General features: G+C 67.1%; 43 protein-coding genes. 20 read left to right on the plus strand and 23 right to left on the minus strand.

Features of this window, described 5'->3' with window-relative positions; translation table 11 throughout:
* Positions 1 to 1054 precede the first annotated feature (1054 nt).
* Positions 1055 to 1735 carry a hypothetical protein gene (locus QQK25_RS10335; protein ID WP_284187849.1) on the minus strand — a complete coding sequence of 227 codons (681 nt, stop codon included), beginning with the start codon at positions 1733 to 1735 and terminating at the stop codon, positions 1055 to 1057.
* Between the two features lie 41 nt (positions 1736 to 1776).
* Complete coding sequence (locus tag QQK25_RS10340; RefSeq protein WP_284187850.1) at positions 1777 to 2214, minus strand: hypothetical protein; 438 nt, start codon at positions 2212 to 2214, stop codon at positions 1777 to 1779.
* A 196-nt stretch (positions 2215 to 2410) separates the two neighbouring features.
* On the opposite strand from QQK25_RS10340, the gene QQK25_RS10345 reads away from it, so the two are divergent.
* Positions 2411 to 3838 (plus strand): MBL fold metallo-hydrolase, encoded by a 1428-nt coding sequence (locus QQK25_RS10345; RefSeq protein ID WP_284187851.1) that lies wholly within the window; start codon positions 2411 to 2413, stop codon positions 3836 to 3838.
* Positions 3839 to 4296: 458 nt separating this feature from the next.
* Entirely contained in the window at positions 4297 to 4743 is a 447-nt protein-coding gene (locus QQK25_RS10350; protein ID WP_284187852.1) for an REP-associated tyrosine transposase, read from the plus strand.
* Between the two features lie 359 nt (positions 4744 to 5102).
* Here the strand turns inward: QQK25_RS10350 and QQK25_RS10355 are convergent, their stop codons facing one another.
* The 3 genes from QQK25_RS10355 to QQK25_RS10365 all read right to left on the minus strand — a co-directional run bounded on the left by QQK25_RS10355 (position 5103) and on the right by QQK25_RS10365 (position 8748).
* A complete protein-coding gene (locus QQK25_RS10355; RefSeq protein ID WP_284187853.1) occupies positions 5103 to 6305 on the minus strand; it encodes a hypothetical protein in 1203 nt (400 codons plus the stop codon).
* Positions 6305 to 7849, minus strand: a complete 1545-nt coding sequence (locus QQK25_RS10360; protein WP_284187854.1) for an MBOAT family O-acyltransferase — start codon at positions 7847 to 7849, stop codon at positions 6305 to 6307. The genes QQK25_RS10355 and QQK25_RS10360 overlap by 1 nt, the downstream gene beginning before the upstream one ends.
* A 131-nt stretch (positions 7850 to 7980) precedes the next feature.
* Positions 7981 to 8748 carry a ParA family protein gene (locus tag QQK25_RS10365; RefSeq protein WP_153161466.1) on the minus strand — a complete coding sequence of 256 codons (768 nt, stop codon included), beginning with the start codon at positions 8746 to 8748 and terminating at the stop codon, positions 7981 to 7983.
* 340 nt (positions 8749 to 9088) lie between these two features.
* Between QQK25_RS10365 and QQK25_RS10370 the strand changes: the two genes are divergently transcribed.
* From QQK25_RS10370 to QQK25_RS10380, 3 genes are all read left to right on the plus strand, one after another.
* Positions 9089 to 11377, plus strand: a complete 2289-nt coding sequence (locus QQK25_RS10370; RefSeq protein ID WP_284187855.1) for an NADP-dependent malic enzyme — start codon at positions 9089 to 9091, stop codon at positions 11375 to 11377.
* A gap of 112 nt (positions 11378 to 11489) precedes the next feature.
* Positions 11490 to 12464, plus strand: a complete 975-nt coding sequence (locus QQK25_RS10375) for a quinone oxidoreductase family protein (protein ID WP_284187856.1) — start codon at positions 11490 to 11492, stop codon at positions 12462 to 12464.
* Between the two features lie 2 nt (positions 12465 to 12466).
* Positions 12467 to 12856 (plus strand): hypothetical protein, encoded by a 390-nt coding sequence (locus QQK25_RS10380; protein WP_153161469.1) that lies wholly within the window; start codon positions 12467 to 12469, stop codon positions 12854 to 12856.
* A 25-nt stretch (positions 12857 to 12881) separates the two neighbouring features.
* Here the strand turns inward: QQK25_RS10380 and QQK25_RS10385 are convergent, their stop codons facing one another.
* A complete protein-coding gene (locus QQK25_RS10385; RefSeq protein WP_284187857.1) occupies positions 12882 to 13925 on the minus strand; it encodes a GGDEF domain-containing protein in 1044 nt (347 codons plus the stop codon).
* Between the two features lie 189 nt (positions 13926 to 14114).
* Here QQK25_RS10385 and QQK25_RS10390 point away from each other — a divergent pair, with 189 nt between their 5' ends.
* Genes QQK25_RS10390 through QQK25_RS10400 form a run of 3 tightly spaced genes read left to right on the plus strand, consistent with a single transcriptional unit; the run spans position 14115 to position 19264 of the window.
* A complete protein-coding gene (locus QQK25_RS10390) occupies positions 14115 to 15236 on the plus strand; it encodes a rhomboid family intramembrane serine protease (RefSeq protein WP_284187858.1) in 1122 nt (373 codons plus the stop codon).
* A gap of 57 nt (positions 15237 to 15293) precedes the next feature.
* Positions 15294 to 18788 carry a DNA polymerase III subunit alpha gene (gene dnaE / locus QQK25_RS10395; protein ID WP_284187859.1) on the plus strand — a complete coding sequence of 1165 codons (3495 nt, stop codon included), beginning with the start codon at positions 15294 to 15296 and terminating at the stop codon, positions 18786 to 18788.
* Entirely contained in the window at positions 18785 to 19264 is a 480-nt protein-coding gene (locus tag QQK25_RS10400) for a WbuC family cupin fold metalloprotein (RefSeq protein WP_284187860.1), read from the plus strand. The genes dnaE and QQK25_RS10400 overlap by 4 nt, the downstream gene beginning before the upstream one ends.
* Here QQK25_RS10400 and QQK25_RS10405 read toward each other — a convergent pair.
* The 5 genes from QQK25_RS10405 to metG all read right to left on the minus strand — a co-directional run bounded on the left by QQK25_RS10405 (position 19251) and on the right by metG (position 26493).
* Positions 19251 to 21698 carry a sensor domain-containing protein gene (locus QQK25_RS10405; RefSeq protein ID WP_284187861.1) on the minus strand — a complete coding sequence of 816 codons (2448 nt, stop codon included), beginning with the start codon at positions 21696 to 21698 and terminating at the stop codon, positions 19251 to 19253. The two genes, QQK25_RS10400 and QQK25_RS10405, sit on opposite strands and share 14 nt — an antisense overlap.
* A gap of 140 nt (positions 21699 to 21838) precedes the next feature.
* Positions 21839 to 22132 (minus strand): acylphosphatase, encoded by a 294-nt coding sequence (locus QQK25_RS10410; protein ID WP_284187862.1) that lies wholly within the window; start codon positions 22130 to 22132, stop codon positions 21839 to 21841.
* Positions 22116 to 23801: a SulP family inorganic anion transporter gene (locus tag QQK25_RS10415; protein WP_284187863.1), complete on the minus strand. Its 1686-nt coding sequence runs from the start codon at positions 23799 to 23801 to the stop codon at positions 22116 to 22118. The genes QQK25_RS10410 and QQK25_RS10415 overlap by 17 nt, the downstream gene beginning before the upstream one ends.
* Positions 23802 to 23998: 197 nt before the next feature.
* A complete protein-coding gene (locus tag QQK25_RS10420) occupies positions 23999 to 24280 on the minus strand; it encodes a hypothetical protein (RefSeq protein ID WP_284187864.1) in 282 nt (93 codons plus the stop codon).
* A 50-nt stretch (positions 24281 to 24330) separates the two neighbouring features.
* Entirely contained in the window at positions 24331 to 26493 is a 2163-nt protein-coding gene (gene metG / locus QQK25_RS10425; RefSeq protein WP_284187865.1) for a methionine--tRNA ligase, read from the minus strand.
* A gap of 234 nt (positions 26494 to 26727) precedes the next feature.
* Here metG and apbC point away from each other — a divergent pair, with 234 nt between their 5' ends.
* The 4 genes from apbC to QQK25_RS10445 all read left to right on the plus strand — a co-directional run bounded on the left by apbC (position 26728) and on the right by QQK25_RS10445 (position 31060).
* On the plus strand, positions 26728 to 27819 hold the full coding sequence (gene apbC, locus QQK25_RS10430) for an iron-sulfur cluster carrier protein ApbC (protein ID WP_284187866.1): 1092 nt from the start codon (positions 26728 to 26730) through the stop codon (positions 27817 to 27819).
* On the plus strand, positions 27816 to 28004 hold the full coding sequence (locus QQK25_RS10435; protein WP_284187867.1) for an NF038104 family lipoprotein: 189 nt from the start codon (positions 27816 to 27818) through the stop codon (positions 28002 to 28004). Before apbC ends, QQK25_RS10435 begins: the two co-directional genes overlap by 4 nt.
* 129 nt (positions 28005 to 28133) lie before the next feature.
* Complete coding sequence (dcd, locus tag QQK25_RS10440) at positions 28134 to 28703, plus strand: dCTP deaminase (protein ID WP_153161481.1); 570 nt, start codon at positions 28134 to 28136, stop codon at positions 28701 to 28703.
* Between the two features lie 113 nt (positions 28704 to 28816).
* Positions 28817 to 31060, plus strand: a complete 2244-nt coding sequence (locus QQK25_RS10445) for an arginine/lysine/ornithine decarboxylase (RefSeq protein ID WP_284187868.1) — start codon at positions 28817 to 28819, stop codon at positions 31058 to 31060.
* 76 nt (positions 31061 to 31136) lie between these two features.
* Here QQK25_RS10445 and QQK25_RS10450 read toward each other — a convergent pair whose 3' ends face one another.
* Together QQK25_RS10450 and QQK25_RS10455 are read right to left on the minus strand one after the other, a co-directional pair.
* Entirely contained in the window at positions 31137 to 31718 is a 582-nt protein-coding gene (locus tag QQK25_RS10450; RefSeq protein WP_284187869.1) for a dihydrofolate reductase, read from the minus strand.
* Positions 31715 to 32509 (minus strand): thymidylate synthase, encoded by a 795-nt coding sequence (locus QQK25_RS10455; protein WP_284187870.1) that lies wholly within the window; start codon positions 32507 to 32509, stop codon positions 31715 to 31717. Before QQK25_RS10455 ends, QQK25_RS10450 begins: the two co-directional genes overlap by 4 nt.
* Before the next feature lie 178 nt (positions 32510 to 32687).
* Here QQK25_RS10455 and QQK25_RS10460 point away from each other — a divergent pair, with 178 nt between their 5' ends.
* Together QQK25_RS10460 and leuA are read left to right on the plus strand one after the other, a co-directional pair.
* A complete protein-coding gene (locus QQK25_RS10460) occupies positions 32688 to 34151 on the plus strand; it encodes a cyclic-di-GMP receptor FimW-related protein (RefSeq protein ID WP_284187871.1) in 1464 nt (487 codons plus the stop codon).
* A 386-nt stretch (positions 34152 to 34537) separates the two neighbouring features.
* The gene (gene leuA / locus QQK25_RS10465; RefSeq protein WP_284187872.1) at positions 34538 to 36226 is read left to right on the plus strand and encodes a 2-isopropylmalate synthase; all 1689 of its coding nucleotides are present in this window, start codon (positions 34538 to 34540) and stop codon (positions 36224 to 36226) included.
* Positions 36227 to 36299: 73 nt separating this feature from the next.
* On the opposite strand, the gene QQK25_RS10470 is transcribed toward leuA, so the two are convergent.
* Complete coding sequence (locus QQK25_RS10470; protein ID WP_284187873.1) at positions 36300 to 37583, minus strand: O-acetylhomoserine aminocarboxypropyltransferase/cysteine synthase family protein; 1284 nt, start codon at positions 37581 to 37583, stop codon at positions 36300 to 36302.
* 201 nt (positions 37584 to 37784) lie between these two features.
* Here QQK25_RS10470 and QQK25_RS10475 point away from each other — a divergent pair, with 201 nt between their 5' ends.
* On the plus strand, positions 37785 to 38204 hold the full coding sequence (locus tag QQK25_RS10475; RefSeq protein WP_153161487.1) for a hypothetical protein: 420 nt from the start codon (positions 37785 to 37787) through the stop codon (positions 38202 to 38204).
* Here QQK25_RS10475 and QQK25_RS10480 read toward each other — a convergent pair.
* A complete protein-coding gene (locus QQK25_RS10480) occupies positions 38156 to 38653 on the minus strand; it encodes an O-acetyl-ADP-ribose deacetylase (RefSeq protein ID WP_306664082.1) in 498 nt (165 codons plus the stop codon). The two genes, QQK25_RS10475 and QQK25_RS10480, sit on opposite strands and share 49 nt — an antisense overlap.
* 161 nt (positions 38654 to 38814) lie before the next feature.
* Here QQK25_RS10480 and parA point away from each other — a divergent pair, with 161 nt between their 5' ends.
* Both parA and QQK25_RS10490 read left to right on the plus strand, forming a co-directional pair.
* On the plus strand, positions 38815 to 39480 hold the full coding sequence (parA, locus tag QQK25_RS10485; RefSeq protein WP_284187875.1) for a ParA family partition ATPase: 666 nt from the start codon (positions 38815 to 38817) through the stop codon (positions 39478 to 39480).
* A complete protein-coding gene (locus QQK25_RS10490) occupies positions 39477 to 40181 on the plus strand; it encodes a hypothetical protein (RefSeq protein WP_284187876.1) in 705 nt (234 codons plus the stop codon). The genes parA and QQK25_RS10490 overlap by 4 nt, the downstream gene beginning before the upstream one ends.
* Before the next feature lie 63 nt (positions 40182 to 40244).
* Here the strand turns inward: QQK25_RS10490 and pabB are convergent, their stop codons facing one another.
* The 8 genes from pabB to QQK25_RS10530 form a co-directional block, all read right to left on the minus strand.
* The gene (gene pabB, locus QQK25_RS10495) at positions 40245 to 42020 is read right to left on the minus strand and encodes an aminodeoxychorismate synthase component I (RefSeq protein WP_284187877.1); all 1776 of its coding nucleotides are present in this window, start codon (positions 42018 to 42020) and stop codon (positions 40245 to 40247) included.
* A 233-nt stretch (positions 42021 to 42253) separates the two neighbouring features.
* Entirely contained in the window at positions 42254 to 43402 is a 1149-nt protein-coding gene (gene ppk2, locus QQK25_RS10500) for a polyphosphate kinase 2 (RefSeq protein ID WP_284187878.1), read from the minus strand.
* Positions 43395 to 44333 carry a hypothetical protein gene (locus QQK25_RS10505; RefSeq protein WP_284187879.1) on the minus strand — a complete coding sequence of 313 codons (939 nt, stop codon included), beginning with the start codon at positions 44331 to 44333 and terminating at the stop codon, positions 43395 to 43397. Before QQK25_RS10505 ends, ppk2 begins: the two co-directional genes overlap by 8 nt.
* Positions 44334 to 44465: 132 nt before the next feature.
* A complete protein-coding gene (moeA, locus tag QQK25_RS10510; protein ID WP_284187880.1) occupies positions 44466 to 45740 on the minus strand; it encodes a molybdopterin molybdotransferase MoeA in 1275 nt (424 codons plus the stop codon).
* Positions 45737 to 46342, minus strand: coding sequence for a molybdenum cofactor guanylyltransferase MobA (gene mobA / locus QQK25_RS10515; protein WP_153161494.1), 606 nt, complete (start codon positions 46340 to 46342; stop codon positions 45737 to 45739). Before mobA ends, moeA begins: the two co-directional genes overlap by 4 nt.
* Position 46343: 1 nt before the next feature.
* Positions 46344 to 47432, minus strand: coding sequence for a GTP 3',8-cyclase MoaA (gene moaA, locus QQK25_RS10520; protein WP_153161495.1), 1089 nt, complete (start codon positions 47430 to 47432; stop codon positions 46344 to 46346).
* A 181-nt stretch (positions 47433 to 47613) separates the two neighbouring features.
* Positions 47614 to 48288 carry a response regulator gene (locus QQK25_RS10525; RefSeq protein ID WP_284187881.1) on the minus strand — a complete coding sequence of 225 codons (675 nt, stop codon included), beginning with the start codon at positions 48286 to 48288 and terminating at the stop codon, positions 47614 to 47616.
* Positions 48289 to 48291: 3 nt separating this feature from the next.
* Entirely contained in the window at positions 48292 to 49692 is a 1401-nt protein-coding gene (locus tag QQK25_RS10530; protein ID WP_284187882.1) for an ATP-binding protein, read from the minus strand.
* 210 nt (positions 49693 to 49902) lie between these two features.
* Between QQK25_RS10530 and QQK25_RS10535 the strand changes: the two genes are divergently transcribed.
* From QQK25_RS10535 to QQK25_RS10545, 3 genes are read left to right on the plus strand one after another with little or no spacing between them, the layout of a single operon-like run.
* Positions 49903 to 51090: an efflux RND transporter periplasmic adaptor subunit gene (locus QQK25_RS10535; protein WP_284187883.1), complete on the plus strand. Its 1188-nt coding sequence runs from the start codon at positions 49903 to 49905 to the stop codon at positions 51088 to 51090.
* A 2-nt stretch (positions 51091 to 51092) separates the two neighbouring features.
* The gene (locus tag QQK25_RS10540) at positions 51093 to 54215 is read left to right on the plus strand and encodes an efflux RND transporter permease subunit (protein ID WP_284187884.1); all 3123 of its coding nucleotides are present in this window, start codon (positions 51093 to 51095) and stop codon (positions 54213 to 54215) included.
* Positions 54215 to 55648, plus strand: a complete 1434-nt coding sequence (locus tag QQK25_RS10545; protein ID WP_284187885.1) for an efflux transporter outer membrane subunit — start codon at positions 54215 to 54217, stop codon at positions 55646 to 55648. Before QQK25_RS10540 ends, QQK25_RS10545 begins: the two co-directional genes overlap by 1 nt.
* Positions 55649 to 56137: the final 489 nt, after the last annotated feature.

A 56137-nucleotide genomic window follows, 5' to 3' on the forward strand; every position in this document is an offset into this window, starting at 1 on the left:
GTGGCCGATGGCGCGCACGGCTTCGGCGGTCAGCGTCTTGTCGACGATGCCGCGGATGTCATAGGCCTTGAAGATCTCGGGGGCGGGGACGAACATGAGCTGGCTTTCGGTGTTAAAAAATGAAAACGGGATTGTAGCGTCATGGGCGTTGCTTGCTGTTTAAAGCGGAGGGTGGGCCTTCGCAAACGCCCTTTCGCCGTGACGAACTGCACGCCGGATGAGGGTGTTTGGGTTGGGGGCGGACTTCTTGCAAATGGGGGCGCTGGGGCCGTGTTGTCGGACTGAAGTCCGACCTACAGGATGTCGCGGGCGTGTGGGTTGGTGCCCTTCCGATCTGTAGGTCGGACTTCAGTCCGACACGCGGAGCGTGATCTGGGCGGTGCCGTTGGAATGGAGTTCGACGAGCAGGGATGGGCGGTTGGCTTGGCGGGCGGCTTTGGCTGCCCGTTTTTCTTTTGGGGCACCGGGCCGGTCTGCGTGTGTGTTCCGTGGCGATGGTGTCGGACTGAAGTCCGACCTACAGGGTGTCGTGGGTGTGTGGGTTGGTGCCCTTCCGATCTGTGGGTCGGACTTCAGTCCGACACGCGGAGCGTGATCTGGGTGGTGCCGTTGGAATGGAGTTCGACGAGCAGGGATGGGCGGTTGGCAGGGCGGGCGGCTTTGGCTGCCCGTTTTTCTTTTGGGGCGCCGGGCCGGTCTGCATGTGTGTTCCGTGGCGCTGGTGTCGGACTGAAGTCCGACCTACAGGGTGTTGCGGGGGTGTGGGTTGGTGCCCTTCCGATCTGTAGGTCGGACTTCAGTCCGACACGCGGAGCGCGATCTGGGCGGTGCCGTTGAAATGGAGTTCGACGAGCAGGGATGGGCGGTTGGCAGGGCGGGCGGCTTTGGCTGCCCGTTTTTCTTTTGGGGCGCCGGGCCGGTCTGAGGGGACGTTCCGTTGCGATGGTGTCGGACTGAAGTCCGACCTACAGGGTGTCGCGGGGGTGTGGGTTGAAGCCTCAACGATCTGTAGGTCGGACTTTAGTCCGACATTCGTTCTACCTTGGCCGTCGGATCAGCCGCCTGCGGTGATGCTCACCACGTCGCTCCATTCGCCAACCCGGTTGTCTTTCACTCGGTAGATGGCCTTGTATTGCCACGTGACCGGTGTGGCGGGAAGGGGGGCGTTGTCGGGTACGCGGGTGGAGTTGGCGATGGTGAGGAAACCGAAGCCCTTTTCATCGCTGCGATCCACCCAGATCTCGATGGCGTCGGCGTCGCCCTTGGGCCACTGGATGCTGGGCTGGCCGGCTTTCTTGGAGATGTCGAGGATGGGTTTGGCGCTGTCGGTATCGACGATCTGTGCGGCGCCGATGATGTTGAGCTCCCTGCCGATGTCGTCGGAGTAGTTCTTGGCGGCCTTGATGCGGGCCACCAGGCTGGTGAGGCGCGGGATGATGCCGTGGGGGACGGCCGGGGCCGCTGGGGGCAGGTTTGCCACGTGCGGATACGCGGCGGTGCCCTCGCCGCCGTCGCGCTGCAGGTTCTTGTAGGCGGTCCAGCGCTTGGCGGTGGCCTGTACAGATTCAAGCGACGACAAGGTATAGCTGAATGAGGCGGCGTCGGCCTCAAGTTGCTTGATGTGGGATTCGCCGAGTTCGAGAGTGTTAGCCAGGGCCGGCAAGTGGGCGGCGAGGTGTTCGAGCAGCGCTGCGCGGCCGGCGTCATCGTTGGGCAGGTAGTAGTTCTTGGGCATGGTGCTTCTCCTCCGATTGCTTGTGGGTGGGTAGGTGATTGCTACGCGGCCGGAAGGCCGAAAACCGCTGGAAACCCGCGCCAGTAAAGGCTTTGCGGTGTTTTACGGGTTTTGGGGGAGGCGTCCGGCAATGATCGCAGGACGCCCTGGAATGATTGCAGGACGTCCTGCTGCTTTGGCCGGATGTCCTTGGGCTGCAGCCGGACGTCCATGAGTGATGGCTGGATGTCCGGCTGCGGCTGCCGGATGTGCTGCAAGGATGGCCGGATGTCCGTGAGCGCTTGCCGGACGTCCGGCAGCGCTGGCGGGATGTCCGTGGAGAATTGCCGGATGTCCGTGGATTGCTGCAGGACGTCCTGCAAAGGCTGCAGGATGTCCTGCAATGATTGCCGGGCGCGCGGCCAGCACGGCGGCACGTGCGGCGGTTTGGGCGGGAGCGGATGGGAACGCTGCGGCTTGTGGTGGAAGGTCTGAACCATCGTCTGCGTGCTTCGGCTGGCGTTGGCCGCGACCATTGGTCGCTGTGCCGCAGCGTGCTCGAGCTGATCGACTCGCTATAAATTGGCGGCGATGATAAGTGGAAGTTGAAATGATGTATACGTAAACAGCATAGCTGAGATGATTTTTTCGTCTGCTCTTCCCGTTGATCCGTACAGCGGTATAGAATCCCCGGCCATGCATGCGAACATCATTCATCACGGCGCCCTGCATGGGGTCACCGGCTCTTGCCATCAGCTCTTCATCGACGACACCCACAGCCTGCTGATCGACTGCGGGCTGTTCCAGGGGGCCGAGACTTCGCCCGATGGCGGTTCGGCCAGCGACAGGCTGGAGATTCCGTTTCCGGTGGATGCCGTGCGGGCGCTGGTGGTCACCCATGTGCACATCGATCACGTGGGGCGGATTCCGTGGTTGCTGGCGGCGGGGTTCAAGGGGCCGATCTATTGCAGCGAGCCTTCGGCGCGGCTGCTGCCGGTGGTGCTGGCCGATGCCTTTGCGGTGGGGGTGACGCGGGACGCGCGGCTGGTGGAGCGTTACCTGCGGATGGTGGAGGCGCGCATCCGCCCGGTGCCCTGGAATACATGGCAGACGGCTTTCGAGGGGCCGGATGGCAGTTGTGGCATCCGCCTGCAGCGGGCGGGGCACATTCTCGGGTCGGCCTATGTGGAGTGCGATCTCGTGCGCCCTGGGGCGCGGCGGACCCGGGTGGTGTTCTCGGGGGATCTGGGGGCGCCCCACGCGCCGATGCTGCCGGCGCCCCGCTCGCCATTGACGGCGGATGTGGTGGTGCTGGAGAGCACCTATGGCGATCGCCTCCATGAAGACCGCAAGGCCCGCCGGGAGCGCCTCCAGCGAGTGGTCGAGAAGGCGCTGGATAACGGCGGCACGGTGATCGTGCCGGCCTTCAGCATCGGCCGCACGCAAGAGTTGTTGTATGAATTCGAGGACATCCTCTACCGCGAGCAGCGCCAGCCCGGGCCCCATGCCGGGCGCTGGGCAAAGCTGCCGATCTACCTGGATTCACCCCTCGCCGGGCGTTTCACCCGGCTCTACCGGGAACTGCAGCCCTACTGGAACGACGAGGCCCTGGCCCGGGTGCGGGCCGGACGCAAGCCCCTGGCCTTCGACCAGCTGGTGGCCATCGACGAGCACGCCGACCACGAGGCCAACGTGCGCAGGCTTGCCCGCAGCGGCGAGCCCGCCATCGTGATCGCCGCCAGCGGCATGTGCGCCGGCGGGCGGGTGATGGGTTATCTCAAGGCCATGCTCCACGACCCGCGCCACGACGTGCTGTTCGTGGGCTACCAGGCCCGCGGCACGCCAGGCCACGCGATCCAGACCTGGGGGCCGAAGGGCGGTTATGTGGAGATCGACGGCGAGCGCATCGACATCCGCGCCGGCATCCATTCCGTCTCCGGCTATTCCGCCCACGCGGATCAGGCCGGGCTGGTGCGCTTCGTCACCGGCATGCGCCACTGGCCGAAGGAGGTCCGCCTGATCCACGGCGACGACGAAGCCCGTGCTGCCCTGCGCCACGCCATCGAATCCGCCACCGCGGGGCAGGTGAAGGTGTCGAACGGCGGAGAAGCGCCGTCGGACTGAAGTCCGACCTACAGGGGTTTCGCGGGTATGCGGGTTGCAGCCTCACCGATCTGTAGGTCGGACTTTAGTCCGACACCGGGTGCTTGATCTGGGCCGCGCTGTCGGACTGAAGTCCGACCTACAGGGGGTTGCGCGGGTTTGTGGGTTGCAGCCCCACCGATCTGTAGGTCGGACTTTAGTCCGACACCGGGTGCTTGATTGGGCCGTGCTGTCGGACTGAAGTCCGACCTACAGGGGTTTCGCGGGTATGTGGGTTGAAGCCTCACCGATCTGTAGGTCGGACTTTAGTCCGACACCGGGTGCTTGATTGGGCCGTGCTGTCGGACTGAAGTCCGACCCACAGGGGGTTCGCGGGTGTGCGGGTTGAAGCCTCGCCGATCTGTAGGTCGGACTTTAGTCCGACAGAACACACCAGCAGGCCGTATTGAACCGCAGGACAGGCAATCTCATCCGGGCGTATGTCTTATTCCGATCTTCGCAAGGGCCGGGTTTCGGTGGTGGGGCAGGTCTATCTGCTGACGACCGTCACCCATGACCGCCGGCCGTGGTTTGGGGATTTCCGGGCTGGGTGTGCGGTGGCGAGGGTGATTCACGATCTGGCTTTGGGGTATCCGGGCCTGTCGCTGGCGTGGGTGGTGATGCCGGATCACGTGCATTGGCTGGTGCAGCTCCCGGAAGGGCTGACCCTGGGCTCATTGATGCGGCGCTTCAAGGGGCGCAGCGCGCTGGCGCTCAATGACGGCACGAGCGGGGGCAGGGTGTGGGCGCCGGCCTACCACGACCGCGCCCTGCGGCGGGAGGACGATGTACGCGCCGCCGCCCGTTACCTCGTCGCCAACCCCGTCCGCGCGGGGATTGTCGGTCGGGTGGGGGATTATCCGTTGTGGGATGCGGTTTGGCTGTGAGGGGGCGTTTGGGTCTGGTATGGGGTGCTTGATCTGGGCTGTGCTGTCGGACTGAAGTCCGACCTACAGGGGTTTTGCGGGTATGCGGGTTGCAGCCTCGCCGATCTGTAGGTCGGACTTTAGTCCGACTCCGGGTGCTTGATCTGGGCTGTGCTGTCGGACTGAAGTCCGACCTACAGGGGCTTCGCGGGTGTGCGGGTTGCAGCCTCACCGATCTGTAGGTCGGACTTTAGTCCGACACCGGGTGCTTGATCTGGGCCGTGCTGTCGGACTGAAGTCCGACCTACAGGGGTTTCGCGGGTGTGAGGGTTGCAGCCCCACCGATCTGTAGGTCGGACTTTAGTCCGACATGAGCGGGTTTACCGCCGTTTGCCGACCACGTCGTCCACCTCGGTGAGGAGCGGCGACGGGGTGGTGAGGAGGGCGTCGAGCTGCTTGCGGTCGGCGGCGATCACGTTTTCGATGTTGTCCGGGGTGAGCTGGATGCCGAACCTGCCATCGGCGTCGGATGCGCCCATCACCCGGGCGATCACCTTGTCGCCCAGGGCGCGCTTGAAGTGGCCGGCTTCCCAGAAGTACTGGAGGTGGGTCTTGCGGTCGCCGGGGGCGGGGATGGCTTCGAGGGTCTCGGGGCCGATGCCGCTGAAATCCCACACCTCGACGCCCGGATGCCGCGCGGCGATGGCGACGACCATGCGCTTCCAGTCGTTGAAGAGATCGGCGAGACCGAGCCGTGCCTGCATCAGGCGGATCTCGGCGTGGTAGGGGTAGATCACCAGCCGGGCCTTGCCGCCGCTCGTCTGGATGCCGGCGAGGAGGGCGTCGAGGGCCTGCTGGTCGATGGATTGCCCCTCGGCGGGCTGGATGGCCTTGGCCTTGCGGCCCCAGTTGCGGGCGTTCTCGTCGGCGCGCTGGCGGAACAGGATGTAGTGGCCGCTGTTGTCCACCTCGGCGATGTAGTTGTCCAGCGGATTGAAGCCGCGCTCGGTAAGGGTGGCGGCGTAGCGGGCGCGCTGCAGGGCGGCCGTCTTGGCGGAATCCCGCAGGCCGGTGATGGCGAACACGGTTTCGGCCAGCACCTTGCCGTCGATTGCCGGTGGGGTGTCGATTGGCGGCAGCGGGGCGGCCTTGGTGGAACCCAGGAAGTCGTAGAACTCGACGCCGATCAGCGCGACCTTGGGCGTGCAGCCGGCGGCCTGCAGCCAGCCAAACTGGCGCAGGGCCATGCTCACCGCGGAGCCGGGGATCGAATGGTTGAAGGCCGACAGGCCCTGGGCGGCAAAGGCCGGGTGCTCGGGATCGAAGCCGATCTCGGCGCGGGAGTTGCCGAAGATGCCGGCGCTGGGGCACAGGCGGCGGGCGGCCTGCCAGCGGGTGAGCTCCCGGTGGTGGTCGAGATAGGGCTTGGTGGCGCTGAGGCCGGCGATCCGCGGCGAGCCGAAGATGCCCAGCGGGTCGATGAACACGTTGACGGCGCCCACCAGCGCGACGCAGGCGACGAGGGTTGCCAGCATCCAGCGCAGGTAGCTGGCCCAGGAATAGGGAGTCGTCGGGGAAGCCATCAGAACTGGAAGTACAGGAATTCGGTGGGGCGGGACAGGGCCAGCACGCCCAGCGCGAACAGCAGGCCGATGGCCAGCGCGCTGCGCCGGCTGGGTTGCCAGGCCAGGCGACGGGCCACGGGCTGGGCGTGGCGGTTGTCTTCGGGCAGGGCGGGGTCGAAGCGGCCCATGATCTCCTGCGTGTTGGGGGCGAAGAAGGCCACCAGCGCGCCGACGATCACCCAGGCCCAGGTCTCGACGAAGGCCGCGCCGCCGCCGAGGCTCACGCCGATGCCGAGGCCGTCCACCACTCCCTTGAGCGGGCCGAGGCGGGACAGGATGGGCTCGGGCAGGCTGGCGCCAAACTGGCCGAGCATGCCGGCGATGAGCGTGTTGGCGGTGGCCAGATCCGGCGCGCGGAAGTAAACCCAGGCAAACACCACGCACAGGAAGGTGAGGGCAACCCCCAGAAAACGCCCCAGGCCGGCCGGCAGATGCACCGGCACCCGGCGGCAGACGTCCTGCCAGGCGTGATTGACCACCAGGAAGCCGCCGTGGAGCGCGCCCCAGATCACGAAGTTCCAGCCAGCGCCGTGCCACAGGCCGCCCAGCACCATGGTGGTGAGCAGGTTGAAATGGCGGCGGAAGCGCCCGTGGCGGTTGCCTCCCAGGGGAATGTAAAGGTAGTCGCGCAGGAAGCGCGAGAGCGTCATGTGCCAGCGGCGCCAGAACTCGGTGATGTTGCGCGACTTGTAGGGCGAGTTGAAGTTGAGCGGCAGGCGCACCCCGAACATCCGCGACAGGCCGATGGCCATGTCGGAATAGCCCGAGAAGTCGAAGTAGAGCTGGAAGGTGTAGGCCAGCGCGCCGCCCCAGGCATTGAACAGGGTGGGGGCGTCGGCATTCGGGGCAAAGACGGGCGCGGCGTAGTCGGCGAGGCTGTCGGCGATCAGCACCTTCTTGGCGAGGCCGATGGCGAAGATGGTGAGGCCGACGGCGAAGTTGGCCGCGTGAGGGCGGTAATTACGGTCCTCGTCGAACTGCGGCATCATCTCCTTGTGGTGCAGCACCGGGCCCGCGATGAGGTGCGGGAAGTAGGTGACGAACAGCACGTAGTAGATGAAGCGGTATTCGGTGACCTTGCCGGCGTAGGCGTCGGCGAGGAAGGCGATCTGGGTGAAGGTGAAGAACGAGATGCCGATGGGCAGGATGATCCCGAGGATCGGCCAGTCGGTGCCCAGCAGGGCGTTGGCGCTGGAGAGGAAGAAGTCGGCGTACTTGTAGTAGCCCAGCAGCACCAGATTGACGATCACCGCCAGGGTGAGCACCCGGCGTCCCTCGGCGGTGCCGGCGCGGCGGGCGATGTAGCTGCCGGCCAGGTAGTTGGCGCAGATCGAGGCGAGCAGCAGGGCCAGGTAGCGGTAATCCCACCAGGCGTAGAAGAACAGCGAGCTGGCGGCCAGCCAGGCCGCGCCGGCCTGTTTGCCGATGCGGCCCAGGATGAAGAAGCCGAGCAGCGTGACCGGCAGGTAGGCCAGCAGGAAGGAATACGAATTGAACAGCATGCGTGCGTGGGGGGCGGTGCCGCGCCCTTGAGTCGACCGGGCGCAGCTTATCCGTTTTGAGTGCCCCGCGCTGTGGCGGAAGGTTGCGGGGTGAAAGAAATGTCACGGCGCCGGGTGCCGGCGCCGTGAAATCACCGGCGCAGCTCGGCGTGCAGGGCGCTGAATTCCTGGGCCAGCTTGTGCTTCGGGTCGAGGTGGATCATCGGCTTGGCCTGCTCGTGGCTTTCGCGGATCTTGATCGAGCTGGACAGGTAGGTCTTGAAGATCGGCAGGCCTTCGTCGATGAGCTCCTGCACCAGCTTTTGCGGCAGGCTGGCGCGGGGCTGGAACTGATTGACGACGATGCCTTCAACCTCCAGATCGCGGTTGTGGTCGGCCTTGATCTCCTGGACGTTCTCGAGCAGCGCGTAGAGCGCCCGGCGCGAGAAGTCGTCGCAGTCGAAGGGGATCAGGCACAGCCGGGTGGCGATCAGCGCCGAGCGGGTGAAGAAGTTGAGGGCCGGCGGGGTGTCGATGAACACCGCGTCGAAGTCGTCGGCGAGCTCATCGAGCGCGTCGCGCAGCTTGAAGATCTTGTAGCGGGATTCGAGCTTGCCTTGCAGCTCTTCGAGATCCGGGTGGGACGGCAGGATCGACAGGTTGGCGAAGGGCGTCGGCTGGACGAACTCGGCGGTCTTCTTGGGGTTGAACTTGAAGTTCAGCGTTTGCTCGAAGAGCCCGGCGATGGTGTCGTCGGCGTTCTCGGCGCCGTTGCCGAGCAGATAGTGGGTGGAGTTGCCCTGCGGGTCCAGATCCACCACCAGCGTGCGCAGGCCGTTGGCGGCGCTGATCGCCGCGAGGTTGCAGGTGATGGTGGATTTGCCCACGCCGCCCTTCTGGTTGAACACCACTCGTCGCATCGTCTCTTCCCTCTGATCTTTGGTGCCAGTGTTATGACTGGGCGCGATTGTGCCACGCAATGCGGGTCCGCCCTAATTACGAGGGGTGCGAAAATGCGCCTCGTCGGTTAAACTCGCCCGACAAGAATAATCTGCAGTCTTCGTCGCCCCCTCCCGGCGGCGGAACTCCGGCCAGGCGCAGGCGTCAATCGCACCCGGCCGTCAGACCATGCAAATGCCCACTTCGGGGCATCCAAGACGCTTACAGACTTCCGTGTGCAGCAGGGTTAGCGCTCCTTGCCCGCTTGGCCGTTTGCCTTGCGGGGAGGGGTCGGACCATTTTTTTTGGTAGAGATAGAACATGGACAAGGATTTCATCGCCGCCGCCCTCGAGTACCACCGTAGCCCGACCCGCGGCAAGATTTCGGTGGTGCCGACCAAGGGCCTGACCAACCAGCGCGACCTGGCGCTGGCCTACTCCCCTGGCGTCGCCGCCGCCTGTGACGCCATCGTGGCCGATCCGGCCGACGCGCAGGAATACACCTCCCGCGGCAACCTGGTGGCCGTGGTCACCAACGGCACCGCGGTGCTGGGCCTGGGCAACATCGGCCCGCTGGCCGCCAAGCCGGTGATGGAAGGCAAGGGCTGCCTCTTCAAGAAGTTCGCCAACATCGACGTGTTCGACATCGAACTCGCCGAGAACGACCCGGACAAGCTGATCGACATGATCGCCGCCCTCGAGCCCACCCTCGGCGGCATCAACCTCGAGGACATCAAGGCGCCCGAGTGCTTCTACATCGAGCAGAAGCTGCGCGAGCGGATGAAGATCCCGGTCTTCCACGACGACCAGCACGGCACCGCCATCATCTCCGCCGCCGCGATGCTCAACGGCCTCAAGGTGGTCGGCAAGAAGATCGACGAAGTGAAGGTGGTGTGTTCCGGCGCCGGCGCCGCGGCGATCGCCTGCCTGGAGCTGTGGTGCGGCCTCGGCATCAAGCGCGAGAACGTCTTCGTGTGCGACTCGAAGGGCGTGATCTATGTGGGCCGTGACGAGAAGATGGAGCCGACCAAGGCCCGTTACGCTCAGAACACCGAATTCCGCACCCTCGCCGACGCGATGGTCGGTGCCGACGTGTTCCTCGGCCTCTCGACCGCCGGCGTGCTCAAGCCCGAGATGGTCAAGGGTATGGCCGACAAGCCGCTGATCTTCGCGCTGGCCAACCCGACCCCGGAAATCATGCCGGAGCTGGCCAAGGAAGTCCGCCCCGACGCCATCATCGCCACCGGCCGTTCGGATTACCCGAACCAGGTGAACAACGTGCTGTGCTTCCCGTTCATCTTCCGCGGTGCCCTCGATGCCGGCGCCACGACGATCAACGAAGAGATGAAGCTCGCCTGCGTGAAGGCCATCGCCGAGCTGGCCGAAGCCGAGCAGTCCGACGTGGTGGCCCAGGCCTACGGCGGCGCCGATCTGTCGTTCGGCCCGAACTACCTGATCCCCAAGCCCTTCGATCCGCGCCTGATCGTCAAGATCGCCCCGGCCGTGGCCCAGGCCGCCATCGACTCCGGCGTGGCCACGCGCAAGATCGACATGGACGCCTACGTCCAGAGCCTGACCGAGTTCGTGTACCAGTCCGGCATCATCATGAAGCCGGTGTTCTCCACCGCCAAGCGCATCCCCGCCGACAAGAAGCGCGTGCTCTACGCGGAAGGCGAGAGCGAGCGCGTGCTGCGCGCCGTGCGTGCCGTGGTCGATGAGAACCTGGCCCGCCCGATCCTCATCGGCCGTCCGGCGGTCATCGACATGCGCATCGAGAAGTTCGGCCTCAACCTCAAGTCCGGCCGCGACTTCGATGTGGTGAATGTGGAATCCGACAGCCGCTACCGCGAGCTGTGGCAGGAGTACTACCGCCTGATGGGCCGCGATGGCGTCACGCCGGACTCCGCCCGCGAAGCCCTGCGCTCCGACACCACCCTGATCGGCTGCATGCTGCTGCGTCGCGGCGACGCCGACGCCCTGGTGTGCGGCACCACCGGCTCCTACGACCACCACTTCGAGCACGTCCAGAACCTGATCGGCCTGAAGAACGGTGCCAGCCTGTACGCAGCGATGAACATCCTGCTGCTGCCCCAGCGCGTGCTGGCCATCACCGACACCTACGTGAACGAGATGCCGAGCGCCGAGGACGCCGCTGAGATCGCGGTGATGGCGGCCGACGAGCTGAAGCGTTTCGGCATCGAGCCGAAGGTGGCCCTGCTGTCCCACTCCAACTTCGGCAGCGCCCGGTCCACCTCGTCCCGCCGCATGCGCGAAGCCCGCGACATCCTGCGCGTCAAGGCGCCGGACCTGCAGTGCGACGGCGAGATGCACGGCGACTCGGCCCTGTCCCACGAGATCCGCGAGCGTCTGCACCCGGATTCGACCCTCCACGGCGAAGCCAACCTGCTGGTGATGCCCAACCTCGACGCCGCCAACATCGCCTTCAACCTGCTCAAGGTTGCCCACGGCGATGGCGTGTCGGTGGGGCCGATCCTCCTCGGTAGCGCCCGCGCGGTGCACATCCTGACCCCGTCGGCGTCTGTGCGCCGGCTGGTGAACATCACCGCCCTGGCGGTGGTGGACGCCATGGAGCAGCGCGAAGGCAACTGATCCAGCGGAGCCCGTCCTCCGGCGGGCATGGCCTTGTGCCCATGCCCGCCGGGGGCGGCAGACGCTCACCTCCGGTACAATCGTGGCCCACGATGTCCTGCGAGGTGACGCCATGACTCATCTGATCCGTTTCGACCGCATCGGCGGCCCCGACGTCCTGCAATGGGTCGAGGCCGACCTGCCGCCGCCAGCTGCCGGCGAAGTTCGCATCCGCCATGAGGCGGTCGGCGTCAATTACATCGATACCTATCACCGCTCCGGGCTTTACCCGCTGACGCTGCCGTCCGGCCTCGGCCAGGAAGCGGCGGGCGTCATCGAAGCCGTCGGCGAGGGTGTGGTGGAGTTCGTGCCCGGCGACCGGGTTGCCTACGTGGGCGGCCCCCTCGGTGCGTATTCCGAAAGCCGCAACATCGCGGCCAGCCTGCTGGTCAATCTGCCCGACAGCCTGAGCTTCGAGCAGGGCGCGGCGATGATGATGCAGGGGCTCACCGCCCAGTACCTGCTGCGTCGCACCTACCGGGTCCAGCCCGGCGATACCATCCTGATCCACGCCGCCGCGGGTGGAGTGGGGCTGATCGTCTGCCAGTGGGCCAAGGCCCTGGGCGCCACCGTGATCGGCACCGTGAGCTCCGACGAGAAAGCCGAGATCGCCCGGCAGCACGGCTGCGATCACACGATCATCTACACCCGCGAACCGGTTTCGGCGCGCGTCCGTGAAATTACCGCGGGTGAAGGCGTGCCGGTGGTTTACGATTCCATCGGCAAGGACACGTTCATGGATTCCCTGGCCTGCCTGCGGCCGCTGGGGGTGATGGTCACCTTCGGCAATGCCTCGGGGCCGGTGCCGGCTTTCGAGCCCGCGCTGCTCGCCAAGATGGGCTCCCTGTTCCTGACGCGTCCGACCCTGTTCCACTACATCGCCCGGCGCGAGGATCTGCTGGCGATGTCCGATGAACTGTTCGACGTGGTGGCCTCCGGTCAGGTCCGCCTGTCGATCAACCAGCGCTATCCGCTCAAGGATGCCGCCGTCGCCCACCGCGAACTCGAGGCCCGGCGCACCACCGGCTCGACCGTCCTCCTTCCGTGATCATGAAATCCGCAATCCCGCTTTCTGCTTCTGCCGTCCTGGCCTTGTTCCTGTCCCTTCCGCTGGCTCCGGCCAGCGCTGCGCCGCCGGCTCCGCCGACCGCCGCGGTGCTGACGCCGGGCCAGGTGGCCTTCATGCAGGCCGAAACCCGGCGCATCGAGGAGGCCTTCATCCAGAAGGTGATGAGCATCACCGGCGCCAGCCACGATCAGGTGGTGCGCGCGATCCCCGCCAAGGGCCGTCTCACCGACCGTCTGGCGCGGATCTACAACTCGCTGGAACGTGACCTGAAGGCGCCGCTCACCGATGAGCAGCAGGCGCTGATCTTCGCCGCCGAGGGCGAGCGCAAGCAGGCGCTGAAGGATCTGCCCGCCCAGGCGGCGGGCCGCTGAAGGTGACGCGGGCCGCCCGGCCCGCTCAGAACAGCTCGATGTCGTTGTCGGGCTTGTCGCGCACGGCGACCTTGCCCGCGCGGAGGGCCGCTTCGTAGCTGGCGATCTGGTTGCGGCCGTTTTCCTTGGCCACGTAAAGCGCCTCGTCGGCCCGGCCGACGATCTCCGGGATGGTGTCGGATGCGCTGATGTGGGTGTAGCCGGCGCTCACCGTGACCTGCCCGACCTGCGGGAAAACGTAGTTCTCGACGGCGGTGCGGAAGCGTTCGAGGGCGGTGCGCACCTCGTCCTCCGACATCGCCCGCAGGGTGACGACGAACTCCTCGCCGCCAAAACGGAACAACTTGTCCTGGTGACGGAAGCTCTCGCGCATGATGCGGGCGAGGAGGATCAGCACCTCGTCGCCGTACAGGTGGCCGAAGTGATCGTTGATGCGCTTGAAGTGGTCCACGTCGACCACCGCCAGCCAGTGGTTGCCGTCTTCCTGCTGGCGCCGGCGACGGACGGCGGACGGATCGTTTTCGGCGGCCTGCATCGCGGCCATGCCGGCGAGGATCTTCGACAGGCTCTCGTCGAAGGTCTTGCGGTTGAGCATCCCGGTGAGGGTGTCCCGCTCGCTGTAGTCCAGCAGGCTCAGGTAGTTGCGGTAGAGGCCGAGAAAACCTTCGGCGGTGCCCAGGTCGTCTTCGGACAGGGGGCGGTCGCAGGAGACTTCGAGCACGCCCAGCACGCGCCGGTCGACGCTGATCGGAAAACAGTGGATGTAGGCGCCGGTTTCCTTGAGCTCCCGTCGCACGATCTGCGAGTTCTCGACGCAGGCAAGGATCTCCGGCCGGGTGCCGATGGGCTGGGGGTCGTCGATCTCGGCTTCGGTCGCGTAGCGAACCCCGTCACTGCCCACGTGGGTGACCTGTTCGAGGGCGCGGGCATCGCCATCCCCGACGATCTTGTGAAGATTGACCTCGCGGGCCTTGACCAGCTCGAACAACGCTGACGCGACGCCTAGCTCAAGCAAGGCCCTGTCTCGATGTTGGGTGATGGATTCGACGTGCTTGAGGACGTGGATCATGGTGCCCGGTGCGACATTATTGGCTTTTTGTGGTCACATTTTCGCGATTCTACCTGTACTTGGCAGTGCAGCGGAGCCTGGATGCCGCAGGGCGGCTGCAGGGCCACGGGCGGTCGCGCCGAGAAGTCGGGATTGCGTCGTCGCCCGGCTGCGTATAATCCGGGCTTCCCTCTGCAATCTCCTTCCCTCTTGAACTACGACACTTTCATCAACGTTCTGTTCTCCCGGGTGCCCCGGGCCGACGTGACCCGTGCGCTGGTGGTGATCAATTCGGTCGTCTTTGCGGCGCTGGCCATCGCGGCGGTGAATCCCATGCAGATCCCGCCCGATCTGCTGATCCGGTTTGGCGGCAACTTCGCCCCGCTGGTCCAGCAGGGTGAGGGGTGGCGCTTCTTCACCGCGCTCTTCCTGCACGGCGGGCTGCTCCACGTGGGGCTCAACATGCTGGCGCTGCACCAGGCCGGGCAGGTGGTTGAGCGGCTGTTCGGGCGGTGGGGTTTCCTGACCATCTACGTGATCGCCGGCCTGCTGGGCAATGCGGCCAGCCTGTGGTGGAAGCCGGGCCCGGTGAGCGTCGGTGCGTCCGGGGCGATCTTCGGCGTGTATGGCGCGCTGCTGGCCTACCTGCTGCGTCAGCGGGGGTCGGTGCCCGCCGAGGTGTTCCGCGAGATGCGCTCGGGCACCCTGGGCTTCATCGGTTACTCGCTGTTTGCCGGCTTCTCGATTCCGGGCATCGACAACGCCGCCCACCTGGGCGGCCTGGTGGGCGGGCTGCTGCTGGGCGCGGCCTTCGCCGAGCCGCTGGTGTCGCCTAAGCCCGTGCGCTGGCTTGCGCCCCAGGTGCTGGGCGGGCTGCTGCTGGCGGCGGCGCTGGGCAGCTGGCTGTGGAAGGAGTCGCCCCAGGTGGTGCGCAATTTCGAGATCGGTTCGGCCTACCAGCAGACGATCCGCCAGTTTGCCCTGGAAGAGCAGGAGCTCCTGCGCGAGCAGGCCGCGCTGATGGACGCCATGCGCCAGAAGCGGATCACCGAGGCGGCGGCCCTCGACAAGCTGGAGCACGACTTCATCCCCCGCTGGGACCGGGCGATCACCGCCCTGTCGTGGCGCGAGGCGCCGGACGACTACGAATGGCAGCGCGACGAGCTGGTGCACTACGCCACCACCCGCCGCGACGCCCTGAAGGCGCTGGCCCAGGCCATCGAAACCCATCAGGCGGTGTGGATCGAGCGCTCGCGCACCCTGCAGGTGCAGGCCGACAACATCCTGCTGCAGATGCGCCTGCGCAAGTCGGTGGAGGCCGCCGGCCGCTAGTCGGGAAATCTCGCCGCGGGGGTCAACCGGCGGCCGGCCGGAAGGTAAAATCCCGGGATGCCTGAATCCCACTCCCCCCGTTTCATCCATCTGCGCCTCCACACCGAGTATTCGATCTCCGACGGGATCGCGCAGGTGGATTCCGCCATTGCCCGCGCCGTCGCCGACGGCATGCCGGCGCTGGGCATCTCCGATCTGGCCAACCTGTTCGGGATGGTCAAGTTCTACAAGGGCGCCCGCGGCAAGGGCCTCAAGCCGGTCATCGGCTGCGACGTCTGGATCACCAACGCGGCCGATCGCGACAAGCCGTCCCGCGTCCTGCTGATCTGCAAGAACCGCAAGGGCTACGGCCAGCTGTGCGAGCTGCTGACCCTGGCCTTCATGGAGAACAAGTATCGCGGCCGCGCCGAGATCCGCCGTGAATGGCTGACCGCCGAAGCCGCGTCCGACCTCATCTGCCTGTCGGGTGCCAAGGACGGCGACGTGGGGCACGCGCTGGCCAACGGCAACATGCAGATGGCCGAGAGCCTGGCCGCCGACTGGGCCCGGCGTTTCCCGGATTCGTTCTACATCGAGCTGCAGCGCGCCGGCCATCCGGGCACCGAGACCTACATCCGCGAGGCCGTCCAGCTGGCGTCGCGCCTCAACCTGCCGGTGGTCGCCACCCACCCGATCCAGTTCATCCGGCCCGAGGATTTCAAGGCCCACGAGGCCCGGGTGTGCATCGCCGAAGGCTACGTGCTGGCCGACAAGCGCCGGCCCAAGGATTTCACCGAGCAGCAGTACTTCAAGACCCAGGACGAGATGGCGGCGCTGTTCGCCGACATCCCCGAGGCGCTGGAGAACAGCGTCGAGATCGCCCGCCGTTGCTCGCTCACCGTGCAGCTGGGCAAGAACTTCCTGCCGCTGTTCCCGACGCCCGACGGCATGAGCCTCGACGACTTCCTGGTGCAGGAAGCCAAGGCCGGCCTCGAGGAGCGCCTCGTCCAGCTCTACCCGCACCCGGACGAGCGCGAGGCCCAGCGCCAGCGCTACGAGGACCGCCTCAAGTTCGAGACCGACACCATCGTCCAGATGGGCTTTCCGGGCTACTTCCTGATCGTGGCGGACTTCATCCAGTGGGCCAAGAACAACGGCGTGCCGGTGGGCCCGGGGCGGGGCTCCGGCGCGGGCTCGCTGGTGGCGTACTCCCTCAAGATCACCGACCTCGATCCGCTCGCCTACGCGCTGCTGTTCGAACGCTTCCTCAACCCCGAGCGGGTGTCGATGCCCGACTTCGACATCGACTTCTGCCAGGACAACCGCTACCGTGTGATCGAATACGTGCGCGAGCGCTACGGCAAGGACGCGGTGAGCCAGATCGCCACCTTCGGCACGATGGCCTCCAAGGCCGTGGTGCGCGACGTGGGTCGCGTGCTGGATCTGCCCTACGGCCTGTGCGACCGGCTCTCCAAGCTGATCCCGGTGGTGCAGAACAAGCCCCTGTCGCTGGCCGACGCCCGCGAGCAGGAGCCGCAGATCAACGAGCTGATGGCCGACGGCAACGACGGCGAGTCGATCCAGGAGCTCTGGAGCCTCGCCGAGCCGCTCGAAGGCCTCACCCGCGGCGTCGGCATGCACGCCGGCGGCGTGCTGATCGCGCCGGGCAAGCTCACCGATTTCTGTCCGCTCTACATCGCCGACGGCGAGGACGCCACGCCGGTGTCCCAGTTCGACAAGGACGACGTGGAAGCCGTCGGCCTCGTGAAGTTCGACTTCCTGGGCCTGCGCAACCTCACCATCATCGAGCTGGCGCTCGATTACGTCGAGCGCCTCACCGGCTCGAAGCCCGATCTCATGAGCCTGGGCTTCGAAGACCAGGCCGCCTACCAGATCCTCCGGGACGCCAACACCACGGCGATCTTCCAGGTGGAATCGGAAGGCATGAAGAAGCTGCTCAAGAAGCTCGCGCCCGACCGCTTCGAAGACATCATCGCCGTGCTGGCGCTCTACCGTCCGGGCCCGCTGGGCTCGGGGATGGTGGACGACTTCATCCTGCGTAAAAAAGGCCAGCAGGCCATCGACTACTTCCACCCGGATCTCACCGCCTGCCTGTCGCCCACCTACGGGGTGATCGTGTACCAGGAGCAGGTGATGCAGATCTCCCAGATCATCGGGGGCTATACCCTGGGCGGCGCCGACATGCTGCGCCGGGCAATGGGCAAGAAGAAGCCCGAGGAGATGGCCAAGCACCGGGAGACCATCGCCGCGGGTGCCCGCCAGAAGGGTTACGACCCGGCGCTGGCCGAGCAGCTCTTCGACCTGATGACCAAGTTTGCCGAGTACGGCTTCAACAAGTCGCACACGGCAGCCTACGCGGTGGTCACCTACCACACCGCGTGGCTCAAGGCGTATCACTGCTCGGCCTTCATGGCGGCCACCATGTCGGCCGACCTGGACAACACCGACACGATCAAGATCTTCTACGAAGACACGATCGCCAACGGCATCAAGGTGCTGCCGCCGGATGTGAACCAGTCCGACTACCGCTTCGTGCCCACCGACTCGAAGACGATCCGCTACGGCCTGGGCGCCGTGAAGGGCGTGGGCGAGCCGGCGGTGCGGGCCATCCTCGCTGCCCGCGAGGCGGGGCCGTTCAAGGATCTGTTCGACTTCGCCTGCCGGGTGGACAAGCGGATGGCCAACCGCCGCGTGATCGAAGCCCTGATCCGCGCCGGCGCCTTCGACACCATCGACCCCGTGCAGCCGGCCGACCGGGCCAAGCTGCTGGCGTCGGTGGGCATCGCCATGGAGGCCGCCGAGCAGATCGCCGCCAACGCCATGCAAAGCGGCCTGTTCGACATGCCCGGCATGGAAGCCCCGCCGATGGCCGACTACGTCAAGGTGCGGCCGTGGGGCGAGCGCGAGCGCCTGAAGGAAGAAAAGCTGGCGATCGGCTTCTTCCTCTCCGGCCACCCCTTCAATGCCTTCAAGCCCGAGGTGCGGCGCTTCGTGCGGCGCACCCTGGCTCACGTCGAGCCGTCGAAGGATCTCGTCACTCTGGCCGGCGTGGTGATGGAAGTGCGCGCCAAGATGACCGCCCGGGGCAAGATCGCCTTCGTGCTGCTCGACGACGGCACCACGCCCCGGGAGGTGTCGGTGTTCTCGGAGACCTTCGACAACAACCGGGATCGCATCGTGGTGGACGAGGTGCTGATCGTCGACGCCAAGGTGAGCCCCGACGACTTCTCCGGCCCCGGTGGCCTGCGCATCGTCGCCGACCGCCTGATGACCCTCGGCGAGGCCCGCGGCCGCTTTGCCCGCGCCCTGCAGCTCAGGCTCAACGGCGAAGTGGGCCAGGCCGGTGGTGCCATCGCGGCGGCCGAGCGCCTGCAGACCATGCTCGCCCCTTTCCGCGAAGGCGAGTGCCCGATCCGCGTGCGCTACCGCAACGCCGAGGCCGAGGCCGACTTCCCCCTCGGCCCGGGCTGGCGCGTGCGCCCCGACGACCGCCTGCTGGAAAGCCTGCGCGAATGGCTCCCCCCCGATTCCGTTGAAGTGATCTACTCATGAGCAACTGCTTTCTCGACGCCTCCCTCCTCGACGAACTGGTCGCCAAGGCCCGTTCGGTGCCGCGCCTGCGCAGCCACCACAACCTCCATCTCGAATCCACCGAGCCGGCCCACCGCCTGCTGGTGGCCATCGAGCCGGATTCCTACGTGCGGCCCCACTGCCATCTCGACCCCAACAAGTCCGAGACCATCATCCCGCTGCGCGGTCGGATCGGGGCGCTGGTGTTCGATGGGGAGGGCAAGTTGCTGGAGGCGCGGGTGATCGCCCCCGAAGCCGGCTCGTTCGGCTTTCACGTGCCGGCCGGGGTGTTCCACAGCATCGTCGCGCTGGAGAGCGGCACGGTGTTCATCGAGATCAAGGCCGGCCCCTACGCGGTGCCGTTGCCCGCCGAGTGGGGCCAGTGGGCGCCGGCCGAGGGCGAGCCGGGCGTTGCCGGCTACCTGGCCGAGATGAAGGGCGCCTTTACAGCGGCCTGATCGGCGTGGCCGGCAGGCTCCCGGCCTCCAGCAGCCCCGTCACCGCATCGGCGGGCAGGGGCGGGCTGAACAGATAGCCCTGGGCGGCGGAGCAGCCTTCGCGGAGCAGGAATGCCATCTGCTCGGGGGTTTCGGTGCCTTCGGCGATCACCTCGAGGTGCAGGCTGTGGCCCAGCTGGATGATCGCCCGCACGATGGTGGCGTCGTCTGGATCGTCGGTCAGATCCCGCACGAAGCTCTGGTCCACCTTCAGCCGGTCCACCGGGAAGCGCTTGAGGTAGGCCAGGCTCGAATAACCCGTACCGAAATCGTCGATCGACAGGCGCACCCCCAGCGCCTTGAGCCGCGCGAGGGTGGCGGAAACATCCGGGCCGGACTGCATCAGCAGGGATTCGGTGAGCTCCAGTTCGAGCCAGCGGCCGTCGAGCCCGCTGGCCGCCAGCGCCGCGGCCACGCTCGCCACGATGTCGCTGCGGCGGAACTGCAGCGCCGACAGATTGACTGCCACTGGCATCGGCGGAAAGCCCGCATCCTGCCAGGCGACCGCCTGACGGCAGGCTGTGCCGAGCACCCATTCGCCGATTGGCACGATCAGCCCGCATTCTTCGGCAAGGGGGATGAAACGTGCCGGCGAGATGCCCCCCATCACGCCGCTGAACCAGCGCAGCAGCGCCTCCACGCCGATGATCCGGCCGCTCATCAGGTCAACCTGCGGCTGGTAGAAGAGCTGGAATTCCTCCTGGGCCAGGGCGTGGCGCAGGCCATTTTCCAGGTGCAGGCGCTCCAGAGCGTTGACGTTCATCGCCTCGTCGAAGAAGCGGTAGGTGTTCCGGCCGCTCTCCTTGGCGTGGTACATGGCGGTGTCGGCGTTCTTCATCAGCAGCTCGACGCTGTTGCCATCCTCGGGGTAGAGGGCGATGCCGATGGAGAACGAGGTGCCGAGCTGCTGCCCGTCCACGTCGAATGGCGGGCCGAGCAGGTCGAGGATCTTTTCGGCCACCCGCGCCGCGTCGTCGGGCACGTCCACGTCGGTGAGCACGATCAGGAACTCGTCGCCCCCCTGGCGGCTCACGGTGTCGGTCTCGCGCACGCAGCTGGTGAGGCGCTGGGCGACACCCTGCAGCAGGCGGTCCCCGATCATGTGGCCGAGGGAGTCGTTGATCGTCTTGAAGCGGTCGAGATCCAGGAACATCAGCGCAATGCGCTTGCCGTGACGGGTGGCGCTGGCCAGGGCCTGGTCGAGGCGGTCGCGCAGGAGGGTGCGGTTGGGCAGGCCGGTGAGCGGGTCGTGCTGGGCGAGGAAGGCGATGCGCGCTTCCGACGCCTTGCGCTCGGTGATGTCGGACAGCACCGCCACGTAGTGGGTGACCCGCCCGACCTTGTTGCGAACGGCGCTGATCGACAGGGACGAGGGATAGAAGGTGCCGTTCTTGCGCCGGTCGTGGATCTCGCCCTGCCAGAAGCCCATGATGTTGATGTCCCGCCACATGGCTTCGTAGAAGGCCTTGTCGTGGTGGCCGGAGCACAGCAGGCGGGGCGTCTGGCCGATGGCTTCCTCGGCGGTGTAGCCGGTGACGTCGGTGAAGGCCCGGTTGACGGACAGGATGCGCTCGTCGGCGTCGGTGACGATGATCGCCTCGACGCTGTTCTGGAACACCGTCCAGGCGAGGCGCGATTGCTCTTCGTGGGTGCGGCGGACGGTGATGTCGGCGATGGTGGTCACCACGCCGCGTACCGGGGCGGCGGGATCGTCGTCCTCGAAGAGCGGCACCGCGTTGCTCCACAGCCAGCGCCGGCTGCCGTCGGCGCGGTCGATGCCGAGCATGCCGGCCTGGGGCAGGCCCGAGCGCAGGGCGCGGGCCGACGGGGTGTTGTTGGGCTCGAGCGGCGTGCCGTCCTCGTCGAGGTAGGTGATGAGCGTCTCCAGGGCGCTCCAGTCGTGGAGCTGGTCGGAGGACAGGCCGAGGATCTCGCAGGCGGCGACGTTGTGGGCGAGGAGCCTTCCGCTGGCATCGCGCATGACCACGCCTTCACCCATCGACGCGAGGAGGGTGCCCAGGCGGGTTTCCCGCTCGCGCAGTTCGGCTTCGGTATTGCGCCGGTCGGTGATGTCGAGGCAGGAGCCGATGTAGCCGACGAATTCTCCGTCCGCGTCGAAGATCGGCCGGCCGGTGTCGATGATCCAGCGGTATTCGCCGTCGTGGCGGCGCAGGCGGTACTCCATCTCGAAGGGCGTGCGGACCGCGAAGTGTTCGAGATAGGTGCTGACGCAGCGGTCGAAATCCTCGGGGTGGACGCCGGTGGTCCAGCCGTCGCCAAACTCCTGTTCAAAGCTGCGGCCGGTGAAATTGAGCCAAGTCTGGTTGAAGTAGTTGCACTTTGCGTTCAGGCCGGATCGCCATATCAGCGCGGGCAGGTGGTCGAACAGGGACATGGAGTTGTCCCGGTTGACTGCCGGTTGAGTGAGCAAGGGCGTGGGCACGGTCTGTACGGTGTCGATAGGGTTCGTCGAGCAAAAGGGCGAATACTTGCCATCTGCATTCTAGAACCATTTCGGCACGAGACGGCCAGGCTTTAGTACGTTGTTTCCCGTATGAAAGTGGTGTGCGTCGGCGGGGCGGCTGGCGCGTCGTCCACGTGGCTGACCCGCGCCGCCGGCGGGCCCCGGCGCGACCATTCGATGAGCGCCTCGACTGCGTCGGCCGGGCCGGCGACGAGGGCCTCGACGGTGCCGTCGCTGCGGTTGCGCACCCAGCCGGCGAGCCCCAGCCGGGTGGCCTGGGCCTGCAGCGCGTTGCGGTAGCCCACGCCCTGGACGAGGCCGTGGATGCGCAGGAGGCGGGCGGTGGGCTCAGAGGTTGTCTTCATCGATGAACTTGGGCAGCAGGTCGCGGGCGCGGGCCAGGGCGCCGTAGATGTCGCCGCAGATGTTGTTGGGGCCGATCTCGTCCACGAAGCCCGAGCGGGTGATCAGCGATTCGGGCTGGGGGTTGAGGTTGCACAGGAGCAGCGCACAGCCGCGCTTGTGGAGGCTCTTGCTGAGGCTCTCGAGCCCTTCGAGGCCGGTGGTGTCGAGGCTGACCAGGTGGTTGAGCTCGAGGATCACCACCTCCGGGTGGCGCTCGGCCGGGTCGAGGAGGGTTTCGAGCTTGTTGATGGCGCCGAAGAACAGCGTGCCGTAGATCGAGTAGGCCACGACCCGGGGCGAGCCGTCCGGGTAGAGGAAGCCTGGCAGCATCGACAGCTCGGCCAGCGGCAGGCGCTCGATGCGGGTGAGGTTGGACATCCGGTAGATGAAGAACAGCGCCGCCAGCACCATGCCCAGCTCGACCGCCAGGGTGAGATCGAACAGCACCGTGGTGAAGAAGGTGGTGAGCATGATCGTCCGGTAGGTGAGCGCGTAGCGGCCCAGCTCGCGGAATTCGTGCCATTCGCCCATGTTGATGGCAACCACCACGACGATGGCCGACAGGGTGGCGAGCGGTATGTGCGTCGCAAAAGGCGCGAACACCAGCACCACCGCCAGCAGCACCAGGGCATGCACCATCCCGGCGATCGGGCTGCGGCCGCCGGTACGCACGTTGGTGGCGGTGCGGGCAATGGCGCCGGTGGCGGCGAATCCACCGAACAGTGGTGCGGCCAGGTTGGCGATGCCCTGGGCGATGAGCTCCTGGTTGGGGTCGTGGCGGTCCTCGATGGTGGCGTCGGCCACGCGGGCCGACAGCAGCGATTCGATGGCGCCCAGCAGCGCGATGGTGAGCGCCGGGGAGATCAGCTTGCCGAGGGTTTCGAGGGACAGCTCGGGCAACGCGAAGCCCGGCAGTTGCTGGGGAATTCCGTTGAAGCGGCTGCCGATGGTTTCGACCGGAAAGTGGAACAGGGCGTTGGCCACGGTGGCCACCACCAGCACGCCCAGCGGGCCGGGCAGGCGGGCCAGGGGCTTGAATCGCGCGGCGAGACGGTTCCACGACAGCAGCACGACGATCGAGGCGACCGACAGCGTGACGGTGGGGATGTCCAGCGTATCAAGGTGGGTGATGAGCGCCTTCATCTTGCCGAAGAACTCGCCGGGCAGGTGGTCGATCTTGAGGCCGAGGAAATCCTTGATCTGGGCGAGGAAGATCACCACGGCGATGCCGTTGGTGAAGCCGACCACCACGGTTTTGGGGATGAAGCGGATCAGGCTGCCCAGCCGGAAGGCGCCCATCGCCACCAGCATGGCGCCGGCCAGCATGGTGGCGACGAGGAGGTTCTGCACGCCGTACTCGACGACGATGCCGTAGATGATGGGGATGAAGGCGCCGGTGGGGCCGCCGATCTGTACCCGGGAACCGCCCAGGGCGGAGATGAGGAAGCCGGCGACGATGGCCGTCCAGATGCCGGCGGTGGGGGTCATGCCCGAGGCGATGGCGAAGGCCATGGCCAGGGGCAGGGCGAGGACGCCGACGGTCAGGCCGGCGGAGACGTCACGGCCGAGCTGGGCCTTGTCGTAGCCCGGCAGGGCGTCGAGGAGCTTGGGGTGGAAGGAAATCTTCATGGGGCCTCCGCAATTGAGGGGTGGGACGGAATGCGTCGGAAGACGCGGCTTGCGGAGGGGGTGAGCCCGGCCCGGTGCGGTGCTGGATGATCCAGCGCTTGCGGGCGCTCAGGCTGCCGTCGTGGCGGGCGGGCTCGCCTTGGGCGGCCGCCAGGATAACGTTGGAAGGGTCCGTGGTTGTCCTGGCGGGCATGGGGTCAGGAGAACTTGGCGTCGTTGGCGGCCTGATTCTGGCGGGAGGTCGCGTGCATGACCTCCACCAGCATCTTGACCGCCGCGACGAACAGCAGCGCGCCGCCGATCAGGACGCACGCCCAGGCGTGCATCGCGCTGGCCGGAAAGCCGGGCAGGATCGAGGCGCGTCCTTCCATCAGCCAGGCGGCGCCGAGGGCGAGGATCAGCACGCCGACGAGGTCGAGCAGCGCCCAGCCCCAGAAGGCGAGGGTGAGCCGCGGAAGCGGGGAACGGTTGGCTTGCATGGGTTCCAAAATCTAGAAGCGTTGGCTGACAGGCGGCTTACGTCGGGCTGTCACTTGACCCGCATGCCGGGCTGGGCGCCGGCGTCCGGGGACAGGATGAACAGGCCCGGGTTGTCGCCGGTGGTGTCGGAGGCGGCGAGCACCATGCCTTCGGACATGCCGAACTTCATCTTGCGCGGGGCCAGATTGGCGACCATCACCGTGAGGCGGCCGACCAGCGTGGCGGGGTCGTAGGCGCTCTTGATGCCGGCAAACACCTGACGGGGTTTCTCTTCACCGATGTCGAGCTGCAGGCGCAGCAGCTTGGCGGCGCCTTCGACGTGCTCGGCGGAGACGATCTTGGCGATGCGCAGGTCGATCTTGCCGAAGTCGTCGATGGAGATGAAGGGCTCGAACTCGTCGGCGCTGGCAGCTTCGGTGGCGGCGGCGTGGGCCTGGTGCTGGGCGTGGCGCTGCTCGGAGTGCTTGGCCTTGGCGTCCTTGGCTTCGGCGGCCGGCTTGGTGTCGGTGGCGGGGGCGAGGGATTCGCGGTTGGCTTCGAGCAGGGCGTCCACCTGCTTGCGCTCGATGCGGGTCATGAGGTGGCTGTAGGCGTTGATGGTGTGGCCGGCGGGCAGCGGGGCGAGCAGGTTGTTCCAGGTGAGCGGCTCGATGTTGAGGAACGCTTCGACCTGCCCGGCGAGGGTCGGCAGCACGGGCTTCAGCAGGCCGGTGAGGGCCTTGAAGATGTTGATGGCGGTGGTGCACACCACGTGCAGGCGGGCGTCCTGGCCTTCCTGCTTGGCGAGCTCCCACGGTTTGTTGTCATTCACATAGCCGTTGGCCAGGTCGGCGAACTCCATGATCTTGCGCAGGGCGCGGCTGTAGTCGCGGGTTTCGAAGGCGGCGGTGACTTCGTCGATGTTCCAGTCGAGCGGAAGGGCCTCGTCGTGGGCGGCGAGCTTGCCGTCGAAGCGCTTGGCGATGAAGCCTGCGCAGCGGCTGGCGATGTTGACGAACTTGCCGACCAGATCGGAATTGACCTTGGCGATCATGTCGTCGAGGTTGAGATCCACGTCTTCCATCGTGCCGTTGGACTTGCCGGCGAAGTAGTAGCGCAGCCACTCGGGGTTGAGCTTCTGGTCGGTGTAGCTGCGGGCGGTGATGAAGGTGCCGCGGCTCTTGCTCATCTTGGCGCCATCGACGGTGAGGAAGCCATTCACGCACAGCTGCGTGGGCGTGCGGTAGCCGGCGAAGTGCAGCATCGCGGGCCAGAAGAGCGCGTGGAAGTACAGGATGTCCTTGCCGATGAAGTGGATCATCTCGGTGCCGGTAGCGGCAGCCGGGCCGGCTTCGGTGAAGGCGGCCACGTCGATGTCGGCGTTGCGGGCGGCGAGGTTTTTGAAGCTGGCGAAGTAGCCGATCGGCGCGTCCAGCCAGACGTAGAAGTACTTGCCCGGGGCGCCGGGGATCTCGAAGCCGAAGTAGGGCGCGTCGCGGGAGATGTCCCAGTCGGAGAGCTTGTTCTCGCCGGCTTCTCCGAGCCATTCCTTCATCTTGTTGGCGGCCTCGGACTGCAGTCGGCGGGCGCCGTCGGGCGTGGTGCCCTGGGTCCAGTCGCGCAGGAACTCGACGGCCTTCGGGTCGGACAGGCGGAAGAAGTAGTGCTCGGAGGTCTTCAGCACCGGCTTGGCGCCGGAGACGGCGGAGTACGGGTTCTTGAGCTCGGTGGGCGCGTAGGCGGCGCCGCAGGCCTCACAGTTGTCGCCGTATTGATCGGCCGCGCCGCACTTGGGGCACTCGCCCTTGATGAAGCGGTCCGGCAGGAACATCTCCTTCACCGGATCGTAGAACTGCTCGATGGCGCGGGTGTCGATGAGGCGGGCGCCGTCGCGCAGGCGGGTGTAGATGTCCTCCGCGTACCAGCGGTTTTCGTCGCTGTGGGTGGAGTGGTAGTTGTCGAAGGCCACGCCGAAATCGCGGAAATCGCGGCTGTGCTCGCCGTGCACGCGGTTGATGAGCTGCTCGGGCGTCAGGCCTTCCTTCTCGGCGCGCAGCATGACCGGCGTGCCGTGGGTGTCGTCCGCGCAGACGTAATGCACCGTGTTGCCACGCATGCGCTGGTAGCGCACCCAGATGTCGGCCTGGATGTAGCCCACCAGATGGCCGAGGTGGATGTCGCCGTTGGCGTAGGGCAGGGCGTTGGTGACGAGGATCTTGCGCGGGGAGCTCATGGGTGGGCCTGGAACATAATTGTTGTGAACCCCGCATTTTAGCAAAGGCGGAGGCCCCACGGCCGGCTCCGGCGCCTGCGGCAGGACAGGCCGGCGCCCTTACCGTAGAGCGGCGTTTCAAGTAAACTCAATTACTGGAGTAAATTACTCGGGTTTGAATGCGCCGTCTGGCGTCTTTCCTGCTTTCATTGCACCATGTTCTCCTTTTTTCGCCGTTCGCCGGCCCCTGACACCATGAGCCTCACCGATCAAAGCGTCCTCGACAGCCTCCGGCAGTATGCCGACCCCAACACCGGCAAGGATTACGTTTCGAGCCGTGCCGTGAAGAACCTGCGCGTCAGCGGTGCCGACGTGTCCTTCGACATCGAGCTGGGCTACCCGGCCCAGACCCAGATCGACACCATCCGCCAGGCGGTGATCGCTCAGGTGAAATCCGTGCCGGGCGTGGGCAACGTGAGCGCCAACGTGTTCAGCAAGATCGTCGCCCACGCGGTGCAGCAGGGCGTGAAGCTGCTGCCCGGGGTGAAGAACATCATCGCGGTGGCGTCCGGCAAGGGCGGCGTGGGCAAGAGCACCACGGCGGTCAATCTGGCGCTGGCCCTGGTGGCCGAAGGCGCCAAGGTCGGCATGCTCGATGCCGACATCTACGGTCCGTCGCAGCCCCAGATGCTGGGCATCGGCGGCGAGCGCCCCGAAAGCCACGACGGCAAGACGATGGAGCCCCTCGAGGCCCACGGCCTGCAGGTGATGTCCATCGGCTTCCTGGTGGATGTGGAGACGCCGATGGTGTGGCGCGGCCCGATGGCCACCCAGGCCCTCAACCAGCTGCTCAAGGAAACCAACTGGCGCGATCTGGATTACCTCGTGATCGACATGCCGCCGGGCACCGGCGACATCCAGCTGACCCTCTCCCAGACCGTGCCGGTGACCGGTGCGGTAATCGTCACGACGCCCCAGGATATTGCCTTGCTCGACGCCCGCAAGGGCCTCAAGATGTTCGAGAAGGTCGGCGTGCCCATCATCGGCATCGTGGAAAACATGAGCATCCACATCTGCTCGAAGTGCGGGCACGAGGAGCACATCTTCGGCACCGGTGGTGGCGAGACCATGTGCAAGGATTACGGCGTGCCTTTCCTGGGCGCGCTGCCGCTGGACATCCAGATCCGTCAGGAAGTGGACAGCGGCGTGCCGACCGTGGTGGCCGACCCGAATGGCCGGGTGGCCGAAATCTACAAGGGGATCGCCCGCAAGGTGGCCATCACCATCGCCGAACGGGCGAAGGACATGAGCCACAAGTTCCCGAACATCGTGGTGCAGAATACGTGAGCAAACTGAATGTCGTGATGCGCGTCGCCCTGGTGGCGGCGCTTGCTGCCAGCCTGTCCGGCTGTGTGGTGGGTACCGTGGTCGGCACCGCCGTGGATGTGGGTGTCGAAGTCGTGAAGGTGCCCTTCAAGGTCGGCAAGGGCATCTACGACGTGGTGAAGGACGACGAGCCGAAGGACAAGTAGCCCAACCGAGCGGGCGCTTCTTCCGGGCGCTTTCGGCGTGACGGCGGTCTGATGGCCGCCGTCACGCATTTGGCCGAAATTTCGTGCGCGTGGATGTAGAATGCGCATTTTTGTGCAGGGACAGCCAGCGTGAGCATCAAGTCGGACAAGTGGATTCGCCGCATGGCGGAAGGCGATGCGAAGATGATCGAACCCTTTGCCCCCGAGCTGGTGCGCCAGAACGAAGGTGGCAAGATCGTCTCCTACGGCACCTCGAGCTACGGCTACGATGTTCGCGTGGCCAACGAATTCAAGATCTTCACCAACATCAACTCCACGATCGTCGATCCGAAAAACTTCGACGAGCGCAATTTCGTGGATTTCACCGGTGACGTGTGCATCATCCCGCCGAACTCCTTCGCGCTCGCTCGCACGGTTGAATACTTCCGCATCCCGCGCAGCGTGCTTACGGTGTGCCTGGGCAAATCCACCTACGCGCGCTGCGGGATCATCGTCAACGTGACGCCCCTGGAGCCCGAGTGGGAGGGCCACGTGACGCTGGAGTTTTCCAACACCACCCCGCTGCCGGCCAAGATCTACGCCAACGAAGGCGTGGCCCAGATGCTGTTCTTCGAGTCTGACGAAACCTGCGCCACCTCCTACAAGGATCGCGGCGGTAAATATCTGGGTCAGACCGGCGTCACCCTGCCGAAAATCTGAAATACTTGTCAGCTACACTTTGAACATCGGGCGGACCATGCGCAGGCACGCGGGTCCGCCCAAAACTTTTTGTTGATCTGCCCGGGCTCAAACCGGGCACCGAGGAGTCGAGCATGCGCTTCAATTTTCCGGTCATCGTCATCGACGAGGACTTCCGTTCGGAAAACACGTCCGGGCTGGGCATCCGCGCCCTGGCGGAAGCCATCGAGAAGGAAGGCCTGCAAGTGCTGGGCGTCACCAGCTACGGCGACATGTCGTCCTTCGCCCAGCAGCAGAGCCGCGGCTCGGCGTTCATCCTGTCGATCGACGACGAAGAGTTCTCCTCGCCCGAGGCTGCCGAAAAGGCCATCGCCGATCTGCGCGCCTTCGTGAGCGAGATCCGGATGCGCAACGCAGACATCCCCATCTTCCTGCACGGCGAAACCCGCACCTCGCGCCACATCCCCAACGACGTGCTGCGCGAGCTCCACGGCTTCATCCACATGTACGAGGACACGCCGGAGTTCATCGCCCGCAACGTGGTGCGCGAAGCCAAGGCCTACCTCGAATCCCTGCCTCCGCCGTTCTTCCGTGCGCTCACGCATTACGCGTCCGATGGCTCGTACTCGTGGCACTGCCCCGGCCACTCCGGCGGCGTGGCCTTCCTCAAGTCGCCCGTCGGCCAGATGTTCCACCAGTTCTTTGGTGAGAACATGCTGCGCGCCGACGTGTGCAACGCGGTCGAAGAACTCGGCCAGCTGCTCGACCACACCGGCCCGGTGGCGGCTTCCGAGCGCAACGCCGCGCGCATCTTCAACTGCGATCACCTGTACTTCGTCACCAACGGCACGTCCACGTCCAACAAGATCGTCTGGCACTCCACCGTGGCGCCGGGCGACATCGTGGTGGTGGACCGCAACTGCCACAAGTCGGTGCTCCACGCGATCATGATGACCGGCGCGATCCCGGTCTTCCTGATGCCGACCCGCAACAACTTCGGCATCATCGGCCCGATCCCGCGCTCCGAGTTCGACTGGGAAAGCATCCAGAAGAAGATCGACGCGAATCCCTTCATCGCCGACAAGACCGCCAAGCCGCGGGTGCTCACCATCACCCAGTCCACCTACGACGGCGTGCTCTACAATGTCGAGGCCATCAAGGACGAGCTGGATGGCAAGATCGACACCCTGCACTTCGACGAAGCCTGGCTGCCCCACGCGGCGTTCCACGATTTCTATGGCGACTACCACGCCATCGGCGCCGACCGCCCGCGCTGCAAGGAGTCGATGATCTTCTCGACCCAATCCACCCACAAGCTGCTGGCGGGCCTGTCGCAGGCGTCGCAGATCCTCGTGCAGGACGCCGAGAACAGCCACCTCGACCGGGACGTGTTCAACGAGGCCTACCTCATGCACACCTCCACCAGCCCCCAGTACGCGATCATCGCGTCCTGCGACGTGGCCGCGGCGATGATGGAAGAGCCGGGCGGCACCGCGCTTGTCGAGGAATCCATCGCCGAAGCCCTCGACTTCCGCCGCGCCATGCGCAAGGTGGACGAAGAGTGGGGCGCCGACTGGTGGTTCAAGGTGTGGGGCCCGGACGACCTGTCGGAAGAAGGCATCGAAGAGCGCGAAGCCTGGATGCTCAAGCCCGGCGACCGCTGGCACGGCTTCGGCAACCTGGCTGAAGGCTTCAACATGCTCGACCCGATCAAGGCCACGATCATCACCCCGGGCCTCGACGTGGACGGCGAGTTCGCCGAGCGCGGCATCCCGGCGGCCATCGTCACCAAGTATCTGGCCGAGCACGGCGTGATCGTCGAGAAGTGCGGCCTGTACTCTTTCTTCATCATGTTCACCATTGGCATCACCAAGGGCCGCTGGAACAGCATGGTGACCGAGCTGCAGCAGTTCAAGGACGACTACGACAAGAACCAGCCCCTCTGGAAGGTGCTGCCCGAGTTCGTCCAGAAGAACCCGCGCTACGAGCGCGTCGGCCTGCGCGATCTTTGCCGCGACATCCACGCGGTGTACCGCGCCAACGACGTGGCCCGCCTCACCACCGAGATGTACCTGTCGGACATGATCCCGGCCATGAAGCCGGCGGATGCCTTCGCCAAGATGGCCCACCGCAACATCGAGCGCGTCGCCATCGACGAGCTCGAAGGCCGTGTCACCAGCGTGCTCCTCACCCCGTATCCGCCGGGCATTCCGCTGCTGATCCCGGGCGAGCGCTTCAACAAGACGGTGGTGCGCTACCTGCAGTTCGCCCGCGAGTTCAACGAACGCTTCCCGGGCTTCGAGACCGATGTGCATGGCCTCGTGAAGGAAGTGAAGGACGGACGCATCTACTACTACGTGGATTGCGTGCGGGACTGAGCGTCCTGGCCGTCAAAACAAAAAACGCCGCGGATTTCGCGGCGTTTTTTTTGCTGGGGCGCGGCGTCCGCGGGATTTATCTGCGTTCGTAGGTCACAAACGCAAACTTGAGGCCTGACGCGGCGACCTGCGGGTTGCGCTGAGCTTCGCGCCAGTCGTCCTTGGCCAATTCCGGAAAAAACGCATCGCCGGCGAAATCTGCATCGATCTCGGTAAGGTAGAGCCGATCGGCGATGGGCAAGGCTTGGCGGTAGAGCTCGGCGCCGCCCATCACGAAAACGATGTCGGCGTTTCCGGCAGCAGTCAGCGCGTCGGGCAGGCTGCCCACCACGGTGGCGCCAACGGCCGGGTAGGCTGCGTTGCGGCTCACCACGATGTTCACCCGCCCGGGCAGCGGGCGGAAGGCGTCGGGCAGGGATTCCCAGGTCTTGCGGCCCATGATGACCGGCTTGCCGCGGGTGGTCTCGCGGAAGAACTTCATGTCTTCCGGCAGGTGCCAGGGCATACGGTTGTCGATGCCGATCACGCGGTCACGGGCGTGGGCGGCGATCAGTGCCAGGATGGGTCTGCTCAGGGGGCGACCCTCCTGCCGCTGCGCGGCATCCTCCCCAGGGGAGGAGTGAGCACTTCCTTCAGGCGGCCGGGCGGAAGTGCTCATACGGCCACCGGTGCGGAGATGTGGGGGTGCGGGTCGTAGCCTTCGAGGACGAAGTCGTCGATGGTGAAGGCGAAGATGTCCTTCACGTCCGGGTTGATGCGCATCGTCGGCAGGGCGCGCGGCTCGCGGGAGAGCTGCAGCTGGGTCTGCTCCAGGTGATTTACGTAGAGGTGGCAGTCGCCCCCCGTCCACACGAAATCGCCCAGCTCGTAGCCGCATACCTGGGCCACCATCATCGTGAGGAGCGCGTAGCTGGCGATGTTGAAGGGCACGCCCAGGAAGATGTCGGCGCTGCGCTGGTAGAGCTGGCAGCTCAGCTTGCCGCCGGCCACGTAAAACTGGAACAGCGCGTGGCAGGGCGGCAGGGCCATGCCCTCGATTTCGCCAGGGTTCCAGGCCGACACGATGTGGCGGCGGGAGTCCGGGTTCTTCTTGAGCGCCTCGATGAGCTGGGCGATCTGGTCGATGCTGCGCCCGTCCGCGGTTTCCCAGCGGCGCCACTGCTTGCCGTACACCGGGCCGAGCTCGCCGTTCTCGTCGGCCCACTCGTCCCAGATCGAGACCTTGTTGTCCTTCAGGTACTGGATGTTGGTTTCGCCGCGCAGGAACCACAGCAGCTCGTGGATGATCGAGCGGGTGTGGAGCTTCTTGGTGGTGAGCAGCGGGAAACCTTCGGAAAGGTCGAAGCGCATCTGCCAGCCGAAGACCGACAGCGTGCCGGTGCCGGTGCGGTCGTCCTTGCGGTGGCCGCGTTCCGCCACGTGGCGCATGAGTTCGAGGTACTGGCGCATGAAGGCTGGGAGCTGAATCGAGAGGACGCGATTTTACCGGTTTAGGGCGCCCCCGCGCATCCGTACTTGCCCGTGGGGTTTCGTCGGCAAGCGTGACGAAAAACACCTTTGTGCTACCATGTTTGATCGTGAAAAAACGTTTCGGATCATCGGTCCGAAGAGGCGCAGAGACACCCACATGGCAATCGGTTCAGCGGTTCAACACTCCCATCCGCTCATGCAGCAGGAAACGCTGAGCCGGATTCTGAACGACGTTGCCACCAGCGCCGCGCCGACGGCCATTGTCGAGTTGATCCGCTGGCTGGATTCCTTCCATTTCGAGGGTGAAGTCCCCCTCAACCAGCTTGCGCGCCTCGTCGCCATTCTCGACGAGGCCGCCCAGCCCCAGCTGCGCCAGGCCTCCGGGCTGTACCTTTCCAACGTGTTCGGCTCACGCAGCGTGCGCTACAAGGCTCTGGGGCGGGATTTCTACGCCAGCCTTGGGCGTGCCTACGATCTCGTCCTGAACGGTCTCGCCACTGATTTCACCATCGACGACGCCGATCCGCTGCGGGTCGAGGTGCTGCTGCGGGCGGTGCGCGCCGCCGCCGGCGAGATGAAGTGGGTCGCCTTCGATTACCAGGAGCTCGCGCCGGAAGTCTGGCAGCGGGCGATCGTCGCCTACCGCGCGGCCGGCCAGTACGGTGCGCTCAACACGCCGATCAACGTCCGCGAAGGGCGTGAGACCCGCTCGACGGTGAGCCGCGAATTCATCCGGCTGGTGGCCATGCAGTGTGCCAGCCTCGACCAGCTCTCGCCCGACCGCATCGAGGCGACCGACAAGCTGGTGCGTTATCTCCAGCATTCCCTGGCGCTGACCAGCGAGCCGCGGGGCGGTGGCCAGTTTTTCCTCGATCTCGAGAGCCTCTCGGCGCCCCAGCGCTGCCTCGCCGTGCCCGAGGACGTGCCTTCCACGATCCGCTATTTCCGCCCCGCAGATGCGGTGGTGATGCTCGGCGAGCTGCGCCAGACGGTCGCCGACGGGGGGCTCGGGCCGCTGTTTGCGGGTATCGGCGTGCCATCGGTGAGCGGGGCTATCCGCCATCTCTCGCGCCAGTGGGGGCCGGTGCCGCCCATGCGCCAGTATCGCCGCCACCCGGTGCGAGGTGCGCTGGCGCTGGCCACCGGGCTGGGTTTCATCCGCTCGCAGATCTCCGGCGAAGCCCAGATGCGGCCGGCGGCTGCCTGGGCGCTGCGGGACGCCAGCCGCAATGGTTTTGGGGTGATCTCCGGCGCCTTCGACCCCGACGTGTGCCGGGTGGGCGCGCTGGTGGGCGCCCATGTGGGCGAAACCGGGCGCTGGGTGCTGGCGCTGGTGCGCCGGGTCCGGTCCGACATCGAAGGTGGCGCGGCGGTGGGGATGCAGACCATCTCCAGCGAGCCCTATCCGGCGCTGCTCGACGATGGGGCCCGCAGTTGGAGCGGCATCCTGTGCGATCCGGTGGTGCGCGGCCGTGCGGTGCGCATCGTCTGCGAGCCGGGTGCGATGCGCTCGCCGCGGCCGGTGTTCGCCAAGGTGGCGGGGCGTACGGTCAAGCTGCAGCCGGGCACGGTGCTGGTCAGCGGCCCGGGCTACCAGATCGTCAGCTGCAATGTCGCCTGATGCCGGAATAGCAACAGGCTATCGAATGAATTGGATCAGGATGTTTGACGGCCGCCGGCGCGGCTGTTAAGTTAACGTCCATGACCTCCGCGCAACAGACCAATCTCTTCTCCCTACTGGCCCTCTCCGGGCTGGGTCTGCTGCTGCCCTAACGGGCACATCTTTTCTCCCCCTCCCTGTTGTCGTACCCCGTCGCCCTTAACAGGCGAATTGCGTCTTCGCACGCGTTTTGAACGGAGTTTCACCATGTCCACCCTCGATCTGTCCCTGCTGTCCCTACGACTGCGCCCCGGTTGCCAGGCCACGAGCCCGCGGCAGTCTGGCAACCCCATGTCCGCATCCGAACACCCGAACCGTATCCGACGAAAGCAAAGGACAAGACCATCATGTTGAAGAATCCGCAAACCAAGTACACCGCCTTTCCCCCGGTCGCCCTCGCCGACCGCCAGTGGCCCAGCCGCACGATCACTCATCCGCCGATCTGGATGAGCACCGATCTCCGTGACGGCAACCAGGCCCTCTTCGAACCGATGAATGCCGCCCGCAAGTTGCAGATGTTCCGCAAGCTCGTGGCGATCGGCTTCAAGGAAATCGAAGTCGCTTTCCCCTCAGCCTCCCAGACCGATTTCGACTTCGTCCGTCAGCTCATCGAGCAGGGTGAGATTCCCGACGACGTGACCATCGAGGTCTTGAGCCAGGCTCGCGAGCACCTCATCCGCCGCACGATGGAATCCCTCAAGGGCGCCCGCCGGGCCATCGTCCACATCTACAACGCCACCTCGCCGGTGTTCCGCGAGACGGTGTTCGGGATGAGCAAGGATGAGGTCAAGGCCCTTGCCGTCGAGAGCGTCACCCTCGTCAAGCAGCTCGCTGCCGAGCAGCCGGACACCGAATTCGTCCTCGAGTACAGCCCGGAAACCTTCACCGCCACCGAACTCGACTTCGCCAAGGAAGTCTGCGATGCCGTGGTCGCCGCCTGGGATCCGGCGCCGGGCGAGAAGGTGATCCTCAACCTTCCGTCCACCGTGGAAGTGGGCTCGCCCAACTTCTACGCCGACCAGATCGAGTGGATGCACCGCAATCTCGCCCGCCGCGAGCAGATCATCCTCAGCGTGCATCCCCACAACGACCGCGGCACCGCCGTGGCGGCCGCCGAGCTCGCCCAGCTTGCTGGCGCCGACCGTGTGGAGGGCTGCCTCTTTGGCAATGGCGAGCGCACCGGCAACGTGGATCTCGTGACCCTCGCCCTCAACATGTACACCCAGGGCATCCACCCGGGCCTCGATTTCTCGGACATCAACGACATCGCCCGCGTGGCCGAGGAATGCACCCAGTTGCCGATCCACCCGCGCCACCCGTACGTGGGCGATCTCGTCTTCACGGCCTTCTCGGGTTCGCACCAGGACGCGATCAAGAAGGGGCTCGAGGTGCAGCAGCCGGGCGCCCAATGGACGGTGCCGTACATGCCCATCGACCCGCATGACGTGGGCCGCACCTACGATTCGGTGATCCGCGTGAACAGCCAGTCCGGCAAGGGCGGCGTGGCGCATTTGCTCCAGGCCCACTACGGCCTCGTGATGCCGCGGCGGATGCAGGTGGAGTTCAGCGCGGCAGTGCAGCGCCTTACCGATGAGACCGGCCAGGAAGTGGACGCCCATCAGTTGTGGACGCTCTTCGGCCGTGAATACCTCGAAGCCGACGCACCGATCCGTTACGTGGCGCACCACCTTTTCGAGGCCGGCAGCCGTCAGGGCATCCGCATCGAGGCCGAGGTGAATGGCCTGGCCGTGGAGTTCGTCGGCGAAGGCAACGGCCCGGTCGAGGCGGCCGTGGCGGCCATCGGTGTGCCGATCCGCGTGCAGAGCTTTGAAGAGCGCTCGATGGGCGAGGGTGCCGACGCGGCGGCCATGTGCATCGTCGAGGTGGCGATGGAAGGCGTCGCCGGCAGCCGCTTCGGGGCCGGTATGCACCGCAACACCGTGACCGCGTCGGTACGGGCGATCATCAGCGCGGCCAACCGCGCCGGGGCGCACGTGGCGGCCGTCGCGGAGGATGCGGAGGGCTGCGCAGCCTGACTTTCAGCGGTGATCTGAAATGAAAAACGCCGGGTGTGAGCCCGGCGTTTTTTTATTGCTGCTGCTGAATCGATCAGACCGCCGCGAGGGCCTGGTCGAGATCGGCCAGGAGGTCGTCGATGTGCTCGATGCCGATGGACAGGCGGACCATGTCTTCGGATACGCCGGCCTTCTTCATCTCTTCGGGCGACAGCTGGCGGTGGGTGGTGGAGGCCGGGTGGCAGGCCAGGCTCTTGCTGTCGCCGATGTTCACCAGGCGGGTGACCAGCTTGAGCGCGTCCTGGAAGCGGCCGCCGGCAGCCTTGCCGTCGCCGTCGGCGCTCTTCACGCCAAAGTTGAGGATGCCCGACGCGCGACCGCCCATGTACTTTTGAACGAGGGCGTTGTCGGCGTGATCCGGCAGACCGGCGTAGTTCACCCACGCCACCTTGGCGTGGCCCTTGAGGAACTCGGCCACCTTGAGGGTGTTCTCGCAGATGCGGTCCATGCGCAGGGCGAGGGTCTCGACGCCCTGGAGGATCAGGAAGGCGTTGAACGGGCTGATTGCGGCACCCATGTTGCGCAGGGGCACCACGCGGGCGCGGCCGATGAAGGCGGCCGGGCCGAGGGCTTCGGTGTAGACCACTCCGTGGTAGGAGACATCCGGCTCGTTCAGGCGGCGGAAGCGCTCCTTGTGCTCGGCCCACGGGAACTTGCCGCTATCGACGATGATGCCGCCGATGGAGGTGCCGTGGCCGCCCAGGTATTTGGTGAGCGAATGCACCACGATGTCGGCGCCGTGCTCGATCGGCCGGCACAGGTAGGGTGAGGGCACGGTGTTATCAACGATCAGCGGGATGCCGTGGGCGTGGGCGATGGCGGCCAGGGCTTCGAAGTCGGTGATGTTGCCCAGCGGGTTGCCGACGGATTCGCAGTAGATGGCCTTGGTGCGGGCGTCGATCAGCGGTGCGAAGGAGGCCGGGTCGCGGTAGTCGGCAAAGCGCACCTGAATGCCGATCTGCGGCAGGGTGTGGGCGAACAGGTTGTAGGTGCCGCCGTAGAGCGTGGAGGCCGAGACGATGTTGTCGCCGGCTTCGGCGATGGTCTGGATCGCGTAGGTGATGGCGGCCATGCCGGAGGCCAGCGCCAGGCCCGCGATGCCGCCTTCCATCGCCGCCACCCGGGCTTCGAGCACGGCCTGGGTGGGGTTCATGATGCGGGTGTAGATGTTGCCGGCCACCTTCAGGTCGAACAGATCGGCACCGTGCTGGGTGTCGTCGAAGGCGTAGGAGGTGGTCTGGTAGATCGGCACGGCCACCGCCTTGGTGGTCGGATCCGGGCTGTAGCCACCGTGCACGGCAAGGGTTTCGAGTTTCATCGTGGTGTTTCTCCCGTTTGTTTTCTGCAGACGAAGGTGAAAAGTGTGGCTAATTGCCGCATCCGGGTTTTCCCGCGGCTTGTTCCGGGAACTGCCGGGTACATAATCCTTGGCAAGTCGCGATAATACGCAAAGTTGCGCGCCATTCGTCCTTATCTGGGGCAAACGGCAGCGGAACACAATAATAAGTGAGGGGACAAGATGGAACTCAAAGGACGCAATGCGACCTGGCTCGAGCTCGCCGTCGCGCCGCTGTGGCGCCTTGGCCAGACCCGGGTCCGGGTGCATCCGCTGCAGGGTGGCGGGGAGGGCTGTGTCGGCATTACCGTGGATGAACGCTGGCTGTGCGCCAATGACGGTCGCCTGACCGTGTTTGGTTGCCGCGAATCGGCTTCGCGCTTCCTCGACCTGCTGCGCATCGACCACATGGAAGAGGGCGAGCCCTCCGAGCTGCCGGCCGGCTGCGGTTGTGGAGGCGTGCAGTGCATGCGTCTCGGCACCGCCGGGCTGCGCACCTGTGACGGTCTTGGTAAACCGGCCCGTCGTGCCGACGGTCCTCGGCGCATCGTCATTCAGTCACCGCCCCGCAAGATTTCGCTCAGAAGCGAATTCATGCGCTGATCGAAGGCCATCAGCAGGATTTCCTCCGGGAGTTCCTGCTCGGCCTGCACCGCGCGGCAGGTGGCCACCGCGATCCGCATCGCTTCTTCTGCCGGGTAACCGTAGATACCGCAACTGATCGCGGGGAAGGCGATCGTCCGTACGCCGTGCGCGGCGGCGAGCTTCAGGCTGTTGCGGTAGCAGTCTGCAAGCAGCGCAGCCTCCCCGTAGCTGCCACCGCGCCACAGGGGGCCGACGGTGTGGATCACGTAGCGCGCGGGTAGCCGAAAGCCCGGGGTGATGCGCGCCTCGCCCGTCGGGCAGCCGCCCAGGGTGGCGCAGTGGGCGGTGAGTTCCGGCCCGGCCGCCCGGTGGATCGCGCCATCCACGCCACCCCCGCCCAGCAGGCTGCTGTTGGCGGCATTCACGATGGCGTCCACTTTCTGTAGTGTGATGTCTCCGACTTTCACCGAAATCCGTCCGTCGTTCATCCTGATGCTCCCGGGCCGCCGGCACAAGCTTGCCTGAGTTCCATTGTGCGTGTTTCGGGACAAACCTGCGAGAAGACACCTCTTGCCAGCGATACCTGATCGGGGTGAAAATAATACGGTATTACGCAATAGGGGGCAAAGTGGCAAAGCCGAAGGTGGTTACCGTGCTGTCCCAGAAGGGCGGCGCGGGCAAGTCGACACTGACGATGCAACTCGCGGGCGGTCTCGCCAGGCGCGGAAAACGCGTGGTGATCATCGATCTCGATCCCCAGGAAACCGCCCTGCGCTGGGCTCACGCGGCCGCCGCGGGCGTGCCGTTTCCGGCGACGGTGAGCCGGCTTCCCGGTGAGCCGGACGCGCTGCCGGCGGCCATCAAGGCGGCGGGGCGGGATGCCGACGTGATCCTGCTGGATTGCCCGCCGTCCATCGAACACGCCGCCACACTGGCGTCGCTGCAGGTGGCGGACGTGGCTCTGGTGCCGGTGGTGCCGAGCCCGGCGGATCTGTGGTCCACCATGGGCGTCGAGCGGCTGATCCTGCAGGTTCAGGCGAGCCGCAAGGGCCTGAAGGCGGCGCTGGTGCCCAACCGGGTGCTGCGCACCAACCTCGCCTGGGACGTGCTCGAGGTGATGCGGGATTTCACCCTCCCGGTGCTTGGCGCGGCCCTCTCCCAGCGTAATGCTTTCGCGCAGAGCGCGGTGGTCGGCGGCACGGTGTATCAGCTGGGCCGGGCCGGCAGCGAGGCTGCGCGTGAAGTGGACAAACTGGTTGTGGAAGTCTTGAAACTGACAGGAGATAAAACATGAACACCAAAACCCGGTCGGCGCTGCGTTCGACTTTGCAGCAGGAGAGCGAAGCACTCGAAACCCGTCTGCCTGACCCGACGCCCGCCGAGGCGCCGGTAGCGGCTCCGGCTCCGGCTGAGGCTGTCGAGGTGGCGCCGGCGGTGGACGCCGTGGCATCCGAGCTGGCTCCGGTGGTCGAGCCCGCTCCGGTCGCCGAGGCGCCGGTCAAGGCCGAGAAGCCGAAGGCCCCCGCCAAGCCCGCGCCCAAGCCTGCCGCGAAGGCTGCGCCTAAAGCCGTGAAGGCGCCCGCGAAGGCCGCCAAGCCGGCCGAAGCCGCGGCCCCGGTCGAAGCTGCGCCGGCGCCTACCGCAACGCCTGCGCCCGTCGTGGCCAAGAAGGTCGTCAAGCCGGCCAAGCCGAAGCCCGTGAAGGCGGAGAAGGTCGAGAAGGCGGAAAAGCCCGCCAAGCCGGCCAAGGCCAAGGCTGAAAAGCCCGCCAAGGTGGTGCGCGAGAAGGTCGTGCGTGATTCGTTCTCGATGCCCAAGAGCGAGCACGCCCAGCTCAAGGCGCTGCGCGAGACGCTGGCCAAGGCCGGGCGCATCTGCACCAAGTCCGAGCTGCTGCGGGCCGGCGTGCAGCTGCTGCTGAAGGAATCCACGGCCAGCACCAAGGCGCTGGTCGAGGGCCTGGTGGTGGTGCCGAAGGGCAAGGGCGCGAAGTAAGCCCGAGCTGGATTGTTTCAAAAACGGCAACAATGGGTGATCCATTGTTGCCGTTTTTTTGCGTTAACCGGGGGCGTCTTCCACCAGCCGGACGCGCACCAGCCCGCGCAGGCCGTTGCCGGCGTAGATCGCGTCAGCGTGTTCCAGGTCGTCCGGGCGGAGCGTCGCCTCCTGGGCCCGGCCTTCCCGCAGCAGGCGGCGGCGCAGGGTGCCGTTGAGGAGGCCGGCGCTGGCGGGCGGGGTGAGCAGCACGCCGTTCCGCTCCACGAAGAGGTTGCTGCGCGCGCCTTCGGCGAGCTCGCCCCGCTCGTTGAGGAACAGCGCGTCGAAGTGGCCGGCGGCCATCACCCGGGCGAGTTCCCGGTCGTACAGGGCGCGGGCGGTGGTCTTGTGGCGCAGCAGCAGGTCGTCGCTGGCGATTGCGTGGGGCGACAGCACTACGGTGGCGTCGGGCGACGGGGCACCCGCGCCGAGGGGCGCCTGCTCCAGGGTGAGATCACCCTGCTGGCCGAGGGTGACGCGGACGCGCCGGGGCGTGTCGGCTTCGACGCCCGCGAGCAGCTGCCGGAAGGCGTCGGGGTCGAAGGCGAAGCCCAGCTCGGCGGCGGACGCGGTGATGCGTTCGAGGTGCTCGGGCAGGAGGGGGAAGCCCGCGCCCGGCTCGAAGCGCAGGGTTTCGATGAGGCGCAAGCCCTTGGGCAGCCCGGTGAGAAAGCGCGCCTTGAGATGGCATTCGGCCCACTCGGCAGTCGGGCGGGAGTCGAACACCACGCCGCTGCCCACGTCGAGGCGGGCTTCGCCGTCGTTCAGGCGCAGGGTGCGGATGGGTACGCTGAAGCGGAAGTCGCCGCCGGGGCGAATCCAGCCCAGGGCGCCGCAGTACAGGCCGCGGGGCGCGGTCTCGAGCTCGCGGATGATCTCCATGGCGCGGATCTTCGGGGCGCCGGTGATCGAGCCGCAGGGAAACAGCGCCCGGAAGATGGCCGGCAGGTTGGCGTCCACGGGCTCGGCGACGACGCGGGAGGTCATCTGCCAGACGGTGGGGTAGGGCTCGATGCGGCACAGATCCTCGACCCGCACGCCGCCGGGCGGGGCAAGGCGGCCCATGTCGTTGCGGATGAGGTCCACGATCATCACGTTCTCGGCGCGGTCCTTGTCGGAGGCGGCGAGGGCGGCCGGGTCGGTGTCGCGCGGGGCGGTGCCTTTCATCGGCCGGCTGGCGAGGGTGTGGCCGTGGCGTTCGAGGAAGAGCTCGGGCGAGCGGGACAGGATCGCGCCGCCGGCGTGGGCGATGAAGGCGCCGTAGCGCACGGGCTGGGCCGCGCGCAGGGCCCGGTAGAGGGCGGCGGGGTGGCCGAAGGCGGGGCCGGTGAGCGGGAAGGTGAAGTTGACCTGGTAGCAGTCGCCGGCGGCGATGTAGTCGCGGATGCGCTCGGTGCGGGCGAGGTAGTCGGCTTCGGTGATGCCGGGGGCAAGCGTGCCGACGCCGCCGGGTGCGTCGCCGGCGAGGGCCGCCAGCCAGGCGTCGACGGCCGCATCGGAGAGCCATTCGCCATGGGCGAAGATCCAGCCGGTGACGAGGGGCTCACCGCCCGCCGGCAGCAGCGGGCGCAGGCGGGGTTCGATGGCGTAGCCGAGTTCGTAGCGGGCGGCGAGGGCAACCCAGGCGCCGTCCCGGGCGGCCCGTTCGAGGCGGGCGAGGGCGGCGGGCCAGGCGTCGGGATCGGTGCAGCGAATTTCCTCGACGAGGCCGGTTAGCAGCCACGCGCCGGCGGAGCTGGCGTCGAGGTTGTCGTCGAAGAGGGCGAAGGCGGGCGCGGAGTCGGGGTGGTGCGGCATCGCCGCGGAGTTTACCTGCTCGTCAGCGCTTGGCGTATAAGAAGGACTGGAATTCGGCGTTGCGCAGCTGGGCGGCCTGGGGCGCGGTGTCTTCGATGATGATGCCGAAGCGGCAGGCGCGCGTGGAGGCCAGCCTGGTCAGGGCGGCCCCGACCCGCCGTCGGCGAGCGGCATGGTCGGGAGGCGTCAGAGAAAGATCCGCCCGCCATGAAACACTGGCCGGGCGGAGGGGCTCACAGCAGCGGGCTGCCGGAGTGTTCGCCGCGTTCGTACACCACGTGGGCACGGCCGACGAGGAGCGGGTCGAGGGGCCCGATGTGGTCGATGTCTTTGTTGGCGTAGGGCAGCTTGTGGAGGATGTAGCGCATGGCGTTGAGACGTGCGCGCTTCTTGCAATCCGACTTGAGGACGGTCCAGGGGGCGTCGGCGGTGTCGGTGTGGAAGAACATCGCCTCCTTGGCCTTGGTGTAGTCCTCCCACTTGTCTAGGGACGCCAGATCGATGGGGCTGAGCTTCCACTGCTTGAGCGGGTGGGCTTCGCGCTCCTTGAAGCGCCGGCGCTGCTCTTCGCGGCTCACCGAGAACCAGAATTTGATGAGATGCACGCCGCTACGCACCAGGTGGCGTTCGAACTCGGGCGTCTGGCGCATGAATTCGAGGTATTCGTCGGGCGAGCAGAAACCCATCACGCGCTCGACGCCGGCCCGGTTGTACCAGGAGCGGTCGAACATGGCGATCTCGCCGGCGGTGGGCAGGTGCTGGATGTAGCGCTGGAAGTACCACTGGCCGCGTTCGGTCTCGCTGGGCTTTTCGAGGGCCACGACCTTCGCGCCGCGGGGGTTGAGGTGCTCCATGAAGCGCTTGATGGTGCCGCCCTTGCCGGCTGCGTCGCGGCCTTCGAAGAGGATCACGACGCGCTGGCCGGTATCCTTGACCCAGGCCTGGAGCTTGAGGAGCTCGACCTGCAGGCGGTACTTCTGCTTCTCGTACGCCTTGCGGGACATCAGGTTCTTGTAGGGGTAGGCGCCTTCGCGCCAGCCGTCGGCGAGCTCTTCGTCGGGGTGGGACGGCAGCTTTTTATAGACGGCTTCGTCCTCGGCCAGCAGCGCCTTGCGCAGGACTTCGGCGTCGTCGGGCGAGGCACCGGCCATGATGGCCTGGAGGGTCTCGGCGATGCTGTGGGTGTCGTGCTTGGCGAGGGTGGCGACGATGTCGGCAACGGCGGTGGCCTTGGCGTCACGGGCGGCGTCCACGGCCTCGTCGATCACGAACTGCTCGATGGCGGCCGCGGTTTCCTTCGGGGCCACATCGCCGGTTGCGGCACGGCGCGGGGCGGGGCGGGCAGGGCGCGAGGTGGTCTTGGCGTTTGTTTTTTCAGTCATTTACGCTTCCTTTTTCTCCGTTTTGTGTCCGTTCAGCGCAGCGCGCGGCGTAGTTGCGGCAGCGCTCGATATAGTCTGCGGTGCTCTTGGGCATCGGGGTGCGGGCACGGGTGATGTAGCTCACCAGGTCGCGGCCCTGCTGGACGAGCAGGCGGCCGTCGGTGACGAGGTGCTGGTCCTCACTGTTGCTGGGCATCTCGGCGGCGTTGAAGTGGGCGCAGAGGCGCTCGCCGGCGGTCACGAAGCTGGTCCAGATGTCGAAGATGTCCGGGTCGGTACGCAGGGTTTCGGTCTTGATGTGGGCAGCCTTGGCGAAGGTGCGCACGTGGGGGGCGATGCCCCGGAAACAGGGCAGCGGGTCGAAGTATTCGACCATGGCGTTGGCGATCAGGTCGATGTCGCGCAGGGTGAGGGCGATCTTGACGTAACGGCTCTCGTAGAAATCTTCGAGGGGGATCGAGAAGGCCTTGAAGGGCTCGCCCCACAGCTCGTCGATGCCCTCTTCGCCGGAGCGGTGCAGCACCAGCCGGCCGAGGCCGAGGGCTTCCTGCAGACATCGGCCGCATTCGCGCATCAGGGCGTTGTCGGGCTGGATCTCGATGCCGACGCTCTGCAGCTCGACGAGCTTGGTGAAGATGTCGGCCGCGCGGTTGAACAGCGCACCGGCGAGCATGGCGCCTTTCACGCGGCGGCGGTCGGTGTCGGGTTCGTCCTCGTAGCTCTTGCGGGCTTCGTTGAGGCGGCTGCCAGGGATGTTGAGCCCGTGCTCGACATGGTTGAAGAGTCTTCGGGTCAGCGCGCCGATGAGCTTGCGCTTGGCCTGGAGCGTGTCTTCGGGAACGGCGTAGGTCTTGACCCAATAGCCGGAATAGAAGACGCGTTCCCTACCGTCGATGACCAGGCGGGAGCCTTCCGGAATGTCGTCGTCCATGGTTCGTTGTTGGCTGCATTTCGATTACGGGAATTTGAAATTCTGCACCAGAATCGGCGTCTGCTGGCGCTCTGGCGCGAGAATTTCACGGGCCTGCCAAGGTGGCAGGCACGCTATGACAACGTGGCAGGCTCAGACCAGTCCGTCGAGCACCTGGACCTGCACGGTGTCGCCTTCGGCCACGTTGCCCTGGGCCGGGCCGAGGACGATGAAGCAGTTGGCGTCGGCCATCGAGCTGAGGATGCCCGAGCCCTGGGCCGGGGTGCTCTTCACCTGCCAGCCGGTGTCGCCGCGGAACAGCACGCCGCGGATGAATTCGGTGCGTCCCGGCGACTTGCGGATCGGGGTGGCGCAGGGAACCGGCAGCAGGGGCGGCTCGGGGATCGGGTCGATGCCGGCGAGGCGCATCAGCGCGGGGCGGGCGAACTGGTAGAAGGTGACCATCACCGCCACCGGGTTGCCGGGCAGGCCGAACAGCCAGGCGCTGCCGTCGTTGCCACCGATGTGCCCGAAGGCCATCGGCCGGCCGGGTTTCATGGCGATCTTCCAGAACAGCACTTCGCCGAGGCGGGCCATCACGTCGCGGGTGAAATCGGCCTCGCCCACCGACACGCCGCCGCTGGTGATGACTGCGTCGGCAATGCCCGCGGCTTCGCGCAGGGTGGTTTCGAGGACGTCCGGGTCGTCGCGGATGACGCCGATGTCGATGATGTCGAAGCCGAGGCGGCTCAGCATGCCGAAGATTGTGTAGCGGTTGCTGTCGTAGATCTGGCCCGGGGCGGCCGGGGTGCCGATGGTGGCGATCTCGTTGCCGGTGGAGAAGAAGGCCACGCGCAGGCGGCGACGCACCGCCACCTCGCCGATGCCCAGGGACGCCACGAGGCCCAGTTCGGCGGGGCGGATGAGGCGACCGGCGGGCAGGGCCGGGAGGCCGGCGCGGAGGTCTTCGCCGGCGCGGCGGACGTTCTGGCCACGGCGCTGGCCGGCGGGGATCGTCACCTTGCCGTCGGCGGCGCGGGTGACTTCCTGCATCACCACGGTGTCGACGCCGGCGGGCAGGGGCGCGCCGGTCATGATGCGCACCGCCTGGCCGGGGCCGATGCTGCCGTCGAAGCCCTGGCCGGCGAAGGCGCTGCCGATGATGTCGAGCACGGTGTCGCCGTCGGCCTTGAGGTCTTCACCGCGCAGGCCGTAGCCGTCCATCGCCGAGTTGTCGTGGGCGGGCACGTCGATGGGCGAGATGACCGGCTGGGCCAGCACCCGGCCGAGGGCGTCGCGCAGGGGAATGTGCTCGATGCCGCTGATCGGGCTCACCGCGTCGAGGATCAGCTGGCGGCCGAGGTCGGCATTGAGCGCGGTCGGGTCGTAGGCGTCGTGGCAGCTGAACTGCCGGGCGAGGGAAGTCACCGGGGGAAATCTCCAGCTTGGTGTGCGCGGAGTTCGTCCGGCGTGTTGATGTTGGCGAAGGCGTCGGGTGCGTCGTCGAAGGGGCAGGCGACCCACTTGAGGCGGCGCAGCCAGAGCTCCATCTTGCGTCCGCCGGCCCGGGTGAAGGCCTGCAGGTCGGGCAGGGCGAAGCTGCGCATCAGCGCGAATACCGGCTGGAGCTGGTCGCCGGTGCGGGCGACGGCCACGCTGGCGCGCTCGGCGCACAGGGCTTCGGCGAGGCGTGGGACCAGATCGGGCGGCAGGAAGGGGCTGTCGCAGGGGGCGGTGGCGAGGTAGGGCGTGGTGCACGCGGCGAGCCCGGCCTCGAGCCCGGCCAGCGGGCCGGCAAAGCCTTCGAGGCGGTCGGGGATCACCGGGCGGCCGAACATCGCGTAATGCTCGGTGCTGCGGTTGGCGCTGATGAGGATGGGCCCGACCTGGGGGGCGAGGCGGTCCAGCACGTGGCTGACCATCGGCCGGCCGTCGAGGAGGGCGAGGCCCTTGTCCACGCCACCCATGCGGCTGCCGCGGCCGCCGGCGAGGATCAGGCCGGTGATGTTTTCCGGGCTGGCGGGGATCATCTCAGCCACCGATATAGGACATTTCGATCTTCCGGAGCGGCGCGGTGGCGGCGGTGCGGATCTCGGAATAGCGGTCGCCGCGCTGCTGCCAGATGCTGCCGATTGCCGCGGAGAGTTCGGCGTCGCTGCGATTGTCGCGCATCAGGCTGCGCAGGTCGTGGCCGCTCTGGGCGAACAGGCAGGTGTAGAGCCGGCCTTCGGTGGACAGGCGGGCCCGGGTACAGGTGGAGCAGAAGGCCTGGGTGACCGACGAGATCACCCCGATCTCGCCGCCGCCATCCACATAGCGCCAGCGCTCGGCCACTTCGCCGGTGTAGTTGGGGTCGATGGCTTCGAGGGGGAAGTGTTCGCCGATGCGCCGGATCACCTCGGCCGAGGGGATCACGTCGTCCATCCGCCAGCCGTTGGAGCTGCCCACGTCCATGAACTCGATGAAGCGCAGGATGTGGCCGCTGCCGCGGAAGTGGCGCGCGAGGGGGACGATCTCCTGGTCGTTCATGCCGCGCTTGACCACCATGTTGATCTTGACCGGGCCGAGACCGGCGGCGGCCGCGGCGTCGATGCCTGCCAGCACGTCGGAAACCGGCACGTCCATGTCGTTCATGGCCTTGAAGACGGTGTCGTCCAGCGAATCCAGGCTGACGGTTACCCGCGACAGCCCCGCCGCCTTGAGGGCCGCGGCCTTCTTGGGGAGCAGCACCCCGTTGGTGGTGAGGGTGACTTCCATCCCCGGGATGGCCGCCAGCTGGGCCACCAGACGCTCAAGGTTGCGACGCAGCAGCGGCTCGCCGCCGGTGAGGCGGATCTTGGTGACGCCGTGGGCGGCGAACAGCCGGGCGATGCGGGTGATCTCCTCGAAGCTGAGGAGGGATTGCCGCGGGAGGAAGGCGTAGTCCTTGTCGAACACTTCCTTGGGCATGCAGTACACGCAGCGGAAGTTGCAGCGGTCGGTGACCGAGATGCGCAGATCCTTCACCGCACGGCCGCGGCTGTCCAGCAACTGGCCGGTGGGGGCCGGCAGGTGGGCGGGGATCTGGGGCTGTTGGCCGAGCAGGCGCTCGTCGACCAGGGGAATGACTCGCTGATTCATCGTCTCGCAGGGGCTTACGGGGGCAGCTTTCCTTCTATCGGGATGCCTCCCGGGTCGCCTTGTCGTGGAACAAGGCGACGGATGTTCCGCCTGAAAATTATCGGCGGCGAGGCGGGGTAGAGCAAGCGGCGTTTGCGCTGCGGGTGCTCAGAACGCGGCGCGAAGGCGCCGGGCGGTGGGCTCAGGGCGACTCGTACTTGTAGCCGACGCCGTAGATCGAGCGGATGGGCGGCGCGTCGGGGGTGACGTGCTCCAGCTTGCGGCGCAGGTTCTTGATGTGGCTGTCGACGGTGCGGTCGGTGACGACCCGGTGGTCGTCGTACAGGCCGTCGAGCAGCTGTTCCCGCGAGAACACCCGCCCCGGGCTGCGGGACAGGGCGCGCAGCAGGCGGAACTCCACCGGAGTCAGATCCAGCTCGACGCCGTGATACACCGCGCGCCAGGCGGCTTCGTCGATCTGCAGGGGCTGGATCTCGCCGGCAATGGGGCGGGCGCGGCGCAGCACGGCCTTGCAGCGGGCGACCACCTCCCGCGGGCTGTAGGGCTTGCAGATGTAGTCGTCGGCGCCCAGCTCAAGCCCCAGCAGGCGGTCGATCTCCTCGACGCGGGCGGTCATCATGATCACCGGCACGGCGCTGAAACCGCGCAGCTCGCGGCAGATGTCCAGCCCGTCGCGGCCGGGCAGCATCAGGTCGAGGAGGATCAGGTCGGGCAGGCGGGCGCGGATGGCCGGCATCGCCTCCAGCCCGTTGGCGATCCAGGCGGTCTCGAAGCCCGCGCCCTTGAGATAGTCGCCCAGCAGCGCGGCGAGCTTGGGTTCGTCCTCGACGATCAGGATGCGGAAGGGGGCGTCCATCGGTCAGCCCTCCAGCGCCGGGAAGCGCAGCGCGACCCACACGCCGCCCAGGGGCGAGGCGTGGGCGGCGATGCTGCCGTCGTGGGCCTCGACGATGCGCCGGCAGATCGCCAACCCGAGCCCTGCGCCGCCGGTGGCCCGGTTGCGGGATTGCTCGCCCCGGAAGAAGCGCTCGAAGAGCTTCGGCAGCAGTTCGTCCGGCACGCCAGGGGCCGAGTCGAGGAAGTCGATGCACACCTCGTTGCCGTCGCGGCGCGTGATCACTTTAAGAAGGCCGCCGGCGTCGGTGTAGCGGATGCTGTTTTCCACCAGGTTGCGGAACAGCTGTCCGAGCCGCGCTTCGTCGGCGGACACCACCAGCCCCGGTGCGAAGTCGGTTTCGAGGCCGACGCCGGCGTCGTGCAGGCGGTCGCCGAAGGCGGCCAGCGTGTGATCCAGCGGCTCGGCGACCGCCACCGGCGCCTTGCGATAGACGAGGGCGCCCACGTCGGCGAGGGCCAGCTCGTTGAGGTCGTTCACCAGCTGGGCGAGGGTCAGTACCTCGGTCTTGAGGGATTCGATCGAGGTGGCGTTCATCGGCCGCACGCCGTCCTCGATGGCTTCCAGCTCGCCCCGCAGCACCGCCAGTGGGGTGCGCAGCTCGTGGGAGACGTCGGCCATGAAATCCCGGCGCATGCGCTCGTTGGCTTCCAGGGTGCGGGCGAGGCGGTTGAAATCCTGCGCCAGCCGGCCCACCTCGTCGCTGGTGGTGGATTCGACGCGCTCGGCGTAGTCGCCGGCGGCGAGCCGATGGGTGGCGGCGGCCACCTGCTTGAGGGGCGCCACCAGCCCGCGGGCGATCCACAGGGAGATCGCCACCGCAAACAGCGCCGCCAGCCCGCCGATGGCCAGGGTGGCGTGGAGTTGCTCGTCGAAGAAGCGCTGTACGCCGGTGCCGCTGGCGCTCTGGAAGGGCGCCATCACCAGCCAGCCCACGGTGCGCCCGTCCACCACGATGGGACGGCGCACGGCGTTGGCCTCCTCGGCGCTGTGGCTGTTGCCCATCACAAAGCGCTGTTCGCCATCGAGCAGGCTGAGCCGGAAGATCGCGCCGGTGAGGTCGGATTCGGGCGGCGGCGGCATCTCCGCCATGGTCTTGTTCTGGTCTTCCTCGCGGGTGTGGGGCGACGACAGGTGGAACCACACCCGGCGGTTGGCGCGCAGGAAATCCCAGTTGCCGTTCTTGGCGTAAGCCTGGGTGAAGCGCGGGATGCTGTCCTCGAGGCGCTGCAGGGCCAGCTCGTCCATGTAGCCGATGAAGCCGCGGGTGAAGCTCCAGCGGCCCGCCACGCCCATCGCCAGCAGCACCGCGAGGGCCACCAGCAGGACGGCGAGGAAGACCTTGGTCGTGATTCCGGGTTTCATGGGCGTGAGCGGCGGGGTGACGAGTCTGGGCGGGGGCCGGGACGCCATTAAGCCCCCGCCGGGGGCGGAGATCAACAGGGCGGGGCGATCTCCACAATGTCTCCAATTTTTCTGCACATTCGGTTTCCACAATCGGGGTCATCAAAGATCGGCCGTCGCCCCCCGCTGCGACAGGCCGGCCGCCACCGGATACGTTGGAAAGGAAACCCCATGCGCACTCCCTTCACCCCCCGCCTGCTGGCCCTCGCCGCGGCCGTGTTGGCCGTGCTGCTTGCCGGCTGCAACACGTCGGCGGCGCCCGCCGCCGCTGCGCCGCGCCCGGCCGCGGTCGCCGTGGTCACGCTGCAGGCCCGGCCGCTCACACTTACCTCCGAACTGCCGGGCCGCACGGCGTCGACGGTGGTGGCCGAGGTGCGGCCCCAGGTGGGCGGCATCGTGCGCGAGCGGCTGTTCACCGAAGGCGCCGACGTGAAGGCCGGCCAGCTGCTATACCGCATCGACCCGGCCAGCTTCCAGGCCGCCCACGACAGCGCCCGGGCAGCGCTCGCCAAGGCCCAGGCCAACCTCGAGACCCTGCGCCCCAAGGCCAGCCGCTACCGGGAGCTCGCCGAGATCAAGGCCGTCTCCCAGCAGGACACCGACGACGCCCAGGCGTCGCTGAAGGAAGCCGAGGCCGAGGTGGCATCCGCCCGCGCCGCGCTGGAGAGCGCCGCCATCAACCTCGCCTACACCCGGGTGACGGCGCCGGTGTCGGGCCGCATCGGCCGCTCGGCGGTGACCCCTGGCGCGCTGGTGACCGCCGGTCAGAGCTCTGCGCTTGCCACCATCCAGCAGATGGACCCGATTTACGTGGATCTCACCCAGGCCAGCGCCGACGCCCTGCGCCTCAAGCGCGCTTTCGAGGCCGGGCAGATCCGCCGCGGCGGGCAAGGGCAGGCGGCGGTCAAGCTGATCCTGGAGGACGGCAGCGCCTACGCCCGCGAAGGCCGGCTGCAGTTTGCCGACATCACCGTGAATGAAGGCACCGGCACCGTGGCGCTGCGCGCGGTGTTCCCCAACCCGAAGGGCGAGCTGCTGCCCGGCATGTACGTGCGGGCGGTGATTGACGAAGGCGTCACCGACACCGCGCTGCTGGTGCCCCAGCGGGCGGTGTCCCGCAACGCCCGAGGCGAGGCCACCGCGCTGGTGGTGGGCGAGGGCAACACCGTGAGCCAGCGGGTGCTGGCGGTGGGCCGCCCGGTGGGTGACAGCTGGCTGGTGACGTCCGGCCTCGCCGCCGGCGAGCGGGTGATCGTCGAGGGCAGCCAGAAGGCCCGCCCGGGCGCCGTGGTGGCGCCGGTGGCGGTGGATGCCAAACTGGCCGGCAACAGCCCGGCCGACGGAAAGCCGGGAGTCTGACCATGGCCCGCTTCTTCATCGACCGCCCGATCTTCGCGTGGGTCATCGCCATCGTGGTGATGCTGGCCGGCGCGCTGTCCATCGGCCGGCTGTCCCTCGAGCAGTACCCCAACATCGCCCCGCCCAAGATCACCATCTCGGCCACCTACACCGGCGCCTCGGCCGAGACCATCGAGAACTCGGTGGTGCAGGTGATCGAGCAGCAGATGAAGGGCCTCGACCACCTCACCTACATGTCGTCCAGCAGCACCTCGGCCGGCACCGCGTCGATCACCCTGACCTTCGACGCCGGCACCGACCCGGACGTGGCCCAGGTGCAGGTGCAGAACAAGCTCAAGCAGGCCGAGCCGCGCCTGCCCCAGATCGTCCAGAACCTGGGGGTGAGCGTCACCAAGACCGGCACCGACTTCCTGATGGTCGTCTCGCTGGTGTCCGACAACCCGCGCACCAGCGCCATCGACATCGGCGACTACATCGCCACCAGCCTGCTCGACCCGGTGAGCCGCGTCGAGGGCGTGGGCGACGTGCAGGCCCTGGGCAGCGGCTACGCCATGCGGATCTGGCTCGACCCGGCGCGCCTGCAGAAGTACGCGCTGATGCCCTCCGACGTGAAGTCGGCGATCCAGGCGCAGAACGCCGAGGTCACCGCCGGCCAGGTGGGCGGCCTGCCGGCCCGGGGCGGCCAGCAGATCAACGCCACCATCACCGCCCGCAGCAAGCTGCAGACGCCGGCGCAATTTGGCGCCATCGTCCTCAAGACCACCGCCGACGGCGCCGTCGTGCATCTCTCCGACGTGGCCCGCATCGAGCTGGGCGGCGAGAGCTACGACGTGAGCGTGCAGTACAACGGCAAGCCCTCGGCGGCCATCGGCATCAAGCTCGCCGCCGGCGCCAACGCGCTGCAGACCGCCGATCGGGTGAAGGCGCGGCTCGACGAGCTCGGCCGCTTCTTCCCGGCCGAGATGCAGCTGCAGGTGGTGGTGCCCTACGACACCACGCCCTTCGTGCGCATCTCCATCGAGGAGGTGGTGAAGACCCTGATCGAGGCCATCGTGCTGGTGGTGCTCATCATGTATCTCTTCCTGCAGAACCTGCGCGCCACGCTCATCCCCGCGGTGGCGGTGCCGGTGGTGCTGCTGGGCACCTTCGGGGTGCTGGCGGCCTTCGGCTACTCGATCAACACCCTCACCATGTTCGGCATGGTGCTGGCCATCGGCCTGCTGGTGGACGACGCCATCGTGGTGGTGGAGAACGTCGAGCGGATCATGAGCGAGGAGGGCCTGTCGCCCCGCGAGGCCACCCGCAAGTCGATGGGCGAGATCACTGGCGCGCTGGTGGGCATCGCCCTGGTGCTGTCGGCGGTGTTCGTGCCGATGGCGTTTTTTGGCGGCTCGACCGGCGTGATCTACCGCCAGTTCTCGATCACCATCGTGGCGGCCATGCTGCTGTCGGTGCTGGTGGCGCTCACCCTCACCCCGGCCCTGTGCGCCGCGTTGCTCAAGCCCGGGCATAGCCACCACACCGGCTTCTTCGCGTGGTTCAACCGGGTGTTCGACCGGGGCAGCCAGCGCTACCAGGGCGGCGTGGCCGGCATCCTGCGGCGCGGCGGCCGGGCGGCGGTGGTGTATGGGCTGCTGGTGGGGCTGTTGTCGGTGATGTTCCTGCGCCTGCCCACGTCCTTTTTGCCGGAGGAAGACCAGGGCTTCGTGATCGCGATGGTCCAGCTTCCGGCCGGCGCCACCAAGGAGCGCACCAGCGCCGCCCTGGGCGCCCTCGAGCAGTACATGCTGCAGCAGCCCGAGGTGGCCGCGCTCATCACCATCAACGGCATGGGCAACGCCGGCAACGCCCAGAACGCCGCCCGCGCCTTCATCAAGCTGAAGGACTGGTCCGAGCGCGAGGACGCCGCCAGCGGCGCCGCCGCCTTCGCCCGCCGGGCCACCCGCGATCTGTCGGCGGTGCGCGACGCGCAGATCTTCGTGATCCTGCCGCCGGCGATCCGTGGCCTCGGCAGCAGCAGCGGCTTCGACCTGGAGCTGCAGGATCTCGGCGGCATCGGCCACGACAAGCTGGTGGCGGCCCGGGAGCAGTTCCTGGCCCTCGCCGCGAAGGACGCGAGCCTCGCCAAGGTGCGCAAGAACGGGCTGGACGACACCCCGCGCTTCCAGCTCGCCATCGACGACCAGAAGGCCGGCGCCTTCGGGCTGGCGATGGGCGACATCAACGACACCCTGTCCACCGCCAGCGGCGGCAGCTACGTGAATGATTTTCTCGACAAGGGCCGGGTGAAGCGCGTGTATCTGCAGGGCGACGCCCCGGCCCGCGCGATGGGCGAGGATCTCGCCGGCTGGCACGTGCGCAACGGCAACGGCGAGATGGTGCCTTTCGCGGCCTTCACCGCCAGCCGCTGGACGATGGGCTCCCCGGCGCTGGAGCGCTACAACGGCATGGCCGCCTACGAGATCGTCGGCGAACCGGCCGAAGGGGTGAGCTCCGGCACCGCGATGAACACCATCGAGGCGATCATCCGCCAGCTGCCCGAAGGCATCGGCTTCGAATGGACCGGCCAGTCGTATCAGGAGCGCCTCTCCGGCGCCCAGGCCCCGCTGCTCTACGCGATCTCGGTGCTGGTGGTGTTCCTTTGTCTGGCGGCGCTCTACGAGAGCTGGTCGGTGCCCTTCTCGGTGATGCTGGTGGTGCCCCTCGGCGTGCTCGGGGCGGTGCTGGCGGCGAGCCTGCGCGGCCTCTCCAACGACGTGTATTTCCAGGTCGGGCTGCTCACCACCGTCGGCCTGTCGGCCAAGAACGCGATCCTGATCGTCGAGTTTGCCAAGCAGCTGCAGGAGGAGGGCGCCAGCCTCATTGACGCCACCCTGCAGGCGGTGCGCCTGCGCCTGCGGCCCATTTTGATGACCTCGCTGGCCTTCGCCCTCGGCGTGCTGCCGCTGGCGGTGAGCACTGGCGCCGGCTCGGCCAGCCGGGTGGCGATCGGCTCCGGCGTGCTGGGCGGCATGCTGTCGGCCACCGTGCTGGGCCTCTTCTTCATTCCCCTGGCCTTCGTGGCGGTGCGCCGGCTGTCTGCCCGCCCGGCCACGCCGGCGCCCGCCCTGCAAGGAGAACACTGATGAAACTGCGAACCCTGAGCCTGACCCTGCTGGTGGCGGGCATGCTGGGCGGCTGCGTCAATCTGGCGCCGGACTACGCCCGCCCCGCCGCCCCGGTGGAATCGACCTGGCCCGCCACCGGCGGCAAGGCGGTGGAGACGACGGATGACGGCCGCTCCGCTGCCGCCATCGGCTGGCAGGATTTCTTCGTCGATGCGCGGCTGCGCCAGCTCATCGAACTGTCGCTCGCCAACAACCGCGACCTGCGCGCCACCGCCCAGGCCATCGTCAAGGCCCGCGCCACCTACCGCATCCAGCAGGCCGAGCTGCTGCCGGCACTGAGCGCCGATGCGGGCACCACCGCCAAGCGCACCCCGGCCGATCTGGCTGGTGGGCAGGCGGTGACGAGCCGCACCCACAGCGTGGCGCTGGGGGTGAGCGGCTGGGAGGTGGATCTCTTCGGCCGGCTGCAGAACCTGCGCGACCAGGCCCTGCAGCAATACCTCGCCAGCGAGGACACCCTGCGCAGCACCCGCATCAGCCTGATCGCCGAGGTGGCCGGGGCCTACCTCACCCTCTCCGCCGACGAGGCCCTGCTGGCCCTCGCCCGCGACACCCTGGCCAGCCAGGAAGCCAGCCAGGGGCTGATCCGCAAGCGGGTGGAGGTGGGCATCGGCACCGAACTGGATCTGCGCCAGATCGAGACCAGCGTGGAGACGGCCCGCCGGGACGTTGCCACCTACACCGCCCAGGTGGCCGCCGACCGCAACGCGCTTGTGCTGCTGGCGGGCGGCCCGGTGCCCGACTCGCTGCTGCCGCCCCCGGGGCTGGACAGCGTGACCGCGCTGGGCGCGCTGCCGGTGGGTCTGCCGTCCGAAGTGCTCCGCCAGCGCCCCGATGTGCTCGCCGCCGAACGCCAGCTGGTGGGCGCCCACGCCAGCATCGGCGCGGCCCGGGCGGCCTTCTTCCCGAGCATCAGCCTCACCGCCACCGCCGGCACCGCCAGCGGCAGCCTGTCCGGGCTGTTCGCCGGCGGCTCGGGGGCGTGGACCTTCATCCCCCAGGTGAGCCTGCCGATCTTCAACGCCAGTGCCAACCAGGCCAGCCTGGACGCCGCCAAGGCCGACCGGGAGATCTATCTCGCCCGCTACGAGTCGGCCATCCAGACCGCCTTCCGCGAGGTGGCCGACGCGCTCGCCCAGCGGCCCACCATCGACGCCCGGGTGGCCGCCCAGCGCAAGCTCACCGAGGCCACCGCCGCCAGCTACCGGCTCTCCGAAGCCCGCTACCTGAAGGGCGTGGACAGCTACCTGAGCACCCTCGACGCCCAGCGCTCCCTCTACGCCGCCCGCCAGTCCCTGGTCAGCCTGCGCCTCGCCGCCGCCACCAACGCGGTGACCCTGTACAAGGTGCTCGGCGGCGGCGACAGCGCCACCCCGGCGCCCCGCGGGTGAGGGGCGGCGATGCCGAGCTTTCCGATCTTCGCACCCATCGGGACGGCTGCCGCACCGGGCTGCCGCCGAGGCGCACGGCCCGGCCTGCGTGGTCGGCTCCGGTGGCGGGGCGGGCAGTTTCCCTCCGAGGGGCGCGGGTTCAAGTCGGACTTGAACTTGTTCAGCTTGAAGATGAGGTTTTTCAACTTTCACTTGAACCGGTTCAAGTTGGACTTGAACTGCCTCATCTTCGAGGGAAGCAAGTTCAAGTTGGAGATGAACGGGTTCAAGTCTGAGCTAAACAAGTTCATCTTCAACTTGAACCGGTTCAAGTCGAAGCTGGACAAGTTCAAGTCAGCGTTGAACAGGTTTCCCCCAAAGGTGGGAGTGTCAGTAATTTTGTGTTCGAGGCGGTCTTGATTCTTCCTGCGCTGCCGTGGCAGCGCAGGAAGAATCGGCTCACCGTGCCATCGCCGGGATGAAGCGATCGGTATAGAGGATGGCGAACTG

Origin of the sequence: Zoogloea oryzae, from assembly GCF_030161255.1 — a bacterium.
In the GTDB taxonomy this organism is placed as follows: domain Bacteria; phylum Pseudomonadota; class Gammaproteobacteria; order Burkholderiales; family Rhodocyclaceae; genus Zoogloea; species Zoogloea oryzae.

Excerpts from the sequence above, each read along its gene's own strand:
- QQK25_RS10335 (WP_284187849.1), bottom strand. The coding sequence starts at position 1,735 with ATGCCCAAGAACTACTACCTGCCCAACGATGACGCCGGCCGCGCAGCG.
- QQK25_RS10340 (WP_284187850.1), bottom strand. The coding sequence starts at position 2,214 with ATGGTTCAGACCTTCCACCACAAGCCGCAGCGTTCCCATCCGCTCCCG.
- QQK25_RS10345 (WP_284187851.1), top strand. The coding sequence starts at position 2,411 with ATGCATGCGAACATCATTCATCACGGCGCCCTGCATGGGGTCACCGGC.
- QQK25_RS10350 (WP_284187852.1), top strand. The coding sequence starts at position 4,297 with ATGTCTTATTCCGATCTTCGCAAGGGCCGGGTTTCGGTGGTGGGGCAG.
- QQK25_RS10355 (WP_284187853.1), bottom strand. The coding sequence starts at position 6,305 with ATGGCTTCCCCGACGACTCCCTATTCCTGGGCCAGCTACCTGCGCTGG.
- QQK25_RS10360 (WP_284187854.1), bottom strand. The coding sequence starts at position 7,849 with ATGCTGTTCAATTCGTATTCCTTCCTGCTGGCCTACCTGCCGGTCACG.
- QQK25_RS10365 (WP_153161466.1), bottom strand. The coding sequence starts at position 8,748 with ATGCGACGAGTGGTGTTCAACCAGAAGGGCGGCGTGGGCAAATCCACC.
- QQK25_RS10370 (WP_284187855.1), top strand. The coding sequence starts at position 9,089 with ATGGACAAGGATTTCATCGCCGCCGCCCTCGAGTACCACCGTAGCCCG.
- QQK25_RS10375 (WP_284187856.1), top strand. The coding sequence starts at position 11,490 with ATGACTCATCTGATCCGTTTCGACCGCATCGGCGGCCCCGACGTCCTG.
- QQK25_RS10380 (WP_153161469.1), top strand. The coding sequence starts at position 12,467 with ATGAAATCCGCAATCCCGCTTTCTGCTTCTGCCGTCCTGGCCTTGTTC.
- QQK25_RS10385 (WP_284187857.1), bottom strand. The coding sequence starts at position 13,925 with ATGATCCACGTCCTCAAGCACGTCGAATCCATCACCCAACATCGAGAC.
- dnaE (WP_284187859.1), top strand. The coding sequence starts at position 15,294 with ATGCCTGAATCCCACTCCCCCCGTTTCATCCATCTGCGCCTCCACACC.
- QQK25_RS10400 (WP_284187860.1), top strand. The coding sequence starts at position 18,785 with ATGAGCAACTGCTTTCTCGACGCCTCCCTCCTCGACGAACTGGTCGCC.
- QQK25_RS10405 (WP_284187861.1), bottom strand. The coding sequence starts at position 21,698 with ATGTCCCTGTTCGACCACCTGCCCGCGCTGATATGGCGATCCGGCCTG.
- QQK25_RS10410 (WP_284187862.1), bottom strand. The coding sequence starts at position 22,132 with ATGAAGACAACCTCTGAGCCCACCGCCCGCCTCCTGCGCATCCACGGC.
- QQK25_RS10415 (WP_284187863.1), bottom strand. The coding sequence starts at position 23,801 with ATGAAGATTTCCTTCCACCCCAAGCTCCTCGACGCCCTGCCGGGCTAC.
- QQK25_RS10420 (WP_284187864.1), bottom strand. The coding sequence starts at position 24,280 with ATGCAAGCCAACCGTTCCCCGCTTCCGCGGCTCACCCTCGCCTTCTGG.
- metG (WP_284187865.1), bottom strand. The coding sequence starts at position 26,493 with ATGAGCTCCCCGCGCAAGATCCTCGTCACCAACGCCCTGCCCTACGCC.
- apbC (WP_284187866.1), top strand. The coding sequence starts at position 26,728 with ATGAGCCTCACCGATCAAAGCGTCCTCGACAGCCTCCGGCAGTATGCC.
- QQK25_RS10445 (WP_284187868.1), top strand. The coding sequence starts at position 28,817 with ATGCGCTTCAATTTTCCGGTCATCGTCATCGACGAGGACTTCCGTTCG.
- QQK25_RS10450 (WP_284187869.1), bottom strand. The coding sequence starts at position 31,718 with ATGAGCACTTCCGCCCGGCCGCCTGAAGGAAGTGCTCACTCCTCCCCT.
- QQK25_RS10455 (WP_284187870.1), bottom strand. The coding sequence starts at position 32,509 with ATGCGCCAGTACCTCGAACTCATGCGCCACGTGGCGGAACGCGGCCAC.
- QQK25_RS10460 (WP_284187871.1), top strand. The coding sequence starts at position 32,688 with ATGGCAATCGGTTCAGCGGTTCAACACTCCCATCCGCTCATGCAGCAG.
- leuA (WP_284187872.1), top strand. The coding sequence starts at position 34,538 with ATGTTGAAGAATCCGCAAACCAAGTACACCGCCTTTCCCCCGGTCGCC.
- QQK25_RS10470 (WP_284187873.1), bottom strand. The coding sequence starts at position 37,583 with ATGAAACTCGAAACCCTTGCCGTGCACGGTGGCTACAGCCCGGATCCG.
- QQK25_RS10475 (WP_153161487.1), top strand. The coding sequence starts at position 37,785 with ATGGAACTCAAAGGACGCAATGCGACCTGGCTCGAGCTCGCCGTCGCG.
- QQK25_RS10490 (WP_284187876.1), top strand. The coding sequence starts at position 39,477 with ATGAACACCAAAACCCGGTCGGCGCTGCGTTCGACTTTGCAGCAGGAG.
- pabB (WP_284187877.1), bottom strand. The coding sequence starts at position 42,020 with ATGCCGCACCACCCCGACTCCGCGCCCGCCTTCGCCCTCTTCGACGAC.
- ppk2 (WP_284187878.1), bottom strand. The coding sequence starts at position 43,402 with ATGACTGAAAAAACAAACGCCAAGACCACCTCGCGCCCTGCCCGCCCC.
- QQK25_RS10505 (WP_284187879.1), bottom strand. The coding sequence starts at position 44,333 with ATGGACGACGACATTCCGGAAGGCTCCCGCCTGGTCATCGACGGTAGG.
- mobA (WP_153161494.1), bottom strand. The coding sequence starts at position 46,342 with ATGATCCCCGCCAGCCCGGAAAACATCACCGGCCTGATCCTCGCCGGC.
- moaA (WP_153161495.1), bottom strand. The coding sequence starts at position 47,432 with ATGAATCAGCGAGTCATTCCCCTGGTCGACGAGCGCCTGCTCGGCCAA.
- QQK25_RS10525 (WP_284187881.1), bottom strand. The coding sequence starts at position 48,288 with ATGGACGCCCCCTTCCGCATCCTGATCGTCGAGGACGAACCCAAGCTC.
- QQK25_RS10530 (WP_284187882.1), bottom strand. The coding sequence starts at position 49,692 with ATGAAACCCGGAATCACGACCAAGGTCTTCCTCGCCGTCCTGCTGGTG.
- QQK25_RS10535 (WP_284187883.1), top strand. The coding sequence starts at position 49,903 with ATGCGCACTCCCTTCACCCCCCGCCTGCTGGCCCTCGCCGCGGCCGTG.
- QQK25_RS10540 (WP_284187884.1), top strand. The coding sequence starts at position 51,093 with ATGGCCCGCTTCTTCATCGACCGCCCGATCTTCGCGTGGGTCATCGCC.
- QQK25_RS10545 (WP_284187885.1), top strand. The coding sequence starts at position 54,215 with ATGAAACTGCGAACCCTGAGCCTGACCCTGCTGGTGGCGGGCATGCTG.